General features: G+C 42.3%; 40 protein-coding genes. 24 read left to right on the top strand and 16 right to left on the bottom strand.

What is annotated here, in order from left to right:
- The 6 genes from RG47T_RS03655 to RG47T_RS03630 form a co-directional block, all read left to right on the top strand.
- Nucleotides 1-1,315 (top strand): rhodanese-like domain-containing protein (locus RG47T_RS03655; protein ID WP_253187489.1); only part of this gene is annotated, 1,315 nt, incomplete at its 5' end.
- 244 nt (nucleotides 1,316-1,559) lie between these two features.
- Nucleotides 1,560-2,240, top strand: a complete 681-nt coding sequence (gene mnmC2 / locus RG47T_RS03650; protein WP_074488172.1) for a tRNA (5-methylaminomethyl-2-thiouridine)(34)-methyltransferase MnmC2 — start codon at nucleotides 1,560-1,562, stop codon at nucleotides 2,238-2,240.
- Nucleotides 2,241-2,336: 96 nt separating this feature from the next.
- Nucleotides 2,337-3,143: a nucleoside triphosphate pyrophosphohydrolase gene (gene mazG, locus RG47T_RS03645; RefSeq protein ID WP_074488171.1), complete on the top strand. Its 807-nt coding sequence runs from the start codon at nucleotides 2,337-2,339 to the stop codon at nucleotides 3,141-3,143.
- A 118-nt stretch (nucleotides 3,144-3,261) separates the two neighbouring features.
- Nucleotides 3,262-3,645: a hypothetical protein gene (locus RG47T_RS03640; RefSeq protein ID WP_139302409.1), complete on the top strand. Its 384-nt coding sequence runs from the start codon at nucleotides 3,262-3,264 to the stop codon at nucleotides 3,643-3,645.
- A 188-nt stretch (nucleotides 3,646-3,833) separates the two neighbouring features.
- Nucleotides 3,834-4,388, top strand: a complete 555-nt coding sequence (locus RG47T_RS03635) for an RNA polymerase sigma factor (protein WP_074488169.1) — start codon at nucleotides 3,834-3,836, stop codon at nucleotides 4,386-4,388.
- Complete coding sequence (locus RG47T_RS03630; RefSeq protein ID WP_074488168.1) at nucleotides 4,381-6,054, top strand: outer membrane beta-barrel protein; 1,674 nt, start codon at nucleotides 4,381-4,383, stop codon at nucleotides 6,052-6,054. Before RG47T_RS03635 ends, RG47T_RS03630 begins: the two co-directional genes overlap by 8 nt.
- A gap of 187 nt (nucleotides 6,055-6,241) precedes the next feature.
- Here RG47T_RS03630 and RG47T_RS03625 read toward each other — a convergent pair whose 3' ends face one another.
- A complete protein-coding gene (locus tag RG47T_RS03625) occupies nucleotides 6,242-7,009 on the bottom strand; it encodes an alpha/beta fold hydrolase (protein WP_074488167.1) in 768 nt (255 codons plus the stop codon).
- A 233-nt stretch (nucleotides 7,010-7,242) separates the two neighbouring features.
- On the bottom strand, nucleotides 7,243-8,463 hold the full coding sequence (locus tag RG47T_RS03620; RefSeq protein WP_074488166.1) for an ABC transporter permease: 1,221 nt from the start codon (nucleotides 8,461-8,463) through the stop codon (nucleotides 7,243-7,245).
- Nucleotides 8,464-8,548: 85 nt separating this feature from the next.
- On the opposite strand from RG47T_RS03620, the gene RG47T_RS03615 reads away from it, so the two are divergent.
- From RG47T_RS03615 to RG47T_RS03600, 4 genes are all read left to right on the top strand, one after another.
- Nucleotides 8,549-9,901, top strand: a complete 1,353-nt coding sequence (locus RG47T_RS03615; protein ID WP_083627534.1) for an exo-beta-N-acetylmuramidase NamZ family protein — start codon at nucleotides 8,549-8,551, stop codon at nucleotides 9,899-9,901.
- A 44-nt stretch (nucleotides 9,902-9,945) separates the two neighbouring features.
- Nucleotides 9,946-10,296: a four helix bundle protein gene (locus RG47T_RS03610; protein ID WP_074488164.1), complete on the top strand. Its 351-nt coding sequence runs from the start codon at nucleotides 9,946-9,948 to the stop codon at nucleotides 10,294-10,296.
- Nucleotides 10,297-10,370: 74 nt separating this feature from the next.
- Nucleotides 10,371-11,294 (top strand): methionyl-tRNA formyltransferase, encoded by a 924-nt coding sequence (gene fmt, locus RG47T_RS03605; RefSeq protein WP_074488163.1) that lies wholly within the window; start codon nucleotides 10,371-10,373, stop codon nucleotides 11,292-11,294.
- Nucleotides 11,295-11,397: 103 nt separating this feature from the next.
- A complete protein-coding gene (locus RG47T_RS03600; RefSeq protein ID WP_074488162.1) occupies nucleotides 11,398-12,192 on the top strand; it encodes a DUF3050 domain-containing protein in 795 nt (264 codons plus the stop codon).
- A 205-nt stretch (nucleotides 12,193-12,397) separates the two neighbouring features.
- Here RG47T_RS03600 and RG47T_RS03595 read toward each other — a convergent pair whose 3' ends face one another.
- Both RG47T_RS03595 and RG47T_RS03590 read right to left on the bottom strand, forming a co-directional pair.
- The gene (locus RG47T_RS03595) at nucleotides 12,398-13,234 is read right to left on the bottom strand and encodes an aminotransferase class IV (RefSeq protein ID WP_074488161.1); all 837 of its coding nucleotides are present in this window, start codon (nucleotides 13,232-13,234) and stop codon (nucleotides 12,398-12,400) included.
- 21 nt (nucleotides 13,235-13,255) lie between these two features.
- Nucleotides 13,256-14,299 carry an RluA family pseudouridine synthase gene (locus RG47T_RS03590; RefSeq protein ID WP_074488160.1) on the bottom strand — a complete coding sequence of 348 codons (1,044 nt, stop codon included), beginning with the start codon at nucleotides 14,297-14,299 and terminating at the stop codon, nucleotides 13,256-13,258.
- A gap of 146 nt (nucleotides 14,300-14,445) precedes the next feature.
- On the opposite strand from RG47T_RS03590, the gene RG47T_RS03585 reads away from it, so the two are divergent.
- The 4 genes from RG47T_RS03585 (at nucleotide 14,446) to RG47T_RS03570 (ending at nucleotide 18,867) form a co-directional block, all read left to right on the top strand.
- Nucleotides 14,446-15,519, top strand: a complete 1,074-nt coding sequence (locus RG47T_RS03585) for a DUF6588 family protein (protein WP_074488159.1) — start codon at nucleotides 14,446-14,448, stop codon at nucleotides 15,517-15,519.
- Nucleotides 15,519-16,403, top strand: coding sequence for a 1-aminocyclopropane-1-carboxylate deaminase/D-cysteine desulfhydrase (locus RG47T_RS03580; RefSeq protein ID WP_074488158.1), 885 nt, complete (start codon nucleotides 15,519-15,521; stop codon nucleotides 16,401-16,403). Before RG47T_RS03585 ends, RG47T_RS03580 begins: the two co-directional genes overlap by 1 nt.
- 505 nt (nucleotides 16,404-16,908) lie before the next feature.
- Complete coding sequence (gene lat / locus RG47T_RS03575; RefSeq protein WP_074488157.1) at nucleotides 16,909-18,240, top strand: L-lysine 6-transaminase; 1,332 nt, start codon at nucleotides 16,909-16,911, stop codon at nucleotides 18,238-18,240.
- A 189-nt stretch (nucleotides 18,241-18,429) separates the two neighbouring features.
- Nucleotides 18,430-18,867: a hypothetical protein gene (locus RG47T_RS03570; RefSeq protein WP_074488156.1), complete on the top strand. Its 438-nt coding sequence runs from the start codon at nucleotides 18,430-18,432 to the stop codon at nucleotides 18,865-18,867.
- A 63-nt stretch (nucleotides 18,868-18,930) separates the two neighbouring features.
- On the opposite strand, the gene bshB1 is transcribed toward RG47T_RS03570, so the two are convergent.
- Genes bshB1 through RG47T_RS03555 form a run of 3 tightly spaced genes read right to left on the bottom strand, consistent with a single transcriptional unit; the run spans nucleotide 18,931 to nucleotide 20,772 of the window.
- Complete coding sequence (bshB1, locus tag RG47T_RS03565; RefSeq protein WP_216351114.1) at nucleotides 18,931-19,650, bottom strand: bacillithiol biosynthesis deacetylase BshB1; 720 nt, start codon at nucleotides 19,648-19,650, stop codon at nucleotides 18,931-18,933.
- Nucleotides 19,651-19,666: 16 nt separating this feature from the next.
- Nucleotides 19,667-20,161 (bottom strand): glutathione peroxidase, encoded by a 495-nt coding sequence (locus RG47T_RS03560; protein WP_074488154.1) that lies wholly within the window; start codon nucleotides 20,159-20,161, stop codon nucleotides 19,667-19,669.
- Nucleotides 20,161-20,772 carry a DUF4294 domain-containing protein gene (locus tag RG47T_RS03555; protein ID WP_074488153.1) on the bottom strand — a complete coding sequence of 204 codons (612 nt, stop codon included), beginning with the start codon at nucleotides 20,770-20,772 and terminating at the stop codon, nucleotides 20,161-20,163. The genes RG47T_RS03560 and RG47T_RS03555 overlap by 1 nt, the downstream gene beginning before the upstream one ends.
- Nucleotides 20,773-20,880: 108 nt before the next feature.
- Here RG47T_RS03555 and RG47T_RS03550 point away from each other — a divergent pair, with 108 nt between their 5' ends.
- From RG47T_RS03550 to RG47T_RS03535, 4 genes are all read left to right on the top strand, one after another.
- The gene (locus tag RG47T_RS03550) at nucleotides 20,881-23,109 is read left to right on the top strand and encodes a RelA/SpoT family protein (RefSeq protein WP_074488152.1); all 2,229 of its coding nucleotides are present in this window, start codon (nucleotides 20,881-20,883) and stop codon (nucleotides 23,107-23,109) included.
- Between the two features lie 131 nt (nucleotides 23,110-23,240).
- Complete coding sequence (locus RG47T_RS03545; protein ID WP_074488151.1) at nucleotides 23,241-23,711, top strand: Fur family transcriptional regulator; 471 nt, start codon at nucleotides 23,241-23,243, stop codon at nucleotides 23,709-23,711.
- A 295-nt stretch (nucleotides 23,712-24,006) separates the two neighbouring features.
- The gene (locus RG47T_RS03540) at nucleotides 24,007-25,287 is read left to right on the top strand and encodes an adenylosuccinate synthase (RefSeq protein ID WP_074493091.1); all 1,281 of its coding nucleotides are present in this window, start codon (nucleotides 24,007-24,009) and stop codon (nucleotides 25,285-25,287) included.
- 104 nt (nucleotides 25,288-25,391) lie between these two features.
- Nucleotides 25,392-26,675: an anthranilate synthase component I family protein gene (locus tag RG47T_RS03535; protein WP_074488150.1), complete on the top strand. Its 1,284-nt coding sequence runs from the start codon at nucleotides 25,392-25,394 to the stop codon at nucleotides 26,673-26,675.
- Here RG47T_RS03535 and RG47T_RS03530 read toward each other — a convergent pair.
- The 4 genes from RG47T_RS03530 to nadC are packed head-to-tail and all read right to left on the bottom strand — an operon-like array spanning nucleotide 26,632 to nucleotide 29,718.
- Nucleotides 26,632-27,372, bottom strand: coding sequence for a YqjF family protein (locus tag RG47T_RS03530; protein WP_083627284.1), 741 nt, complete (start codon nucleotides 27,370-27,372; stop codon nucleotides 26,632-26,634). The genes RG47T_RS03535 and RG47T_RS03530 overlap by 44 nt on opposite strands.
- Before the next feature lies 1 nt (nucleotide 27,373).
- Nucleotides 27,374-28,174: a M48 family metallopeptidase gene (locus tag RG47T_RS03525; protein ID WP_074488149.1), complete on the bottom strand. Its 801-nt coding sequence runs from the start codon at nucleotides 28,172-28,174 to the stop codon at nucleotides 27,374-27,376.
- 4 nt (nucleotides 28,175-28,178) lie between these two features.
- Nucleotides 28,179-28,826 (bottom strand): glycerol-3-phosphate 1-O-acyltransferase PlsY, encoded by a 648-nt coding sequence (gene plsY, locus RG47T_RS03520; RefSeq protein WP_074488148.1) that lies wholly within the window; start codon nucleotides 28,824-28,826, stop codon nucleotides 28,179-28,181.
- 43 nt (nucleotides 28,827-28,869) lie between these two features.
- Nucleotides 28,870-29,718 carry a carboxylating nicotinate-nucleotide diphosphorylase gene (gene nadC / locus RG47T_RS03515; RefSeq protein ID WP_074488147.1) on the bottom strand — a complete coding sequence of 283 codons (849 nt, stop codon included), beginning with the start codon at nucleotides 29,716-29,718 and terminating at the stop codon, nucleotides 28,870-28,872.
- 264 nt (nucleotides 29,719-29,982) lie between these two features.
- Here nadC and gpmI point away from each other — a divergent pair, with 264 nt between their 5' ends.
- Nucleotides 29,983-31,506, top strand: coding sequence for a 2,3-bisphosphoglycerate-independent phosphoglycerate mutase (gene gpmI, locus RG47T_RS03510; RefSeq protein WP_074488146.1), 1,524 nt, complete (start codon nucleotides 29,983-29,985; stop codon nucleotides 31,504-31,506).
- Between the two features lie 55 nt (nucleotides 31,507-31,561).
- Nucleotides 31,562-32,050 (top strand): hypothetical protein, encoded by a 489-nt coding sequence (locus tag RG47T_RS03505; protein WP_091690694.1) that lies wholly within the window; start codon nucleotides 31,562-31,564, stop codon nucleotides 32,048-32,050.
- Nucleotides 32,051-32,053: 3 nt separating this feature from the next.
- Here RG47T_RS03505 and RG47T_RS03500 read toward each other — a convergent pair whose 3' ends face one another.
- A complete protein-coding gene (locus tag RG47T_RS03500; RefSeq protein WP_074488144.1) occupies nucleotides 32,054-32,683 on the bottom strand; it encodes a tetratricopeptide repeat protein in 630 nt (209 codons plus the stop codon).
- 370 nt (nucleotides 32,684-33,053) lie between these two features.
- Between RG47T_RS03500 and lon the strand changes: the two genes are divergently transcribed.
- On the top strand, nucleotides 33,054-35,528 hold the full coding sequence (gene lon, locus RG47T_RS03495) for an endopeptidase La (protein WP_074488143.1): 2,475 nt from the start codon (nucleotides 33,054-33,056) through the stop codon (nucleotides 35,526-35,528).
- 100 nt (nucleotides 35,529-35,628) lie between these two features.
- A complete protein-coding gene (locus RG47T_RS03490; RefSeq protein ID WP_074488142.1) occupies nucleotides 35,629-36,648 on the top strand; it encodes a lipid A deacylase LpxR family protein in 1,020 nt (339 codons plus the stop codon).
- Here RG47T_RS03490 and arfB read toward each other — a convergent pair.
- On the bottom strand, nucleotides 36,645-37,055 hold the full coding sequence (gene arfB / locus RG47T_RS03485; RefSeq protein ID WP_074488141.1) for an alternative ribosome rescue aminoacyl-tRNA hydrolase ArfB: 411 nt from the start codon (nucleotides 37,053-37,055) through the stop codon (nucleotides 36,645-36,647). The two genes, RG47T_RS03490 and arfB, sit on opposite strands and share 4 nt — an antisense overlap.
- Before the next feature lie 131 nt (nucleotides 37,056-37,186).
- On the opposite strand from arfB, the gene cmk reads away from it, so the two are divergent.
- On the top strand, nucleotides 37,187-37,873 hold the full coding sequence (cmk, locus tag RG47T_RS03480; protein ID WP_074488140.1) for a (d)CMP kinase: 687 nt from the start codon (nucleotides 37,187-37,189) through the stop codon (nucleotides 37,871-37,873).
- Here cmk and RG47T_RS03475 read toward each other — a convergent pair.
- The 3 genes from RG47T_RS03475 to RG47T_RS03465 form a co-directional block, all read right to left on the bottom strand.
- Complete coding sequence (locus RG47T_RS03475; RefSeq protein ID WP_074488139.1) at nucleotides 37,854-38,327, bottom strand: deoxycytidylate deaminase; 474 nt, start codon at nucleotides 38,325-38,327, stop codon at nucleotides 37,854-37,856. The genes cmk and RG47T_RS03475 overlap by 20 nt on opposite strands.
- A 134-nt stretch (nucleotides 38,328-38,461) precedes the next feature.
- Complete coding sequence (locus tag RG47T_RS03470) at nucleotides 38,462-39,874, bottom strand: sugar MFS transporter (RefSeq protein WP_074488138.1); 1,413 nt, start codon at nucleotides 39,872-39,874, stop codon at nucleotides 38,462-38,464.
- A gap of 166 nt (nucleotides 39,875-40,040) precedes the next feature.
- Nucleotides 40,041-41,672, bottom strand: coding sequence for an MFS transporter (locus RG47T_RS03465; protein ID WP_074488137.1), 1,632 nt, complete (start codon nucleotides 41,670-41,672; stop codon nucleotides 40,041-40,043).
- 153 nt (nucleotides 41,673-41,825) lie between these two features.
- On the opposite strand from RG47T_RS03465, the gene RG47T_RS27030 reads away from it, so the two are divergent.
- A partial coding sequence (locus RG47T_RS27030) for a LysE family transporter (RefSeq protein ID WP_216351112.1) occupies nucleotides 41,826-41,979 on the top strand: 154 nt, incomplete at its 3' end.

Here is a 41,979-nt window from a genome sequence, read left to right as displayed (position 1 = left end):
TAAAGGCCTGGCGCATGCTTCGTATGCCGTAATAAGGGCCGGCAAAATGATTGTTATTGATCCTGCCCGTAACCCGCAACCCTATTATGATTTGGCTACCCTGCACCAAGCCAACCTGGTTGGTGTGATAGAAACCCACCCCCATGCCGATTTTGTGAGTTCGCACCTCGAAATTCATCAGCAAACCGGCGCTACTATTTATGTAAGCAAACTGGTTGGCGCGGGCTACCCGCACGAAACCTTTGACGAAGGCGACGAAATAAAACTCAATGATATTAAACTTAAGGCGATAAATACCCCCGGCCACTCGCCCGATTCTATCTGTATTTTGGCAGAGGACGAGAACGGCCATACCACCGCCATATTTACCGGCGACACCCTGTTTGCAGGTGATGTTGGCCGGCCCGATCTGCGCGAAAGTGTGGGCAATATAACCGCCAAAAAAGAAGAACTGTCCCGCCAGCTCTACCACTCTACCCGCGAAAAGCTGATGACCTTGCCACATCATGTAGTGGTTTACCCGGCACATGGCCCCGGGTCGCTATGTGGTAAAAACATGAGCCCCGATCTGCAAAGTACCATTGGTAAAGAGATTAGTGAAAACTATGCACTGCAACTGATGGATGAGTTGCAGTTTGTAGACCTCATGACTGCCGACCAGCCCTTTATGCCACGTTACTTTGGCTACGATGTAGAGCTGAACAAACAGGGCGCACCCTCATTTAGTGAAAGCATTGCATCGGTGCCCAAAATTGGGCGCAATACTAAACTTGAAGCTGGTATACCGGTAATTGATGTACGCCCCGAAGCAGACTTTAAAAAGGGGCATGTAAACGGCTCGGTAAACATACAGGAAGGCGGCAAATTTGAAACCTGGTTAGGTGCGTTGCTTAACCCCGGTGAACCTTTTTACCTGATAGCAGCCGATGAGCAAAGCCTCGATTCGGTAATTACTAAAGCAGCCAAAATTGGTTACGAAAAAAACATTAAAGGAGCTTTACTTCGCCCAGACCATGCTACTTATCATTCGGCTGTATTGAACCAGGAAGATTTTAAAGATCATCCCGAAAAATATACCATTGTAGATGTGCGCAACTGGAACGAGATCAACCAATCAATGATCTTTGACAATGCGCTTACCATCCCCCTGCCCGAAATACGCGAACAAGTACAAAATATCCCAACGGATAAACCCATCGTAGTTCACTGTGCCGCAGGTTACCGCTCGGCGGCGGCCAGCAGTATTATTGCTGCGCAGATTACCAACGTGCCGGTGTATGATTTGAGTGATGCCATTGTAGAATACTTCGTTTAGAATCAAGACAAACAGCAGCGATACTGGAGTGGAACAGTTCCACATGTGCCACCTGTTCCAATTTGCAGACTTAAAAGTATTTATCTATTAGAAATAGATTTTTATTTTATTGACTTACAGGATCTTAAAAAGATGTTTAAACATGCAGCTGTTCCATTTTTACTAACTTAAACGTACTTTTTTACCGACTTAAAAGTTTGTTTCAAATCACTCATTTACACTATTTATTATTCATCATAATCAAATGAACCTCTCTATAGTAACCACTGCCGACGGATCTAAAACCATCTACAACGAACAGGTGGGCGAGCTGTACCATTCGCGTAATGGCGCATTGCAGGAGAGCCAGCATGTGTTTTTAAACTCTGGGTTACGCTATTTTTTGGCAGGCAGGGATTTAACTGAGGTAAGTATTTTAGAAGTAGGCCTGGGCACCGGCCTTAATTTTTTAATTACGGCCGATTACTGCACTGCCAAAGAGATCAGCCTTAATTATGTTGGTATCGAAGCCTACCCTTTGACCGAAGAAATGATCGCGCAGACAGGTTATGAGGAATATGTATCTGCCCCTGTTTGGGAAAGCTTTTTAAAGCAGTACAGGGCATCATTGGGCCATGATATAGTAATTAATCAGTACACACAACTGACAACTGATAACAGGCAACTGAAAAACTTCGACAGCGACAAACTATTCGATGTTATTTACTTCGATGCTTTCGCCTCTGCTAATCAGCCCGAAATGTGGACGGAAGAGGCCATTAACCACACTGCCAAATTTTTGAAACCCGGTGGCGTGTTTGTTACCTATGCCATTACCGGCAACCTTAAACGCATACTGAAAGCACTTGGTTTAAAAGTGGAGAAAGCCCCCGGAGCACCCGGCAAACGCGAAATGCTGAGAGCGGTGAAAGCAATTACGAGTTAGTGAGTTATGAATTAGTGATTCTGTGAAGTGCGCTAATTCATAAGTATATTTACGCGCTAAATCACCTTTTCAAAATTCAAAACTATATTTACAAATATGGCTATTACCCCTCCTATTACTTCTGCTACGCCGGCTGGTTCTTTCGAGCGCCTGCTTACCATTATGGACGACCTGCGGGCCAACTGCCCATGGGATATGAAACAAACCATGGAAAGCCTGCGCCACCTTACCATCGAAGAAACCTACGAACTATCTGACGCGATACTGAGTAACGACATGGATGAAGTACGTAAGGAACTGGGTGATGTAATGTTGCATTTGGTTTTCTATGCCAAAATAGGGTCTGAAACCAATGATTTTAATATTACCGATGTACTGAATGGTATTTGCGATAAACTCATTAACCGCCATCCGCATATCTATAGTGATACCACTGTTAAGGACGAAGCTGACGTAAAACGCAACTGGGAACAAATTAAGCTGAAAGAGAAAGGTAATAAATCTGTTTTAGGCGGTGTACCCGCTTCACTACCCGCCTTGGTTAAGGCATCGCGGATACAGGAGAAAGCCCGTGGTATTGGCTTCGACTGGGAAAATAAAACACAGGTTTGGGAAAAGGTGGAAGAAGAGATCCAGGAGTTTAAAGACGAACTGAACGTACCCGAAGGCGAAACTATTGATGCTGAAAAAGCCGAAGGCGAATTTGGCGACCTGCTATTCTCGCTCATCAACTACGCACGTTTTGTTGACATTAACCCCGAGAATGCTTTAGAAAAAACAAACCGCAAGTTTATTAAGCGTTTTCAATATCTGGAAAGTAAAGCCAAAGAGAACAACCAGCAATTGCAGGACATGACCTTGGCCGAAATGGATGTTTACTGGAACGAGGCAAAAAAACTATAAATATTTTTAACCGCTGTAACGTTTACATTTTAAGCAACGTAATGAAGTAAAGAATAAAATATTTATGCGTAAATTAATCTACTTACTCCCACTTGCTGTTATGGCATTAAGCAGTTGTATGAAAAGCAGCAGTGATAATACCCCAATCGCTGTTCCATCGGGTAATTTTAGTGGTCAGTTTAGAGTGGTACACCGTAACCCAACCACCGGCAAGCTGGATACCACTAAAAAATCTAACTTAGTTTTAACCATCAGTACAGCAACAGGCTATAAAATTACCGGCGATACCGTACTTTACCATGCAGGCAGCTATGGCGATTTTTCAATGAACTCGGCCTATATACAGTTTATAGATAAAACCATACCGGCTAATGCTACAGGTATTTTACCTAAAATTCACCTGTCAGGCACCTATCAATATGCCTATGATGGTACCAATTTTCAGATACAGGCAGCTAATGATACCTTAGCTTACCAATACGTACTGAAGAAAACAAATTAACGAGCGTTTTAACTCCTTTAATTGTCATAGAAGCCTCCCGGTACATCGGGGGGCTTTGTTTATAATGTATATAAGTAAACCGATGTGTTAATTTTGCAAATAAATTACACACTATGTATCACTATAAACCTTTGGTGCGTAATGCTTTAATAAACAGCATAATCATCAGCCGGGGCCAAAAATAATTAATGCAAAATACGCGTGGCATTGCTGAGGATGAATTGATCAGCCAATGTAAAAAAGGCAGCCTTAAATACCAGGAAATGTTGTATAAACACTTCTATGGCTATGCTATGGGTATCAGCTTGCGTTACAGTTTTAACCGCGATGATGCTTTAGAGGCTGTTAATGATGCGTTTATAAAAGTATTTAAAGCCATACATAATTACGACAGCAATAAAGTGTTTAAAGCATGGCTGCGTACCATTGTAGTAAATACCACCATAGATAGGCGGCGTAAGGATATGAAACATCAGCTCAATCTGGAGATTGACGATAATATACAAATACACAGTGGCAATAATCCGTCGGGCCGTTTAGATGCCGCTGATATTTTAAAAATGATGGACGCCCTACCGGCCATACAACGCACCATTTTTAATATGTACGAAATTGACGGTTACACCCATGATGAAATAGCCGAAACTTTAGAAATACCGGCCAGCTCGTCAAGGGTATACCTGAGCAGGGCCAAAGAGAAATTAAGAAATATTATTAACGCAGAAGCGCAGAAACATGAGTGATCAACTGGATAACGACCTTAAAAACCGCATCCGGGAAGTATTTGACAACTATACGGATGATACTGCAGATGCGGGATGGGAATTGCTGCGCCAAAAATTTCCGGAAGAAAAGAAAAACCGGGTAATAGCCTGGTGGTGGTACTCTGCCGCTGCGGTATTATTAGTATGCATGGGTACCTGGTTTTTTTATCCGCAACCAACACAACAGGTAGCTTATCAGCCTGACAAAATTAAAAATGAGGAGCATAAATCTGCCCCTGTTGATAATAATGAAGCTATTGCTGTTAATAAAAATACGGCATCTACATCTTTAGCGGCAAAATCGCCGGCAAAAGTTAGTACTGACGAAACTACAGTGCAGGTGGCAGCAAAACCACCAACACAAAAAGTTGCACCATTAACGGCAGATGCAACTTTACCAAAAAGCACGGGCATATCTACAGCACCGGTAGCGCATACGATGCAACATCATTTGCCAACTAAGGAACAATCTTCAGAAAACAATCTACCTGCCAATGCCCAGCCGTTACAATCAACACGCCTAACCTCTGGTGAATCTTTTGCAGATAAACAAACAGAAAAAACCATTAGGGGTACGGTAAAAACTAATAACGGCATACAAATAGCCGGTGCAAGTACTTTACCTACTGGTATCACGGTTAATCAATATGTCGCTGGTATTAAAGCCGGGCGTACCACCCAAAGTATGGTTAAAGTAAATCCATTAACTACAGACACACAAACAAATGCCATAACAGATAGTGCGGCCAACAATGCCTCAGCAAAAATAGCAACCATACCGCAACCTGTAAAACCAACACAAGTAGCATCTGTAGTAGTGCAAAAACAAGATGCCGTTTTAAAAATGATAGCTGCCGATGATGCCCGTCGGCAAGTACTGGCAAAAAATGCTACCCAAAAAAGCGAGGTAGTTAAAAACGACAGGGCTATGATATTGAGCTTATACGCTGCCACTTATTTTAACTATGCCAAAGGCAGCGAAAACCAGTTGAATGTGGGCGGAGGTTTTTCGTCGGACTTTAAAATAAGCAGTAATTTTAAGCTAACCACCGGTTTATCAATAGGCCAAAACAGGTTAAGCTATAGCAGCGATAATAATATACCCCAGCAAGTTAATGCACGCGCCCTGGCCATGGTTAACAAAACAGCAGCTGCAGCCGTTGTTTATAATTCGTCGAGTTTTGTCAGTTCGGCTTTAAGGGATGCGGGGCCTACGGTAAAAAATTATAATGCAAGCCTGGTTGGGTTGGATATACCTCTAAATATTAAATACCAGTTTAATCCACAGAAAAATGATACTTATATTTCTGCAGGTATCAGTTCGGGCACGTATATTAACGAAAGTTATCGTTCTACCTATTCTTATGGTAATGCTAACGGTGTCGCTGCTTTTGCTAATGGCTTAGCAACGGTTAACAGTGCCACCCAGCAAACGCAGGAAAGTACTACCACGCAACATTTCAGCACGTTTGATTTTGCCAAAACTCTCAATCTGTCATTTGGTATTGGTTACCCCATGGGTAAAAATACCCGGCTGGTTATCGAGCCGTTTCTTAAATACCCCCTCAATGGCCTGGGTACGCAGGATATTCGCTTTGGGGCAAGTGGTATCAACCTGAAACTTAGCTTTTCTTCAAAAAAATAATATCGATACCTGAACCTTATCACTTAAAACTGAAACAGCCCCAACAAACTATTGAAAAGTCGGGAACCTAAGCTGCCAAAACAGCAGATAGCATCCAGGTTTGCTCCAAGAAAACGCAAAGGAGCTTGTTATAATTTACTGCACTTAGGCTGAATTTGGGGATATTAATATTGTTAGTCCGTTACTTTTATAACAAAAAGCCCTCAATGATATTAATATAAGTATCCGGTTCTTCAAACATAGGTGCGTGTCCGGAGTATTGCATTTCTACAAATGTTGCATTTTTTATTAGTGAAGCAACCTCCTTTCCGTCATCGGGCGAATTCAGACCATCATGCTTGCCGCTGATCACCAATGTTTTTGCTTTTATCTTTGAGAGTTCCTTTCTGAAATCGAAGGCGCCAATGGCTTTATTGGCCGCATTAAATTGATCGGGGCTCAGTTTTGTTTCAAATATCTCCAAATGATTTTTCATCAGTTCGGTATTGTAAACCATAAATTTCAATAGTTTCAATATGGTTTGATGCATGTCCAGACCCTTTATTTGATTTTCGTTTTCTTTAAACAAACGCTGTATCGAAGAGGTAAGGCCATTAGATTTTGTAACAGTTAATATTAGCTTATCAATACGATCCGGAGCTGTAATAGCAACCAGTTGAGCAATATAACTGCCCATGGATACGCCAAGCAAATGCACTTTTTTGAACTCAAAATGATTCATGATTCCTAAAATATCATTCACATGATCTTCAATGGTAAATTCTAACGGTTTATCTGACTGTCCATGACCACGGCAATCCAATGCTACCGTTTTGAAGTTTTTAGACAGTGGTTCAATTATATTGCTTAAATGTGCCTGATGATCTCCGCCAACTCCATGGATTAAAATAACAGGGAATCCAGTTCCTTTAACTTCCACATAAAGCTTGATACCATTAATTTTTATAAGTCCCATATAGATGATTAAACCTGTCTTTGTAATGCAAAGGTATCCTTATCGAAAGATGTAAATATTAAACTACTTTAACTTTATATCATACTCCGTGTTAAAATGCCGCAATTAAAAAAACAACGCATTTGAGAAATGAGGATAATGGGATATCATCCTGTTTATTTAAAAATGAATCCTATCACATGATGAATTTGTTAACTAAACTTCAATTTCATGAAGCACCAATAGTCTAAACCCTATTTAAAACGGATAGCTTTAACCGGAGAAATGCGTGTAACCAGCATTGATGGGATAATAAGCACCAACAGGCAGATACCCAATGTGCCGGCGTTAAGCAGCAAAACATCTTTAACAGCAATTTCAACCGGTACAAATTTCATATAGTATGAGGCCTGGTCGAGCTTGAAAAAATGTGTAGCAGATTGGAACCAGCCCAGCCCCAGGCCAAATAAATTACCTAACACCAAGCCAATGCCAATAATATAACTGGCATTGTATAAAAATATGCGCTGTATAGCCCAGTTGGTTGCTCCAAATGCTTTTAACATCCCAATCATAGAGGTACGCTCTAATATCATAATCAACAGAGCCGATATCATATTAATTACAGCTACGGCCAGCATCAGTACCAGCATTACCTGGGCATTAACATCCAGCAGGTTTAGCCATTCAAATATGGTAGGGTAAGTTTCGTTAACGGTATAAGAGCGTAGTTTGGGCGGTAAGATATCATTGAGATGGTTAGAAGCCGTTTGCAGTAATTCAAAATCTTTCACACGTACTTCAAAGCCGCCCACATCTTCGGGTTTCCAGTTATTCAACCTTCTGATCAACGACAGATCGCCGATTACATAGGTTTTATCTACCTCATCTACACCAGTGTTAAAAATGCCTTTAATGGTAAATTTGCGCTTGCGGAGTGGCTCCTGTACAAAATACATTACCATATTATCACCGGCTTTCAGTTTCAACCTGTCTGCCGTGTAGCGCGATATCATAATCTGTTTACCCGCCGCTGCCGAATCACTAAAATCTATGATACTGCCGGTTTCCAGCGCTTTTTTCAAAAAGGTCCAGTCGTAGGTTTTATCTACTCCTTTCAGTACAACGCCTTCTATCTCATCGTTTGCTTTAATAATGCCCGGCTTACTTGCAAAGGGCATCACGTTGGCAATATTAAAACTTTGTTTGGCGTGCTTAATAAACTGCTGATCGTTGCCAAATGGTGAATTTTCGTACGAGTTGTTATTATCAAATTTAATTACCTGTATATCGCCCGAAAAGCCACGCACCCGCTCCCTTATCTCCTGCTGAAAACCCTTAACAATGGCTACAGAAAGTATCATTACGCCCAAACCCAGCATAATGCCAATAATGGCAATGCGCACAATCAATTTAGAGAAAGTGCGTTTTGATTTAAAAGAGATGCGGCCGGCTATGAATGATGAAAAACTCAAGTCAGTTTGTTTTTTTTGTACTTTCGCAAATATGCGCTTTTGCTGTTAAATGCAGCAATTGCGCCATTGTTTTAATACCATACCTATGAATAAATTTTGCACCCTGATAATTGCACTTGGCCTGCTAAGCAACGCATCTGCAGCGCAACATAAAAAAAAGGCAAAACATACCAGCAGCCATACCACTACAAGGCATAAATCGGTTAGCCATAAGTCTGCCAGGCATAAGTCCACAGCGCATACAGCTGTTAGTCATCACCAAACCAATACCCGCCATTTACCAACACACCGGGTAACCCGCCTGCATCATTATGGTAGCATTGCTGGCAACCCTATAAACGGTGCCGACCAAACAGATCAGTACCTTGGTTATTTACAAGGCAAGCGCATTGGCATGGTAGTAAACCAAACTTCGGTTATTGGCAAAAACCTTACACCCAGCCCCGATAGTTTGCTAAAGCTGGGTATAATCATTAAAAAGATCTACGGGCCCGAGCATGGCTTTCGTGGCAATAGCGCCAATGGCGCCACTATAAATGACGATGTAGACAGTAAAACAGGCCTGCCCGTAATTTCCCTGTATGGCAAGCACTTTAAACCCACGGCTGACGATTTAAAAGGCATCGACCTGATGATCTTTGACATTCAGGATGTTGGCGCGCGGTTTTATACCTATATATCCACCCTGCACTATGTAATGGAAGCCTGTGCCGAAAACCACATCGAACTCATGATCCTCGACCGCCCTAACCCTAACGGTTACCTGGTTGATGGCCCTGTTTTGGATACAACTTATCGCGCATTTGTTGCCATGCACCCAATACCTATAGCGCATGGCATGACCATTGGCGAGTATGCCCAAATGATTAACGGCGAAGGCTGGCTTAACAACCACGTACAGTGCAAACTAAAAATTGTTAAAGTGGCCAACTACAATCATAAAATGGCTTACGATTTACCGGTATATCCATCGCCTAACTTAAATACGCAACAATCTATTTTACTTTATCCGAGTATTTGTTTGTTCGAAGGCACAGTAATGAGCCTAGGCCGTGGTACTGATTTCCCATTTACTGTTGTTGGCCACCCCGGTTTTAAAGGCACTTATAAATTTACCTTTACGCCAGAAAGCATCCCCGGCAAAAGCGATAACCCGCCTTTGAAAGACAGGCTTTGTTACGGCATAGATCTCCGTGATTATAATACAGATTTATTAAGAAGATCGGGCAAGCTAAACCTGAGCTGGATTATCACACTATATAAAAACTACCCCGATCAAACCCATTTCTTTAACGCTTATTTTACCAAACTGGTAGGTAACGAAATTTTGCGTAAGCAAATAGAATCGGGATTATCTGAGAAAGAAATCCGTCAAAGCTGGGAGCCTGCGCTGAGTGACTTTAAAGAGATGCGTAAAAAGTATTTGCTTTACGAATGAGTTCATAGTTAATGGTTCATAGATAATAGTAAATATAAAAGGATATGGCATTTCGATTTGAAGACTTACAAATTTGGCAGAGAGCCTTAGAATTAGATGAAAAGATAAACCAACTTACCAAAACCTTTCCCAAAGACGAACTCTTTGTACTAAATTCACAAATAAGAAGAGCAGCAGACTCTGTAGTGTTAAACATAGCAGAAGGTTCAACAGGGCAAACAAAAGCCGTATTTAAGCTATTTTTAAGTTATGCTCTTAGATCTGCAATTGAAGTTGTTAGCTGCCTTTTTATAGCACGTAAAAGAGGTTATATATCTGATGAAAAATTTAAGACTTTATACGATGAATATGAAGCACTAGTAAAAATGATTACGGCACTAAAGAAGTCTATCTGACTACTCTCAGCCTAATCTTACCATGAACTATCATCTATGAACTATGAACAACTAAAGAACTGACAAGTAACACAATGAGAATAATATTTATGGGCACGCCCGAATTTGCAGTAGCATCATTAGATGCACTGATACAAGCGGGATGCGAAGTTGTAGCCGTGATTACGGCACCCGATAAACCGGCCGGTCGTGGACAAAAAATGAACGAATCGGCAGTGAAGAAATATGCTGTGGCTAATAATATAAAAGTGCTTCAACCCGAAAAACTGCGCGACCCGGACTTTTTGCAAGAGCTACAAGCTTTAAAGGCCGACTTACAGGTGGTAGTAGCATTCCGGATGCTGCCCGAAGTAGTTTGGAGCATGCCGCCAAAAGGTACCATTAATTTGCATGCCTCGCTGTTACCACAATATCGTGGTGCTGCGCCTATTAACTGGGTTATTATTAATGGCGAAAAAGAAAGTGGCGCCACCACCTTTTTTCTCCAACAGCAAATTGATACCGGTAATATCCTGTTTACCGAAAAGGTGTCCATCCCCGAAGATTTTACCGCAGGTGATTTGCATGATAAACTGATGAATAAAGGTGCCGGCTTACTGGTAAAAACCGTTAAAGCGGTAGAAAGCGACAGATATACCGAACAACCGCAACAACATTTGCTGGAAGGTGCCGAACCCAAACATGCCCCTAAAATATTTAAAGAAGATTGCAAAATAGACTGGAGCAAACCCGTTGAACAGGTGTACAACCTCATCCGTGGCTTAAGCCCCTATCCTACTGCTTTTACAGAACTCAATGGTAAAATATTAAAGATATATAGGGCTACTAAAGAGTTAACTGCTGTAGATGCCGCACCTGGCACCTATGTTACCGATAATAAAACCCACCTAAAGTTTGCCTGTACAGATGGCTATATCAGCGTAACCGATATACAGTTGGAAGGCAAAAAACGAATGAGTGTAGAAGAATTTTTAAGGGGAGTCCGTTTGAGTCAATAGCTATTGGCTGATGACTCACCAACCATCAACCTACCGTCATAAAACATAATAAACTATTACCTAATCAATTGCCTTTATATTTTTGCGGCAAACTATTAAGCAGATGACCACACCAGAGCAGAGAATTGAGCAGCTTAAAACAGCAATAACCCCACTTCGCGAAAAACTGACCAGCCACCCGCTGTATCAGCAAATTACTTCGCTTGATGATTTGCACATTTTTATGCAGCACCACGTTTTTGCCGTATGGGATTTTATGTCGCTGCTTAAAGCATTGCAGATAGGGCTTACTTGCGTGCAACTACCCTGGATCCCTGTTGGCAATGCCAATACCCGCTACCTTATTAACGAAATTGTAACCGGCGAAGAAAGCGATGTAGACCAGTACGGCAACCGCGGCAGCCACTTTGAGCTTTACTTAAAAGCTATGGAACAAGCCGGTGCCACGCACCAGGCTATAGACAGTTTATTGTTTGAAATGGCCAGCGGTAAGTTTGTGGACGAAGCACTCATTATTGCCGAAATCCCGGTTGCTGCACGCAACTTTGTACAACACACCTTTGAGGTAATTAACACTAATAAAGCGCACCTACAGGCTGCTGTGTTTACCTTTGGCCGTGAAGATCTGATCCCCGATATGTTTATCAGCCTGGTAAAAGAAATTAACCGCCAGTTCCCCGGTAAAGTAGACACATTTTTATATTACCTGGAAAGGCATATCGAAGTTGACGGCGACCACCATTCGCACCTCGCCTACCAAATGACATCAGAACTTTGCGGCGATGACGACACCAAATGGGCCGAGGCAGAAGTAGCTGTTAAAGAAGCCCTGCAAGCCCGTATTAATTTGTGGGATAGCATTTATACTACGGTTACCAAGGGTGAGTTTGTAGGGTAGTTTTGATTTTTGTCATTGCGGTACGAAGCAATCTCGTAGCATGCAGACTCTCTTGCGCGCGTTTGCAACGCGTGCTTAATAGGTATTAGCGTTTGCAACGCTTCTGCGTAATTCATTAAACTAAAATGGCATTGCAAATGCCAAGAAGTGTTAAGCACGCGTTACAAACGCACGCAAGGTTTTATCCGATTATTTATTCGCCCTCCTAAAGCTTGTTCAATTCATCAACCAAACTTTTACTCAACGTATTAAAATAGCGTTTTACACCAAAACCCATTACCCATTGTATGCCACGGGTAGCGTTGGTTAAAAACACTTCATCTGCCTCATAAAGTATATTGGGGTTAATTTGTGCTTCGGTAACGGGAATTTCCAGCCTAAGGGCCAAATCCATCACTGCCTTTCGCATGATGCCGCCTACACAGCCTTCGCTCAGTGCAGGGGTGTATAGATGGCTATTGTACCAAACAAACAGGTTCGAACTGATGGCCTCACATAAAAAACCATTCTGATTCAACAAAAAAGCATCGTCCAGCTTGTTCTGCGATTTATAGATCCCCGCCATTACATATACCAGCGAATTGCAGGTTTTGTAGTTAGACAGATAATTGAGCGGTTTGGCCAATTCTGTAAATACATCCATAATTAAACCTCGGCTGTTTAGCTCGTAATAGTCGTGCTCCATGGGGTCCAGTTCCATGCAATAGCTGGCCTTGTTATCGGTGGGAGTGTATAAGCCGTCTGCATCACGGTAAACGGTGAGGCGCAGGCGTCCATTCTTAATTTTGTTACGGACGGCCAGGTCGGCTGCTTTCTCTTTCAAAAACCAGTCGTCCATCTGCGTATAGCCATCCATTTTAAGGGCTTTCATACCCGCTTGCAGGCGGTCGGCATGTAAGTCGGGGAATTTAAGCTGGCCTTTAATAAGGCGCATACTCTCAAAAACACCATCCCCATACCTGAAAGATCTGTTAGTTACAGTAAGCACCTTGCTGTCTGCCGGGATAAGTTCTCCGTTAAAATTGATAAAAAGCGGTTTCATTGATAAAAGCAGAACAATAAATTAAGCGTTTTGATCTGCCGGGGCACCAATATATTTTCGCCACTTGTTTAAAACAGACTCAAAATCCTGTGGCAAAGCAGATTCGAAGTGAACATATTCTTTCTTCGATGGGTGTTTAAAGCCTAAAGTTTGGGCATGCAGGGCCTGCCTTGGCATCATTTCAAAACAGTTTTCTACAAACTGCTTGTATTTGCCAAACATGGTACCCTTTAAAATTTTGTCGCCGCCGTACATGGCATCACTAAATAAGGAGTGGCCAATATGTTTCATGTGCGCGCGGATCTGGTGTGTGCGGCCGGTTTCCAGCTGGCACTCTATCAGCGTAACATAACTAAAGCGCTCCAGCACCTTATAATGCGTTACAGACCACTTTCCTTTCTCCGGGTCGTCATATATCGACATTACCCTCCTATCATTCACACTGCGGCCTATATAGCCGGTAACGGTGCCATCTGTTTCCAGGTCGCCCCAAACCAGCGCTAAATATTTACGGGTAATACTGTGATCAAAAAACTGGCGCGCCAGGTAGGTCATCGAGCGTTCATTTTTGCTGATGAGCAACAAACCCGAAGTATCTTTATCTATCCTGTGCACCAAACCAGGCCGGCCATCATTGCCCGGCAACTGCGGTAACTGCTGAAAGTGATATACCAGCCCGTTAACCAGCGTACCGGTATAATTATTATAACCCGGGTGCACTACCATGCCTGCAGGCTTATTAATTACCAGCACATCATCATCCTCATATACAATATCCAGTTGGATATTCTCCGGGTAAACCTCGGTATCGCGCGGCGGGTGCGGCAATACCACAGATATTATATCATTAGGCTTTACCCGGTAGCTCGATTTTATTTCTTTCTGATTAACCAGTACGTTTCCCTGCTCAATGGCATTCTGGATACGGTTACGCGTAGCATTTTCAACGCGCGACATTAAAAACTTGTCTACCCGTAAAAGCGACTGCCCTTTATCAACTATAATCCGAAAGTGCTCATACAAATCCTGTTCGTCCTGCTCGTACGAGTCTGTTTCCTCTATCATTGCTGCAAAAATAGTCGTTTTTTTAATAAGTATCAGTCATTGTAGCTTTTGTTAAAAATCACTGCTCCTAATATTAAAGCAACTCTCAACTCAACTAAAACGTATAAGTGTAAAAGCTTTCATGCTTTTAAAACAACCCTGATAATATGAAAAACAAACTTGTTGCACTTACTACGCTATTTTTATTAGTCACGTGCATGGTTAAAGCACAAAGCGGATTTGAGCAATTAATTAAATCTGGACCGGCAGATGCCACCAAACTGGTTGACGCCTATGGTAAGCCATTATTTAAAGGACTTGGCCTGGGTATGAATAGCGGTTGGACCAACACTGCCCAAACCAACGGCCTGCTACACTTCGACCTGCGAATTACAGGTACTGCTGTATTTGTACCCCAGTCTGATAAATCTTTTGATGTTACCCGGATTGGCCTTTCTAACAGCATCAGGCCAGACAACACTGCTAACACCATTGCACCCACCTTTAGCGGCAATACCAAAAACAATGGCCCGCTGATGAATATTTATGACAACAATGGCAACAAGGTGAGCTCTTTTAACTTACCAAGCGGACAACTGGCATCTGTTGTGCCGGCCCCGCAGCTACAGCTTACCGTTGGCCTCATCAAAAATACAGATGTTACGGTAAGGGCCATACCCAAAGTTAAAGTGAGCGACGATATAGGCTCTGTATCGATGATAGGTTTTGGCATTAAGCACAATATTATACAAGATTTTGCAGGGGAAGCCGGCCATCTTATCCCTTTCGACCTGGCTTTGGCATTCAACTATAACCGCCTTAACTACAATAAGTCACTTAGTGTGAAACCCGAAAGCGGTGCCGTACCGGCTGATACGCAGCAGTCGACAGATTTCAGCAACCAGGCCATTGAAGGGCATATAAACAGCTTTTTGTTTGAAGCCATTTTCTCCAAACAGATCTTGTTTTTTACCCCTTACATTGCGGCAGGTTACAATACCGCTAAAACCGATGTTAGCCTGGTAGGTAATTACCCCATAACTTCAAATACAATACCGGTTGTAAACCAAAAATTTTATACTACCTATGCCAACCCGGTAACTATTAACGAAAGGAATGTGAACGGCATCAGCGGCGAAATAGGATTTCAGCTTAAACTGCCTATCTTTAGGTTTTATGCCTCATATGGTGTAGCGGCAAGCTACAGTATGGTAAATGCGGGCATAGGCTTTGGTATATAATGGTATTTGATTTAGAGATTTACAGCCCCGTACAAGAGATTAAACACCCGTTGTTTACAGACAAAGGTTTATATGTTCATATCAAGCGCGACGATATGATACACCCGGTAATATCGGGCAATAAATGGCGCAAACTAAAATACACCATGGTGGCAGCACACCAGGCAAGTAAAACCCACCTGGTAACCTTTGGCGGTGCCTACTCTAATCACTTGCTGGCAACTGCAGCGGCGGCAGCAAAATTTGGGTTCAAATCAACCGGTTTTGTGCGGGGCGAAGAAGTAAGCAACGACACACTTTTTTTGTGCCGGCTGCATGGCATGCAATTAATATTTACCGACAGGGATAGCTATCGCGATAAACAGGTTTTGTTCGATCAACACTTTGGGAACGATGATTCGGCTTTCTTTATTAACGAAGGTGGCGCTTCGGCAGCAGCAGCACAAGGTTGCAGCGAACTGGTGGCAGAACTCCCCCAAACGTACGATCACCTCTTCTGCGCCTGCGGCACCGGCACTACAGCAGCGGGTATACTCAACGGCCTGCAACATCTGCCTACCCTTTTCCATGCCGTACCGGTACTAAAAGGCGGCGAATTTATTGCTGATGAAATTAAGCAGTACACCGAACATAACCCCATGTACGAGTTGCATACCCAATACCATTTTGGCGGTTACGCCAAAACCACACCAGAGCTGATTGACTTTATTCAGGGGTTTATCGCCTCAACAGGCATACTAATTGAACCTGTGTACACTGGTAAAATGATGTATGCCCTGTTTGACCTCGCCCGTAAAGATCATTTTAAACCCGGCAGCAGTATATTAGCAGTACATACCGGCGGATTGATTGGGTTGTTGGGGATGAAGGAGAAGTTTATTTAGAATCAAGAGTCGAGAATCAGGAACCAAGACCTCCTATGCCACCCGTCATGCTGGAACTTGTTTCGGCATCCCACAGGCAAGACTTCCCATGCCTGCCGTCATGCCGAACTTGTTTCGGCATCCCACAGGACAGGTTGCAGACTTTCAAGTTTTAAACCTAGCACATGGGATGCCGAAACAAGTTCCATGACGGGAAGGATGTGCAGTTGCAGACTTTCAAGATTTAAACTTAGCACGTGGGATGCCGAAACAAGTAATCGGCATGACGGGTGGAGTATGCAGATGCAAACTTTCAAAATCTAGACTTAGCGTATGAGATGCTGAAACAAGTTCAGCACGACGGGTGGAGATGTGTAAAAATCAGATTTTCCTCTGAACCAAAACCAACTTCAGTACAAAAACCAACTTTAAACATTTTAAACATACTTTTTACCCATTCGGTTCAAAAAACGCTTAAATAGTTTATTTAGAGCCTTTTTTATAACTTTGAGCAAAGCTGTTACTCATGGAAAATACGCTCATTACCCCGCAAAATGTTCAGGCTACCTTAAGTAAGCATATCCTGGCCGATGGTTTCGACCTTACGTTTGATATGGAAAAAAGCAAGGGGGTTTACATTTACGATTCTAAATATAATCGTACCCTGCTCGATTTCTTTACCTGCTTTGCATCAGTACCACTGGGTTATAATCACCCGAAGATGATCAATGATGAAGCGTTTAAAAAAGACCTGCTTTTGGCTGCCTTAACCAACCCATCAAACTCAGACATTTATACCGAACAATATGCCCGATTTTTGGACACGTTTGCCCGTGTGGGCATACCAGCATATCTGCCGCATGCTTTTTTTATCTCGGGGGGTGGTTTAGCCATCGAGAATGCGCTTAAAACAGCGATGGACTGGAAAGTACAAAAGAACTTTGCCAAAGGCCACCAAACCGAAAAAGGATTTAAGGTGATCCATTTTGAGCAGGCTTTCCATGGCCGTACTGGCTATACCATGAGCTTAACCAATACACAGCCGGTAAAAACCCGCGGATTTGCTAAGTTCGACTGGCCACGGATAAGTATCCCATACATTCATTTTGATGAATTTAGAGATAACCCTGAAGAATTATATGAGCGCGAAGCCCAATCTATCGCACAGATAGAAAAAGCTTTTCAGGATAATCAGGATGATATCTGTGCCATTATTATTGAGCCAATCCAATCTGAAGGGGGCGATAACCATGTGCGCCAGGAATTTCTGGAGCAACTACGTAAGTTGGCTGATGAATACGAAGCCATGCTGATTTACGATGAAGTACAAACAGGTGTTGGCCTTACCGGTAAATTTTGGAGCCACGAGCACTTTGGCGAAAACGCCAGGCCGGATATTATTGCCTTTGGAAAAAAAATGCAGGTATGCGGTATATTGGCAAGCCGCCGCGTGGATGAAAATCCCGACAATGTATTTACGGTTTCATCACGCATTAACTCTACTTGGGGCGGCAACCTTACAGATATGGTAAGGGCTACTAAAATATTGCAAATTATTGAAGAAGATAACCTTTGCACCCAGGCTGCCGAAACCGGGCAATACCTGCAAGATCAATTAACGCAACTTAGCTACACCACAGATCTCATAAGCAATATACGCGGTAAAGGTTTGCTTACCGCGTTTGACTTTCCGGATAGCGACACACGTAATAAGTTTATAAATATGGGATTAGAAAATAATACTATGTTTTTAGGCTGCGGCGACAAAAGCATACGTTTTCGCCCTGCGCTTATTATGGACAAAGGGCACATAGACGATGGTATAAAAACCAGTTCTCACCTACTTAAACGTTTGTAAAATGTAATAATATTGCTACATGTGTCATTTTAACACATTACAAAGAATCTTTTTAAGTCTTAGATACTATTATTGCCGTTTATCGTTTATTAATATAAACAATAATATTTTTTGATAGGCGTAAATATCATTGCCGACCCCAAAAGGCAAATATTTACCATTATTTATAAGTAGGGCACTGAAAGTAATATGAGCAAACACACTGACAAATTAAAAAGACAGCTGCTGGAAATATCAGAAGTTGTAAATGCATTTCAATCTGAAGCTGTACAATTACGTATTGTTGAGAAACTATTAGACTCTATGATGGAGAACGACAGATACGAAAGCGACAGTTATGAACAACAAAGCAAAAGGGTACTAAGAACCGAGAACGGAGAAGAAGTAAGCTACATACCGGCAAAGAAAAAACCAGGTGCTACTAAAATTTTATACCAATTGCTGGGCAGCGACTTTTTTGCAGAAGCACGCTCAATTTCATCTATTGCAGAATATTGCCGCGAACATTTTAATACTGATTTTAAAACGTCAGAGCTATCGGGCATCTTATTAAAGCTGTCTAACGAAAATAAACTCATCAGGCAGCGAAGCCAGGACAATAATCGTTTTGAGTATATCAAGTCATAAAAAGTAAATCCCCGATTTTATCGGGGATTTACTTTTTTTATAATTACTTACCACTTAGGTAACTCACACCAACCTAAACAGGTTATCAACCCCCAGCAAATTACGGGAGGTAAAACCCTCGGCATATTTAGCGCCAATGCTTTTGCCAAACTCACGGGCACGGGCCTCTACAATTTGTATAAACTCGGGCGATGAGATGTAGGTTTGTGGCTCGTTTTCCCAATTAGGGTTATGAAACTGGGATCCATAGGCGTATATACTGGCTATTTTCTTATCCCAATGTTCGGTGATATCTATCAATATATCCGGCTTAATATACCGGTCTTGTATAAAATGCAATACTTGTTTGGGGCGCCACTCTTGTTGTAATTCGCCATTCAAGGTAGTTTCTATTTTACGTAAACCGGCCAAAAATGCAGCATCTTCTGTTAGCTGGCTAGCCCGGCCATGGTCGGGGTGCCGGTCATGATAGGCATTGGTAATTAATATTTCGGGCTGATACTTACGTATGGCCTCAACTACCATTAACTGATATGCTTTGGTATTTGTAAAAAAGCCATCGGGCATGCCCAGGTTTTCCCTAATAGTTAGTCCTAATATTTGGCTAGCGGCCGCAGCCTCTTTATCACGTATCTCTGCCGAGCCGCGGGTACCTAATTCGCCGTGGGTAAGGTCTACCACGCCAACCTTGTGGCCTAAAGCCAGATGCTTTAGTATCGTACCGGCACAGCCCAGCTCGGCATCGTCCGGGTGTACTGCTAAAACGAGTATATCTAACTTAATCATAAAATTTCAATAGTTATTGAGCCAGTAACTGCTCTATTTTCTTCCTTATTTTAGAGGCCCCCGGCTTGGTAAAGGGATAAAAGAAATCAACTTCTTTGCCGTTTTTATCAATAAGGTATTTGTGGAAGTTCCACCTTGGTGAAGCGTTAACTTTCCCGTTCTGTTTTTTATCGGCCAAAAACTGGTAAAGCGGGTCGGCATAAGTACCCCGCACCCGTATCTTATCAAACACCGGAAAGTTGGTATCAAAGCGTTCGCAAAAAGTTGCAATTGCTTCACCCTCCAACGGTTCCTGCCCACCAAAATCATTAGAAGGAAATGCCAGAATTTCGAAATCTTTACCTAATAAAGACTTTTTAAGTTCTACCAGCTCTGCCATTTGGGGTGTAAAACCACATTGCGATGCTGTATTAACAATCAATAAAACTTTATTTTGATAGCGTTCGAGGCTAATTTGTGTACCATTTAACTGTTTAACGTTAAACTGGTAGATGTTACCGTTGTCCATTAATACAAAGATGATGTATATCCGGCTTGATGCAAAATGGTTTCGATATCGCGTTCGTTGGCCGCGTCGTACTGCTGCTTTAAGTTATGCCCAAAAATGCGGGCCACAGACTGAAACATAAAGGCATGGAAACCGCCTTTTAAATCTTTAGCCATGGCAAAACTGGTACTGCCTGTTTCGCGGCTTACCAACTTAATCAGCACCTCGCCCTGGGTTATGGTGAGGTTTTTTATTTCGTGATTGAAAAGATCTTTAATCTGCGTTTCGCAGGCATTGATCATTTCCTTTTGCCTGCCCTTATCTGCTGTGGTGGCCAAATCGCGCTGTAACTGTGCATAACGCTGGCTGGCAAATTTGGCATAAGGCAGCACTTTCATTACATTATACCTCAGGCGATAATAGGCCTGGCGGTCTGCCTCGCTGGTAAATATACGGGTATCAACAATCTTTACCTCGGGTGTAACCACCCATGGAACCAGCTCTCCATCAAGCACGGTCATGTATGTTTTTATGGTGTCATTTTTGCCCACTTTAGGGTGTGTCAAGTCTGTTTGCGCATTAGCAATGCCCGCAAAACCACTCAACAACACTAAAAAAGTAAAAAATTTCATATATTTACTATTACAAAATTAATGGAATTTATTTGTGATTTTTATACATAACCTATAATTAATTTTTTTGTTACCTGTTATAGATATGATTAGTAGTTACGCCGTATTATGAAAGAATTAGTGATTGACCTGGAAGCGGAGAAGAATGAGATTCTGAAACGATACCGCGCCCTGCTACGTGCGTGTAAGCCTACTATGCAAAAAGGCGACAAGCGCCTCATCCGCCTTGCTTTTGATATGGCCCTGGAAAGCCATAAGGATATGCGCCGAAAATCTGGCGAACCCTACATATACCACCCTATTGCCGTTGCCCAAATAGCAGCCGAAGAAATTGGCCTGGGTACCACCTCCATTGTATGTGCATTGCTACATGACGTGGTAGAGGATACCGATGTTACCTTAGAAGATATTGAACGCGAGTTTGGTAAAAAGGTAGCCAAGATCATTGACGGGCTTACCAAAATTTCGGGCGTATTTGATACCAACAGCTCGTTACAGGCTGAGAACTTCCGTAAAATGCTGCTTACCCTTGCCGATGATGTAAGGGTGATTTTGATTAAGCTGGCAGATAGGTTGCACAATATGCGCACCATGGAGTTTATGCCGCGCGATAAGCAGTTAAAACTCTCGTCTGAAACCATATACCTATATGCCCCCCTGGCCCACCGCCTGGGTTTGTATGCCATAAAATCTGAACTGGAAGATCTTTCTATGAAATACATGGAAAGTGAAACTTACCAGTTTATTAAAAACAAACTCAACGAGAAAAAGGCCGAACGCGAAAAATTTATCCGCGACTTTATTGAGCCGATAAAAAAGACACTGGAATCGCAAGGTTTAAATGCCGAGGTATTTGGCAGGCCGAAATCAATCCACTCCATCTGGAACAAGATGAAGAACAAGGCCATCCCCTTTGAGGAAGTGTATGACTTGTTTGCCATCCGTATTGTTTTGGACAGCCAGCCCGAAAATGAAAAATCTGAGTGCTGGAAAGCCTACTCCATTGTTACCGATGAGTATCGCCCTAATCCAGATCGGCTGCGCGACTGGGTATCATCGCCGAAGGTAAACGGTTATGAATCACTGCATACCACTGTAATGGGCCCGCGTGGCCAATGGGTAGAAGTGCAGATCCGTACCAAAAGGATGAATGAGATTGCTGAGAAAGGTTTCGCCGCGCACTGGAAATATAAAGAATCGTCGTCTGATAACGGCCTCGACCAATGGATCCACAAAGTGCGCGAAATGTTGCGCAACCCGGATAGTAATGCGTTAGACTTTTTGGATGATTTTAAAATGAACCTCTTCTCTGACGAGATCTTCATTTTTACGCCAAAAGGAGCTTTATTGCAATTGCCGTTAAACGCCACCGCGCTTGATTTTGCCTTCGAGATCCACTCTGATGTGGGTGCAAGCTGTATTGGTGCCAAGGTTAACCACAAACTGGTACCACTAAGCTATAAGCTGCAAAATGGCGACCAGGTAGAGATTATTACCTCGAGCAAGCAAACGCCTAAAGAAGACTGGCTTAACTTTGTGGTTACCGCAAAGGCCAAGGCCAAAATTAAATCGGCCTTAAAAGAAGAAAAACGCAAAATTGCAGAAGATGGCAAGGAGATACTGGAACGTAAGCTGAAATCATTAAAAATCACTTACAACTCAGAAAATATCCATAAGCTGAGTTATTATTTCAAGTTGGGCTCAACCCAGGACCTGTTTTACAATGTGGCCAAGGGTTTATTAGACATGAAGGACCTGAAAGAATATCAGTTGTCTGAAAAAAGTGTTGAAAACAAACCACAGGATAAAATTGAGCAAGACCAGGTGCAGAGCATGCTGCGCAATATTAAAACCAAAGACAGCGACATATTGCTGATTGGTGAAGATATGCAGAAGATTGACTACAAGCTGGCCAACTGCTGTAACCCGATACCCGGCGATGACGTGTTTGGTTTTATTACCATTAATGATGGCATTAAAATACACCGTACCAACTGCCCTAACGCCACCAAGCTAATGAGTAACTATGGCTACCGGGTGGTTAAAGCCCGCTGGACTAACCAGCACGAACTGGCATTTTTAACCGGGCTGCGCATTACAGGTATTGATGATGTGGGCTTGATTAATAAGTTAACCACTGTAATATCTAACGACTTTAAGGTAAATATGCGCTCTATTACTGTTGATAGCGATAACGGCATTTTTGAAGGTTCTATCATGGTTTATGTAAATGACCGCGAACACCTGGATAATTTGATTAAGCGCCTTAAAACTGTAAAAGGAATAACCAACGTAACCCGTTTCGATTCGGCCTCGGCGATTGAAAAAGCGAGTTAGGTTATTGTTATTGAGTTATTAAGTTACTAAGTAATAGTTGGGTAAATAATTTGACATCAGTAACCTAATAACTCAATAACCTATAACTATTCAACCAAAAATTAATACCTTTGAACTGCTAAATATTAACTATGCCTCAGCAGGAAACCATTGATATGGTTAAAAAAATTTTCGAGGCGTATCTCGAAAATAAAAGCCTCAGGAAAACCCCGGAGCGCTTTGCCATACTAGAAGAAATTTATTCAAGAAGCGATCATTTTGATGTGGAATCATTGTACATCCACATGAAAAATAAAAAATATCGTGTAAGCCGCGCTACCGTATACAACACTTTAGAGCTATTAGTATCGTGCGATTTGGTTACCAAGCACCAGTTTGGTAAAAACATGGCACAGTTCGAAAAATCATACGGTTATAAGCAGCACGATCACATTATCTGCATTGATTGCGGTAAAGTGGTTGAGTTTTGCGATCCGCGCATCCAGCAAATTCAAAGCATGATGGGCGAGCTGCTCAAATTTGAGATCAGGCACCACTCTTTAAATCTTTACGGAAACTGCACCAAATTAAAAGAAGGTTTCTGCGACAGAAAAGTATCGTAATGGATAACCCGGTTTTAAGCAAAGCTTAGTTTCACTAAGCTTTTTAAATTTTATACCAATAAATACATTGATGATGATACCTTTGCGTGGCTTTATGCCCCGGGTATTTTAATTTAATAAATTATACAAAAAATATCCACCCGTCATGCCGAACTTGTTTCGGCATCCCATTAAAAAGGCATATCGCTTACAGGGCGATCAAATAGGGAACAAACGGGATAACTTTGCATGTGAGATGCCGAAACAAGTTCGGCATGACGTGCTCTTTTTTTTAGTAAAGAATTATTTAAAAATAATGGCTGTTGATGTTTTATTAGGCCTCCAATGGGGCGACGAAGGTAAGGGGAAAATTGTTGATGTTTTGAGTGCAGGTTACGACCTCATTGCCCGTTTTCAGGGCGGGCCAAACGCAGGACACACCCTTGAGTTTGATGGTAAAAAGTTTGTACTGAACACCATCCCTTCAGGTATTTTCTTTGAAAATACCATGAACCTGATTGGTAATGGTGTAGTGATCGACCCGATCACACTGAAAAAAGAAATAGACAAGCTGAAAGATGCCGGTCATGATTTGCTTGCCAAAAAAAATCTTCAGATTGCTAAAAAAGCACACCTGATTATTCCAACCCACCAGTTACTGGATGCCGCTTCTGAAAAGAAGATGGGCGAAGGTAAAATTGGTTCAACCTTAAAAGGTATCGGCCCAACCTATATGGATAAAACCGGCCGTAATGGTTTACGTATTGGCGATATCACCTTACCCGATTTTAAAGAACGCTACCAGAAACTGGCCGACAAGCATACTTCTATGCTACAGGCTTTGTATGGCGAAGTGCCCGATTTTAGCGAGCGCGAAGCTGCCTTCTTCGAAGCGATAGAATTCCTCAAACAATTCCCGCTGGTTGATTCTGAGCACTTGGTTAATGAGTATATTAAACAAGGCAAAAAAATACTGGCAGAAGGCGCACAAGGCACCATGCTGGATATTGATTTTGGCTCGTATCCTTTTGTAACATCCTCAAACACTACTACTGCCGGTGCTTGTACCGGTTTGGGTATTGCACCTAACAAAATCGGCGATGTAATAGGCATTTTTAAGGCCTATTGTACCCGCGTTGGCGGTGGCCCCTTCCCTACCGAGTTGGATAACGAAGTTGGCGAAGAACTCCGCAAAATTGGCCACGAATTTGGTGCTGTGAGCGGTCGCCCGCGCCGTACCGGCTGGATCGATCTGCCTGCTTTAAAATATGCCATTATGCTTAATGGTGTTACCGAACTGGTAATGACCAAGGCTGATGTATTAAGTGGCTTCGATAAAATTTACGCCTGTACACATTACAACTATAACGGCGAAGAAATTGATTACATGCCGTATGACATTTGCTCTGTTATGCCTGTACCTGTTTACAAGGAAATTGATGGCTGGAACGAAGATCTTACCGGTATTACCGAGTTATCTGAAATACCAGACAGGTTAAAATCATACATTATTTTCCTGGAGAAAGAACTGGAAGTACCGATCAAATATCTTTCGGTAGGGCCAGACAGAAAGCAGACGTTAGTACTGCCGGTATAAATCAGATGTGCGTAGCTACGAGATTACTTCGTAGCTTGCAATCAAAACTTTAAGATATTATCATTTAAAGGCCGGCTTTGCCCGGCCTTTACTATTTTTGTAGTGTGATCTTCTATCCCGATAACATCCCTCAATTTAAACAGAAAGCGCTGCATTGGGCCTCAAATTTTGATGTGGCCTGTTACCTTGATTCTAATAATTTCGTTGATCAATATGCTAAGTTCGATACACTGATAGCCGCCGATGTAAAGGCTGATGTTACCGCCCAAAGCGGTAACGCTTTCGATGCCTTAGCCAATTTTAAGGCAGAGCATAACGAATGGATGACGGGATTTTTAGGTTATGATTTGAAGAACGAGCTGGAACAGGTTGATTCTGCGAACACAGATCATCTGCAATTTCCAGATCTGTATTTCTTCGTTCCCCGGCACCTTATTATTGTTAATGGTGATGAAGTAAATATTCAGGCTGACGATGCCGAAGCTGTATTTAAAGCAATCAATGAGTTTGTTATTGTAACAGAAACTGCATCACCAAAAGTTAACATACAAACACGGTTTAATAAGGCCGAGTATATTGATACCGTAAATAAAATTAAAGCACACATTAGCCGGGGCGATATTTATGTTACCAATTTTTGCCAGGAATTTTATGCTGAAGATGTATCTGTTCACCCAGTTAATATATTCAGACAATTAAATGAGGCTTCTCCTAACCCGTTTGCCTGTTTCTTTAAATATCACCGGCAATATATCCTCTGTGCCTCGCCCGAAAGATTTTTGGCTAAGCGAGGCAATAAGTTAATCTCTCAGCCCATTAAAGGTACCGCCAAACGAGGCATTGATGCCGCAAGCGATAAAGTCATTATTCAGCAATTGCGCAACAACACCAAAGAGCAACAGGAGAATGTAATGATAGTTGACCTGGTTAGAAACGACCTTACCCATTCTGCCATTCCCGGTACGGTTAAGGTAGCAGAGTTGTTTGGCATTTACAGCTTTCAGCAGGTGCATCAGATGATCTCGACGGTGGTATGTGAGTTAGCGAATGTCATGAGCACTGTACAAGCCGTAAGGAACACTTTCCCTATGGGCAGCATGACCGGCGCACCCAAGTTAAGCGCTATGCAACTGATGGAAGCATATGAGCGAACCAAGCGGGGTGTATACTCAGGCGCGGTAGGTTATTTTAGTCCCGATGGGGATTTTGATTTCAATGTAGTGATCCGCAGCATCCAATACAACGCAACAGAGAGGTATCTTTCCTTCCAGGCAGGCAGTGCCATCACTTACCATGCCGATGCAGCTTTTGAATACGAAGAGTGCCTGTTAAAAGTAAAAGCGATTATGGCAGTATTGGGGCAGCCAGAATTTTCCCCGCAACCCTAACGGCTACATCAGAACCTTTGGCAAAAAATGCTGAATAAGGTTTCACACTTAAGAAAGGTTCGAACTCAGCACCATACAATGCAGCAATATCAGCATCAAATACAGTATCTTTTACTGCTGCTATTTGCCACGACGGATGCTCAACCGCATATTCCAGCGTCTTAGTATCATGAATACGGTTATATCCCCAGTAATGCTCAAAAATAAATTGTTCGGCACTATTGGGTTGCAGGTTAGTAAAGGTATTGCTTACGGTAGCGCCTAATTTATTCCAGCGGCCTTTCAGCATCCACTCATAATCAAAATAAGTATGCTCATTACCAGCCTGCGCTATGCTATGGCGCATGGGTAATGCTTTGTAATGCTCATTATACAAATTATTAGCTACAATTGGGATAATATGCTTAGGTACAATTTCGCTTATAAACACAGCTCCCCGTTTCCATTCCTTACCGTCAAAGTATCGCACATAAAAACGCAGGTTTACTTCTTCAAAGTTAACATGCCAGGGCCATTTGATGCCCATTACCCGGGTGTTTAAAAACATAAAACCCACCATACTTACTAAAGCCTTACCCTCCCACAAATCCAGTTCGGTAAATGCAGGCATGTGTGGTTTTAAAACTTCGGGATCTACCTCGTAATTGACCATGAGCAGGTTTTTCCACTGCGCGGTAAGGAAACGTATTTTAGCCATATTACTTGTGGTAATATTTCATAGCCTCGGGTATGGTATTTTGTATAGCTGCAATGCGTGTGGCATCTGCAGGGTGTGTACTCAAAAATTCGGGGGTGTTACTGTTTGTGCCAGATGCTGCCATCCGTTGCCAAAAAGCAATAGCATTATGTGGGTCGTAACCCGCCATAGCCATAAAGGTAAGGCCCAGCCTATCTGCTTCTGACTCCTGGTTACGTGAATATTTCAATAGAACCAATGATCCACCCACACCATAAAGCTGGTTAATAATACCTAATGTTGCCGATGAGGAATTTGCTGCACCAACCCCAATGGCCGTGCCTAATCCCTGTGCTACATATTGCTGAGAAACCCGCTCGGCAGAGTGGTGGGCTATGGCATGGCCAATCTCGTGGCCCAATACGGTAGCCAGTCCGGCATCATCTTTAGTATAAGGTAGTATGCCGCTGTATACGGCAACCTTGCCGCCGGGCATACACCAGGCATTAACCTCGCTGCTTTGTATCAGCGTAAACTGCCAGTCGAAATTGTACTGATTGGCATAGCCATTTTGCTGCAAATAACGCTGAATAGCGGCAGACAGCTGATTACCTACCCTTTGCACCCGCTGGGCATCGGCAGAGCTTGCTATTACCTTGGTTTTAGGGTCGGTTAATAACTGGCGGTAACTGGCAGCCGCAGATTGATTAATCTCGGCATCGCTTACAACATTAAATTGCTTGCGGCCGGTTATTGGCACTGTTGAACAGGAAAATAATACAACAGCAATGGCCATTGTACAACAAAGGTTAAATTTCTTCATAACGTCAGGCAGTTTTTTTCTTAAACAGATTGACTTTCGACTCCTTGCCTTTCAATAGGCGTTCTATATTTTTTTGGTGTGTAACCAATATTAATATACACATGCACATACCATATATTACTACAGACTTTATGTAAACCGGGAACACAAATGTTACCGCTATAGGATACATAAAACCAGCCATTATAGAACTTAGCGATACATACTTGGTGATCAACAGCACCAATATAAACACAAACACACAAAGCAAGGCAGCCTGTAAATGGATAGCTAAAACCATTCCAAAAAGGGTGGCAATTCCCTTCCCACCTCTAAAACCTGCAAAAACCGGAAATAAATGGCCCATAACAGCCGTTATACCAAAGGCAAGCTCATAATTAGTAAATATGATAGAATGGTGATTACCTACTAGCGACATGGGTATAAAATAGGCCAGGTTAGTAGCCGTCCACCCTTTTAAAATATCAATAAGCATTACGGGTATACCGGCTTTTTTACCCAGCACCCTGAAGGTGTTGGTAGCCCCGGCATTACCACTGCCATACTCCCTGATATCTATGCCATAAAATGCCTGGCCTATCCACACCGCGGTGGGTATAGAGCCAAACAAATAAGCCAGAATGAGCGCTGAAATCGAATAAACAGATATCATTTCACCACAATATTACTAAAAGATATGTTAGTAATTAAGTTGTTCATTCTTTAATCGCTTTTAGGCTGAGGTCTAAACTATTAACAGAATGCGTAAGCGCGCCGATAGAAATATAGTCTACCCCGGCCGATGCATAATCCATAATATTATCCATGGTTATCCCTCCCGATGCCTCGGTAATATAACGCCCTTCGTTTCTGGCAATGGCTTGCTGCAGCACTTGCGGCTTAAAGTTATCCAGTAAAATACGGTCAACACCACCTACCTGTAAAACCTCTTCCAGCTCGTCAAGGTTTCTTACTTCTATTTCAATTTGCAGTTTCTTGTTTTGATCTGCCAGGTACTGATGGGCATTGTTAATAGCATTGGCAATACCGCCCGAATAATCTACATGGTTATCCTTAATCAAAATCATATCATACAAACCAAAGCGGTGGTTAACGCCTCCGCCAATCTTTACCGCCCATTTTTCCAGGTAACGTACGCCGGGGGTAGTTTTACGGGTATCCAATACTTTGGTGCCTGTACCCTTCAGCATATTTACAATCTGGTTAGTTTTGGTGGCAATGCCAGACATGCGCTGCATACAGTTAAGCAACAGGCGCTCGGCCTTTAAAATGCTGTGTACGCTGCCCGATAAGTTAAAAGCAACATCTCCCGGCTTTATCGCTGCCCCATCCTGTAAAAAGAGTTCAACCTTTAATTCAGGATCAATAATGTGGCATATCTCTACAGCCAGTTCAACGCCTGCTAAAATGCCGGTATCTTTTACCAGTAAGCGGGCTTTGCCCTGGGTGCCCGGCGTAATAGTAGCTAACGAGGTATGGTCGCCATCGCCTACATCTTCTTTCAGGGCATTTAATATAAATGAGTCTACAAGTTCTTTATCCAAAATCGTTCGTATTAATCGTCAAAAGTAAAAACAATTGACAATTATTTAGTTTTGAATTAAATTGATTTGTGACATTGTTACTAAGTAATTTGGTTATTAAGTTATTAGGTTACTAAACCTGTACCCCGATAATTCAATAAACACTACACACAACTACCCTGTTTTAGCCTAATAACACAGTAACTCAATAACTATCTCCAATTACTTAACAACATAGTAACCCAATAACTACCCACCAATAAACATAAAATTTATATTTGCACCGTGGAACAACAAAAAAAACTCGCTTTATTGATTTTAGATGGCTGGGGATACGGCCGTCAGGACAAATCAGACGCTATATTTAATGCCGAAACTCCGTTTTTCGATGAATTGATCAGAACCTACCCGCACTCCAAGCTCGAAGCTTCTGGCATGGCTGTAGGTTTGCCCGAGGGCCAAATGGGTAACTCTGAAGTAGGGCACATGAACCTGGGCGCAGGCCGCGTGGTTTACCAGGAACTTGGCCGCATACACAAAGCGGTTGACGACCATGAACTGCCAACCAATGCCGTAATTAAAAGCGCTTTTGATTATGCAAAACAAAACAACAAAGATGTACACTTCATCGGCCTGGTATCAGACGGTGGCGTACACTCGCATATTAAACACGTAAAAGGCCTGTGCGACGCAGCCGGCGAATTTGGTTTAGAGAAAGTATTTATCCACGCCTTTTTAGACGGCCGCGATACCGACCCTAATGCCGGTGCCGGTTACATTGCCGACCTGGAGAACCACATTAAAGATACTCCGGTTAAAATTGCATCGGCCATTGGCCGCTATTATGCAATGGACCGCGATAACCGCTGGGAGCGCGTAAAATTGGCTTACGACCTGATGGTACACGGTACCGGCATACCTACTACCGACCTGCTGGGTGCTATTAAAGCATCTTATGCAGAAGGTGTAACCGATGAGTTTATCCAGCCAATTGTGAATACCGGTGCAGACGGACAGCCGCTTGCCCTAATTAAAGATGGCGATGTGGTATTGTGCTTTAACTTCCGTACAGATCGTGGCCGCGAAATTACATTGGCGCTAACGCAAAAGCCATTTCATGAGCAAAACATGTTCCCGCTTAATTTGCGCTATATCACCATGACCACTTATGACGAGACGTTTAAAAACGTTGACGTGATATTTACCAAAGACGATTTGGTTAAAACCCTGGGCGAGGTTTTGCAGGATGCCGGTAAACACCAGATCCGTATTGCCGAGACGGAGAAATATCCGCACGTAACCTTTTTCTTCTCGGGTGGCCGAGAAAAAGAATTTACAGACGAGAAACGCCTGTTAGTGCCATCGCCAAAAGTAGCTACTTATGATCTGCAGCCTGAGATGAGTGCCGAAGGTATCCGCGATGCTATTTTACCTGAACTGGAAAGCGGTTGGGCCGATTTTATTTGCCTCAACTTTGCCAATACAGATATGGTTGGCCATACCGGCGTATTTGAAGCCGTTGTTACAGCAGCCCAAACTGTTGATGCCACCACCAAAGCAGTTGTTGAAACCGGTTTAAAAAACGGCTACTCATTCATCATCATTGCCGACCACGGTAATGCCGACTTTATGATCAATGCAGATGGTTCGCCAAATACAGCACACACTACTAACCTGGTGCCTTGTATTATTATTGATAAAGATGTTAAACAAGTAAAAGACGGTAAACTGGGCGATATTGCCCCTACTGTATTGACCATATTAGGGGTTGAGATCCCCGAGGAAATGACCGGGAATGTACTCGTATAAATTACATAGCAGATGGTTCGCCATCTGCTATTCTTTTTTTATTTGCACGGCTTTGGTGGCCTGTAAGCCTGATGTAAAGGAAACCAAAGGCCAGTATAAATACTTCGACCTGAAGGGTTTTATACAAGCCGATTCATCGAGGCTTAACCGCGTTAATCCTTCAGTAACTAAAACAGTTAACCACAACGGCCAGAGTGAAACCAAGAATTTAAAGATTGCTAATTGGGGCCACGAGCTGGGGCTGTTCGCCTCGTCTGATATTAACAAACCGTCGTGGCAGCAAAGCTATGCGGTATTGGCCCGGGGCGACAGTATTACTTATAAGGCGCTAACGCCCGAATTAAAAACCCGCGAACTAACGGTTACCAAAATAAAAGGCAAGGTTACCCGTATCCACATTGTTAACCATACCAAAAATATGCTGTATGAAACCAGTGAGGCGTTAACCTATCTGCCTGATTCTGTTTATACCATAGATAAATCGCAGCATGTAATTTTGCTGGGCAACAACCGGTATATTATAAAAGGGAAATTTAAGAAGTAATATTTAGTGGTGCCCCACCACAGTAGCCAGCTTTTCTTTAGAGATATCCAACAACGAAGCTATATCCGTGCGGCCGGGGCTATCGGTCAAAACCTTCTCTAAATCATCTATAGATGCTTTGAGTGCATTAATACCTCGTATTTTGTCGTAGGTTGTTCTGGATGTTTGGTCGAGTTTAAATACACCGTATTCGCGGTACGCTATCCCCCTGTTTTGGTAATACTTGTTTTTATCGGTCGGTTCAAGTGTAACTCCTTTAGTGAAATCTACAATTGCCCCGTAAAGATATTTATCGCGCTCTTGTGCCGACAGCGTATTATCTTTGGCCATATAACTTTTGGCGCGTGCACGGTAATAATATGACGTAGCATCGGTAGGTTTAACAGATAAGGCACGGTTATAAGCAGTAATAGACTTTTTATAATTGGCGCTATGATAATAAGAGTATCCCAGCATCCACAAAGCATCGGCATTGGTAGAGTCAATAACACAGGCCCGCTCGAGCCTTTGTATCGCGACTTTAAAATCCCCCTCCATTAATGCTTGCTGACCTAGCTTTACATAAGCATTTTGTGCCGAAGAAACTTTAACTGACGTGATAGCTAATACAAAAAGTATGACCGGTAACCTCATCAGGTATTTAAGAAAATAACAAATTGAATATACAATTAACTGCCAATGTTAAATTTTATTATGCAATATGAGCAATTTATTGTTAAATATTTACAAACATCACGCCAAAAGACTTTCTGCCCAAACTGACTAATTTTCAGTATTGCAACTATTTGCTGCTTATAACATTAAAAGCCAATAACTATTTTAACGTTGTATAAATCAATATATTATTAATGTTAAATGTTTATCACAGGCTATAATTGTATCTTGGCACATCTCTTGAAACATAATACTTACAATAGCAAATTGCTTTAATAGCTGCTATAATTAGCTTTTATTATTTAAAAAGCTGACAACTTGACGTTAATAATTTTAGAAAGGGTGCTTAATGAGCTATGATCCGTTTGATTTTAAAAATACATTGCCGGTAATAAACGAAGATTCTGAGTTTTTTCCGCTGATGTCTTCCGAAGATGAGGAAGAAATGAATAATGAGCAGGTGCCCGAGGTTTTAGCTATACTTCCACTTCGTAATACTGTACTTTTCCCCGGTGTGGTTATTCCAATCACCGTAGGCCGTGATAAATCTATCAAACTAATTCGTGAAGCCAATAAAGGCGAACGCATTATCGGGGTGGTTTCGCAGCAGGATGTGAGCATTGAAGACCCCACCTTTGGCCAGCTTAACAATGTTGGTACCACTGCGCTTATTGTAAAAATGCTGCAAATGCCCGATGGTAATACCACCGTGATATTACAGGGTAAAAAACGGTTTCACCTTAAAGAAGAAATTCAAAGTGAACCTTACATTAAGGCCACTATTGAACCTTTTGAAGAGATAAGGCCAAAACAAGATAAAGAATTTAAAGCCATGGTATCGTCTATTAAAGACATGGCCATGAGCATTGTGCAAATGTCGCCCAACATCCCTACCGAGGCTGGCATTGCCATAAAAAACATAGAAAGTATTTCGTTCCTGATCAACTTCATATCGTCTAATATGAATGCCGATATGTCTGTAAAGCAGCGCATGCTCGAAACCATTAACCTGCGCGAGCGGGCCAACCAGGTGTTAGAGCATTTAACCACCGAACTACAGATGCTGGAACTAAAAAACCAGATCCAATCTAAAGTACGGGTTGATCTGGACAAGCAGCAGCGTGATTATTTCCTGAACCAGCAGCTAAAAACCATCCAGGAAGAATTAGGTGGTAACTCGCCCGACCTGGAACTGGACAACCTGCGCCAGCGTGCCACCAAAAAGAAATGGGCCAAAGAGGTAAGTGACCATTTTAACAAAGAAATGGATAAGCTGGCCCGCATTAACCCCGCTGCGGCAGATTACTCGGTACAGATGAACTACCTGGAGCTAATGCTCGATTTGCCATGGAATGAATTCACTAAAGATAATTTCGACTTAAAACGCGCCCAAAAGGTTTTGGATAAAGACCATTTTGGTTTAGATAAGGTTAAGCAGCGTATTATTGAATACCTGGCCGTGCTGAAGCTAAAACACAACATGAAAGCCCCTATCCTTTGTTTGGTAGGCCCTCCGGGAGTTGGTAAAACTTCGCTGGGTAAATCAATCGCTAAGGCACTAGGCCGCCGCTACGTGCGTATGGCTTTAGGTGGTGTACGTGACGAGGCCGAAATTCGCGGTCACCGTAAAACGTATATCGGTGCAATGCCGGGCCGTGTAATCCAGTCTATCAAAAAAGCAGGTGCTGCTAACCCGGTATTTATTTTAGATGAGATTGATAAAGTGGGCAACGATTTCAGGGGCGATCCATCTTCGGCCCTGCTGGAGGTTTTAGACCCTGAGCAAAACAGTACGTTTTATGACAATTATGTCGAACTGGATTTCGATCTGTCTAACGTTATGTTCATTGCAACCGCAAACTCATTAAGCACCATCCAGCCGGCATTGTTGGACAGGATGGAGATCATCGAGGTTAACGGTTACACCATTGAAGAGAAAATAGAGATTGCCAAACAACACTTGGTACCTAAACAACGCGAAGCGCACGGTGTAAAAACCAAGCAGGTAACGTTGAAAAATGATGTACTGGAAAAAGTGGTTGAAGAATACACCCGCGAATCGGGCGTGCGTAACCTTGATAAAAAGATAGGCTCGGTGATCCGTGGTGTGGCCAAAAGCATCGCCCTGGAAGAAGAGTACAACCCGGCAGTAAGCAAAGCAGATATTGAAAGGATACTGGGCGCGCCGATATTTGACAAAGACCTTTACGAGAACAATAACGTAGCCGGTGTGGTAACAGGCCTGGCCTGGACTTCTGTTGGTGGCGACATCCTGTTCATTGAAGCAAGCCTTAGCCCAGGCAAAGGCCGCTTAACTTTAACAGGTAGTTTGGGCGATGTAATGAAAGAGTCGGCAACCATTGCGCTGGCCTACCTGCGCTCGCATGCCAGCCGTTTTAATATCGACCAAAAACTGTTTGAGCAATGGGACATCCATATCCACGTACCGGCAGGTGCCACACCAAAAGATGGCCCATCGGCAGGTGTAACTATGCTTACCGCACTTACATCGGCCTTTACACAGCGTAAGGTAAAACCTAACCTGGCCATGACCGGCGAGATAACCCTGCGGGGCCGTGTATTGCCTGTAGGTGGTATCAAAGAAAAGATACTGGCTGCCAAACGTGCCAATATTAAAGAGATCATCTTATGTAAATCAAACCAGAAAGATATTCTGGAAATTAAAGATGATTACATCAAGGATATGAAATTCCATTACGTAACAGAAATGCGCGAGGTGATAGCCATGGCCCTGCTCGACGAAAAAGTTGATGACGCGCTAGACCTTACCATTAAAGAAGACGCAAAGCCTGTACTCAACTAAACATCAGGTTATTAAAATTTAGTTAAATAAAATGATAGAAGCCCCGAATTATCGGGGCTTTTTATATTTTAGCTAAGTTTTGCAATTACTCCCTGATTAAATGAGAAAATTATTACCTCTTGCTATTGTTCTGCTCCTTTGTTCATTATACACTAAAGCACAATACCGTACCCAGGAATTTGGTTTCCAAACAGATAATGATGGCTACTTAGGCCAGGGGTCTGACAGGTATTACACCAATGGTATTTTTCTTTTTTACCGCGAGGCGCTTCCTTTTGATCTGGATGGCAAACTGGCAAATAAGGTTTTAGGCTTCGAGGGCGGCCAAAAAATGTATAATCCGCTATCTGGAAGTATAACGAATACTAATCCAAGTTATAACACTCCGGCTTATAACCTTCAAAATATTGACAGGCCATTTGCTGCCTATCTTTATCTTGGCGGTACTTATAATTTGTTATACAAAAACCAAAGCAACTTAAAATTTGGTGCTCAAATTGGTGTTACAGGCTCTAAAGCGCAGGGCAAACAAGTTCAGGATTTTATCCACAACACGTTCGGTTTTTATACGCCCTATGGCTGGGACCATCAACTTAAAGGCGGCATCAAATTAACGCTTACCGCCGAATACAATAAGATGCTATTCAGGTCGCCAATATTTGATGCTAACTTTAGCTCGTATGTTAATATAGGAAATGTTTTTTCGGGACTGGGTTTTGGCCCACTGCTTCGCCTTGGCCGCACCAATAAACTATTTAACTCTATCAGTACCCAAAGTACGGTAATGAACCGCGATGGTGTTAAAGCCAACGACCAGGAGTTTTTCTTTTACTATAAACCAATGATTAATATTGTTGGTTACGATGGCACCATACAAAGTAAATCTGGCCAGTTACCATTTGCAACCATTCAATCCGGCTTATCACCTGATCAGATCAATAGCTTGGAAATAAAAGGTACCCCAGAGCGATTAATACTTAGTAACCAGATAGGTGCAGCCTATAATAGCGGCGACAGATGGACATTCGACGCATCTGTAATTTTTCAAAGTAAAGCCACTAAAGAGACAAGAGAATCAGAGCAATGGGGCTCCATATCGGTAATGTATCACTTTAACTAATAATCAAAGTTCCGTTTACGGTTTTCTTTTTTGTCAGACACTATTTTTTTCTGATCCAGCCGTGCTGCCTTTGCCGACCGGCTTACCTTAGTTGCTTTACGTGGTTTAGGTTTCTCAAAAGCTTTGGCAATAATGGTGTGCATTTTTTCGAGCGCCTTCTCCCGGTTAAGGTATTGGCTTCGCTCTTCATCGCATACCACCTGTATGGCCCCGTCTTTATTTAAACGTGCGCCGAGCTTGGTACGCAGTATTTCTTTCTCTTCATCGGTAAACAGCAACGAAGCATCGATATCAAAATTAAGTTCCACCTTGGTTGATACCTTATTTACGTTCTGCCCGCCTTTACCGCCGCTACGGGATGCCTTAAATGTGGTTTCCTTCTGTATCCCGGCCTTAGTAATGTTCATATTTCAAAACTACTGTTTTTTGTGTTTACACTGATTGGAAGATTTATACCTTGAATGATCTTGATCACAATCTGTGAAATCATAAACCCATCGGTGAAATCATAACATAATATCGTAATTTAGCCTTTCGAATGAGCACTAACATTGTAGTGGCTATTGATGGCTATTCATCTTGTGGAAAAAGCACTTTAGCTAAGGCCTTAGCCAAAAAACTTCACTTTATATATGTTGACAGCGGGGCCATGTACCGCGCGGTTACCCTTTATTTATTGCGTAATAACATCGACCTAAAAGATGAAGAAGCTGTAAAAGCTGTATTGCCGGATATTCATTTAAACTTTCATTCGCGCGATTACCAGACCCATATTTTACTGAATGATGAAGAGGTATCAGACGAGATCCGTTTGATGCCGGTATCGAGCAATGTGAGCGCCGTATCGGCCATCAGAGCTGTACGGTTGGAGATGGTAAAGCAGCAGCAGCGCATGGGCAAATCTAAAAACGTGGTGATGGATGGGCGTGATATTGGCACAGCTGTTTTTCCGCATGCCCCGGTAAAGCTCTTTATGACCGCCGACCCTAAGGTTCGTGCCGAAAGACGCTACAAAGAACTGTTGCCAAACAACCCCGATATTACATTAGAAGAAGTGTTTGAGAACATAGCACACCGCGACTATTCTGATACAACCCGCAAAGAAAGTCCGCTGATACGCGCTGAAGATGCCACCATATTGGATAATACCAACCTAACCCCCGATGAGCAGCTTCAGTTTGCTTTAGATAAGGTTCAGCCTTTTCTTAAAGTGAAAGATCAATAAGCGGTTCTTCAAACTTGGCCGCTTTAACACCAAAGCGATTTAAGAAATCTACACCTTCGTCGCTCTTTAAGCCTTTATATTCGGCATACGAGTGGCGAAAATAAACCTCTTTTATCCCTGCCGAGAATATCAACCGCGCACATGGCAAACATGGCGACAGCGTGGTATACATAGTCGTCCCTTCCAGCCCTGCACCGTTTTTCATGGCGTATAAGATGGCGTTCTCTTCGGCATGCAACGCCAGGGAGCAGCTGCCTTTAGAGTCGCGCGGGCAGCCTGTATCGGGCCATTCCTCATCGCAGTTATGCGTGCCTGCTGGCGGGCCGTTATAGCCTATCGATATAATGCGCGAATCTTTAGTTAAAACAGCACCAACCTGCGCCTTAACACAATGGCTGCGTTTGGCCAGGTCTGTTGCCAGGTTCATGAATATGAGGTCGAAACTTGGTTTCATGGTTTTAGTTCATGGTTCATAGTTGGTAGATCATAGCCGAAACTAAACATCAACTTATTATCTAAATTATGTAATCCATAATTGATAGGTCATAGGCCAAATGCAAAAGCACTATCAACTATGAACTAAAAATATTAATGTCCGCCCTTTGCAGGTGCATCTAACTCTATGTGGCCTAAATTTTTCCAGCAGTAATATCCAAAGTATACAATGTATACATAACAAAGTGCAGGTAAAAATAACGCTTTCTGAATGCCCATTACATCGGCAACAGCGCCTTGTATTACCGGGATAACCGCACCGCCCAGTATAGCCATTACTAATAATGATGAACCCTGGCTGGTATATTTACCCAGGCCTGCAATAGCCAGGGTATAAATATTTGAATACATGATAGAATTAAACAAACCGATAGCCAAAATAGTCCACATGGCTATATGGCCGCCGGTGAAAATTGTGATCACCAGCAAAAGTACGTTTACAGCTGCAAACAAAGCCAGCGTTCTGCCCGGCGATGATTTACCTACCATAAAGCCCAGCAGGTTTAACACAATAAATACCAGGAAATAACTGATTTGCGAGAAGGTAAGATCAACAATAGAAAGGATCACTAAAAATACGGCAACGGCTGTTAAAACCATATAGATGAGTTTTTTACCGGCCCCGATACCTTTATTTAATGAAATAGCACCCAGGAAACGACCAATCATTGCACCACCCCAATACAAGGCCAAATAATTTTTGCTTACAGACTCGGTAAAACCGGCAATATCATGCTGCTTTAAAAAGCTGACGATAAAGCTACCTATGGCAACCTCGCCGCCTACATAAAAAAAGATACCCAAAACGCCCAGCTTAAGGTTAGTGAACTTTAAAGCCCCCAGTCCTTTACTCTCAATAGCTTCTGAAGTAAACTCGGGAAGCTTTACAAAGAAAATAATGACCCCAAGCAATATAAATAAACCAGCAAAAATGAGATACGGAATCTGGGTCGACTCTGCAGTTACAACGCCATCTTTAGCAAAAAACTCCAGTATTAAATAACCACCCAAAACCGGTGCAATAGTGGTACCCAAAGCATTAAATGCCTGTGTAAGGTTTAACCGGCTCGAAGCACTGTCTTCCGGCCCTAATAACGAAACATAAGCATTGGCCGATATTTGTAGCAGTGTAAACCCTAAACCTAATACAAATAAGGCACCCAGAAACAGGCCATAAGCCGCGTAAGCCGCTGCTGGATAAAACAAAGCACAACCAAGTGCCGAGATTACAAGCCCAAGCAGTATTCCGCTTTTATAACCTATTTTATTGATGGGATCACCATTATAGTAAGAGATAATAAAATAGATAAGTGAACCGATAAAGTAAGCGCCAAAGAAGCAAAATTGCACCAGCATAGCCTGCAAATAACTTAACTGGAAAAGGTTTTTTAAATGCGGAATTAATACATCATTCATACAGGTAATAAACCCCCACATGAAGAAAAGTGATGTAAGTGTAATTAGCGGCAATACATAGCTTTTTGCCTTTGAATTAACGGTACTCATAAATTGTATTTAACAGGTATAACTTGGCACCGGCCTGTAATTAAACGCAGTTTACGTTTAATTACAGGCCGGTGCCAAGTTATAAATTTTTTAGTCAATAGTCATTAGTTAATGGTCATAAGTCACTGTTTAAGCACTAATGACCACTAGCTAAATGACTAAAATATTAATGCCCTGCGCCTGTTTCTATATGGTCAATATCGATACCTTGTTTGCGAAGCTCTGCTCCTGCTTTCCAGGCAAAAAATGCCAGGTAAGCAAAACCAATCAACGGTACGATGTAAGAGAAATGGATACCACTCATACCCGGGATCAGTTTACCGCTACCGTCGGCTAAGATACCCTGAACCGGGGGAATGATTGAACCACCCAAAATCATCATGATCAGGAATGAAGAACCCTGACTTGTGTATTTACCTAAACCAGCTAATGAAAGTGCAAAGATAGATGGCCACATGATAGAGCAACATAAACCACCGCTAATAAAAGCGTAAGTCGCAACAATACCTGTGGTAAGCATACCAATAGCCATAAACGCGGCGCCCATTAAACCAAAGATGCTTAGGGTACGGATAGGCTTTTCTTTACCTATTAAGAAACCTACAACCAAAAACACAATACAAATTGCGTATGGTGCCAATAAACCAATTGGAGCATGGCTAATGTAATTGGCAAGTAACACTACACCAAATGCAATAAAAGGAACTAATATTGTCAATACAGTACGTGCGGTTTTCGATACGTTAAATACCCCGATGGCACCTGTCCAACGGCCAACCATTAAGCTACCCCAATAAAGTGAAATAAACGGTGCAATATCTTTAGCAGCATAACCGCCAAAAGCCTTAGTTTCTAATAAGGCTCCAAAATTACTTTGAATGGTTACCTCAACACCTACGTAGGTGAAGATTGCCAGCATACCCAAAATTAACTGTGGGTATCTCATAGCTCCCCAACCGTCTTTTTGTTTGGTAGCTGCAGATGATGCTAGTATCAATGTAGCTAAAATCGCGAACAATGCTGCATATACAAAATAAGCCGGAGATAAGCCGGTTGCTTTACTTAATGGTGTAGCAGCTAAAATTAAACAGAAGGCAATAAAGATGATAAACAGTGGGAAGTTTGCTTTAGTACTTGCTTCAATTTTTTCGTCGCTGGTTACTTTAGGCAATTTGGTTACCCAGAAAAAGATAGCCAGCGCAAGGAATAATACTGCTAATATGTAATATAAGTTATTTACAGATGATATAGACACAACTGCATTGCTATTACTTGCTGCCGAACCAAACAAAAGGAAGCTTACAACCACCGGGCCTAAAATACTACCGAAATTATTAACGCCACCGGCCAGGTTTAAGCGGGTTGATCCCGTTTCTGGCGAGCCTAGAGCCACGATAAATGGATTAACCGCCGTTTGCTGCAATGCAAACCCAATAGCAATAATGAAAAACGAACCCAGGATAAAACCAAATACCCCTGCGTTGATAGAAGGAACCATTAATAATGCCCCTACAGTAGAAATTACCAGACCTAAAACAATGGCATTCTTATAACCGATCTTGTTTAAAATATCAACCTTAGTGGCTTGTGAAGCAAAATACAATACTAACGACCCAATAAAATATCCACCGTAAAACGTAAAGTCAATTAATTGCGATTCGAATTGTGATAAGTGAAAATGAGCTTTACAGAAAGGAATGAATACTCCATTTGAAGCGGCCGAAAAGCCCCAGAAGAACCAAACGGTGATTAATGAATAGAGTGCCGATCGATTACTATTAGCGTTGTTTTGTTCCATTTATAAATAATTGGTGTTTTGAGGACACTAACATAAAGTTTTTTTTTAATACAGGCTCTGTTTGAAAAAATAAATAAATACAATTAGGTACTTTCTTTGTTAAATGTCTAAAATTGCATTGCTTTACTTTTAGTAATGCCCTAATTTATATTAATGATAGAAGCTATATTTTCGGGCATAGGTATAGGGTTGATATTAACCTTTTTAACCGGCCCGGTATTTTTTGCACTGATTAAAACCAGTATCGAAAAAGGTTTTCAAGCCGGAATTGCATTAGCCCTGGGCGTGGTTACCAGCGATGTAGTAT

The organism is Mucilaginibacter polytrichastri, assembly GCF_001911425.1.
In the GTDB taxonomy this organism is placed as follows: Bacteria; Bacteroidota; Bacteroidia; order Sphingobacteriales; family Sphingobacteriaceae; genus Mucilaginibacter; species Mucilaginibacter polytrichastri.
Note: the sequence above shows the minus strand (reverse complement) of the source record. Positions and strands in the feature narration are given on the sequence as shown.

Coding starts and splice junctions, on each gene's coding strand:
- RG47T_RS03560 (WP_074488154.1), bottom strand. CDS start 20,161: ATGGACAACGGTAACATCTACCAGTTTAACGTTAAACAGTTAAATGGT.
- RG47T_RS03585 (WP_074488159.1), top strand. CDS start 14,446: ATGAAAAACAAACTTGTTGCACTTACTACGCTATTTTTATTAGTCACG.
- RG47T_RS03600 (WP_074488162.1), top strand. CDS start 11,398: ATGACCACACCAGAGCAGAGAATTGAGCAGCTTAAAACAGCAATAACC.
- RG47T_RS03635 (WP_074488169.1), top strand. CDS start 3,834: ATGCAAAATACGCGTGGCATTGCTGAGGATGAATTGATCAGCCAATGT.
- RG47T_RS03570 (WP_074488156.1), top strand. CDS start 18,430: ATGAGCAAACACACTGACAAATTAAAAAGACAGCTGCTGGAAATATCA.
- RG47T_RS03490 (WP_074488142.1), top strand. CDS start 35,629: ATGAGAAAATTATTACCTCTTGCTATTGTTCTGCTCCTTTGTTCATTA.
- fmt (WP_074488163.1), top strand. CDS start 10,371: ATGAGAATAATATTTATGGGCACGCCCGAATTTGCAGTAGCATCATTA.
- RG47T_RS03630 (WP_074488168.1), top strand. CDS start 4,381: ATGAGTGATCAACTGGATAACGACCTTAAAAACCGCATCCGGGAAGTA.
- mazG (WP_074488171.1), top strand. CDS start 2,337: ATGGCTATTACCCCTCCTATTACTTCTGCTACGCCGGCTGGTTCTTTC.
- RG47T_RS03640 (WP_139302409.1), top strand. CDS start 3,262: ATGAAAAGCAGCAGTGATAATACCCCAATCGCTGTTCCATCGGGTAAT.
- RG47T_RS03610 (WP_074488164.1), top strand. CDS start 9,946: ATGGCATTTCGATTTGAAGACTTACAAATTTGGCAGAGAGCCTTAGAA.
- RG47T_RS03615 (WP_083627534.1), top strand. CDS start 8,549: ATGAATAAATTTTGCACCCTGATAATTGCACTTGGCCTGCTAAGCAAC.
- RG47T_RS03530 (WP_083627284.1), bottom strand. CDS start 27,372: ATGGCTAAAATACGTTTCCTTACCGCGCAGTGGAAAAACCTGCTCATG.
- plsY (WP_074488148.1), bottom strand. CDS start 28,826: ATGATATCTGTTTATTCGATTTCAGCGCTCATTCTGGCTTATTTGTTT.
- cmk (WP_074488140.1), top strand. CDS start 37,187: ATGAGCACTAACATTGTAGTGGCTATTGATGGCTATTCATCTTGTGGA.
- RG47T_RS03580 (WP_074488158.1), top strand. CDS start 15,519: ATGGTATTTGATTTAGAGATTTACAGCCCCGTACAAGAGATTAAACAC.
- lon (WP_074488143.1), top strand. CDS start 33,054: ATGAGCTATGATCCGTTTGATTTTAAAAATACATTGCCGGTAATAAAC.
- RG47T_RS03590 (WP_074488160.1), bottom strand. CDS start 14,299: ATGATAGAGGAAACAGACTCGTACGAGCAGGACGAACAGGATTTGTAT.
- RG47T_RS03625 (WP_074488167.1), bottom strand. CDS start 7,009: ATGGGACTTATAAAAATTAATGGTATCAAGCTTTATGTGGAAGTTAAA.
- RG47T_RS03475 (WP_074488139.1), bottom strand. CDS start 38,327: ATGAAACCAAGTTTCGACCTCATATTCATGAACCTGGCAACAGACCTG.
- RG47T_RS03465 (WP_074488137.1), bottom strand. CDS start 41,672: ATGGAACAAAACAACGCTAATAGTAATCGATCGGCACTCTATTCATTA.
- lat (WP_074488157.1), top strand. CDS start 16,909: ATGGAAAATACGCTCATTACCCCGCAAAATGTTCAGGCTACCTTAAGT.
- RG47T_RS03470 (WP_074488138.1), bottom strand. CDS start 39,874: ATGAGTACCGTTAATTCAAAGGCAAAAAGCTATGTATTGCCGCTAATT.
- RG47T_RS03550 (WP_074488152.1), top strand. CDS start 20,881: ATGAAAGAATTAGTGATTGACCTGGAAGCGGAGAAGAATGAGATTCTG.
- RG47T_RS03540 (WP_074493091.1), top strand. CDS start 24,007: ATGGCTGTTGATGTTTTATTAGGCCTCCAATGGGGCGACGAAGGTAAG.
- RG47T_RS03525 (WP_074488149.1), bottom strand. CDS start 28,174: ATGAAGAAATTTAACCTTTGTTGTACAATGGCCATTGCTGTTGTATTA.
- RG47T_RS03555 (WP_074488153.1), bottom strand. CDS start 20,772: ATGAAATTTTTTACTTTTTTAGTGTTGTTGAGTGGTTTTGCGGGCATT.
- RG47T_RS03545 (WP_074488151.1), top strand. CDS start 23,241: ATGCCTCAGCAGGAAACCATTGATATGGTTAAAAAAATTTTCGAGGCG.
- mnmC2 (WP_074488172.1), top strand. CDS start 1,560: ATGAACCTCTCTATAGTAACCACTGCCGACGGATCTAAAACCATCTAC.
- RG47T_RS03500 (WP_074488144.1), bottom strand. CDS start 32,683: ATGAGGTTACCGGTCATACTTTTTGTATTAGCTATCACGTCAGTTAAA.
- arfB (WP_074488141.1), bottom strand. CDS start 37,055: ATGAACATTACTAAGGCCGGGATACAGAAGGAAACCACATTTAAGGCA.
- RG47T_RS03595 (WP_074488161.1), bottom strand. CDS start 13,234: ATGAAACCGCTTTTTATCAATTTTAACGGAGAACTTATCCCGGCAGAC.